Origin of the sequence: Streptomyces sp. HD (assembly GCF_028369295.1) — a bacterium.
Classification (GTDB): domain Bacteria; phylum Actinomycetota; class Actinomycetes; order Streptomycetales; family Streptomycetaceae; genus Streptomyces.
The window spans coordinates 57672-114282 of the sequence record NZ_JAQMYP010000023.1 but is presented as its reverse complement, the minus strand read 5'-3'; the positions used below and the strand labels follow the sequence as shown (position 1 = coordinate 114282).

Annotated in this window: 52 protein-coding genes and 1 riboswitch (2 of these 53 only partly in view); of the genes, 17 read left to right on the top strand and 35 right to left on the bottom strand. The window is 71.3% G+C overall.

The window, feature by feature from the left end:
• On the bottom strand, positions 1-831 hold the 5' portion of the coding sequence (locus POF73_RS23035; RefSeq protein ID WP_272118560.1) for a glycosyltransferase. 333 nt of this gene lie to the left of the window's left edge; the window shows 831 of its 1164 coding nt (coding positions 1-831); its start codon is at positions 829-831; the stop codon falls past the left edge of the window.
• A 20-nt stretch (positions 832-851) separates the two neighbouring features.
• The gene (locus POF73_RS23030) at positions 852-1982 is read right to left on the bottom strand and encodes a glycosyltransferase family 4 protein (RefSeq protein ID WP_272118496.1); all 1131 of its coding nucleotides are present in this window, start codon (positions 1980-1982) and stop codon (positions 852-854) included.
• Here POF73_RS23030 and POF73_RS23025 point away from each other — a divergent pair.
• The gene (locus tag POF73_RS23025; RefSeq protein ID WP_272118562.1) at positions 1884-2102 is read left to right on the top strand and encodes a hypothetical protein; all 219 of its coding nucleotides are present in this window, start codon (positions 1884-1886) and stop codon (positions 2100-2102) included. The genes POF73_RS23030 and POF73_RS23025 overlap by 99 nt on opposite strands.
• A gap of 78 nt (positions 2103-2180) precedes the next feature.
• Here POF73_RS23025 and POF73_RS23020 read toward each other — a convergent pair whose 3' ends face one another.
• Positions 2181-3599 carry a HEAT repeat domain-containing protein gene (locus tag POF73_RS23020; RefSeq protein ID WP_272118493.1) on the bottom strand — a complete coding sequence of 473 codons (1419 nt, stop codon included), beginning with the start codon at positions 3597-3599 and terminating at the stop codon, positions 2181-2183.
• A 301-nt stretch (positions 3600-3900) separates the two neighbouring features.
• Positions 3901-4293 carry an ankyrin repeat domain-containing protein gene (locus tag POF73_RS23015; RefSeq protein WP_272118490.1) on the bottom strand — a complete coding sequence of 131 codons (393 nt, stop codon included), beginning with the start codon at positions 4291-4293 and terminating at the stop codon, positions 3901-3903.
• Between the two features lie 335 nt (positions 4294-4628).
• On the opposite strand from POF73_RS23015, the gene POF73_RS23010 reads away from it, so the two are divergent.
• Together POF73_RS23010 and POF73_RS23005 are read left to right on the top strand one after the other, a co-directional pair.
• On the top strand, positions 4629-4823 hold the full coding sequence (locus tag POF73_RS23010) for a hypothetical protein (RefSeq protein ID WP_004002760.1): 195 nt from the start codon (positions 4629-4631) through the stop codon (positions 4821-4823).
• Positions 4824-4864: 41 nt separating this feature from the next.
• On the top strand, positions 4865-6517 hold the full coding sequence (locus POF73_RS23005) for an ATP-binding protein (RefSeq protein WP_272118487.1): 1653 nt from the start codon (positions 4865-4867) through the stop codon (positions 6515-6517).
• A 243-nt stretch (positions 6518-6760) separates the two neighbouring features.
• On the opposite strand, the gene POF73_RS23000 is transcribed toward POF73_RS23005, so the two are convergent.
• A complete protein-coding gene (locus POF73_RS23000) occupies positions 6761-8260 on the bottom strand; it encodes an SCO1417 family MocR-like transcription factor (RefSeq protein ID WP_272118485.1) in 1500 nt (499 codons plus the stop codon).
• 63 nt (positions 8261-8323) lie between these two features.
• On the opposite strand from POF73_RS23000, the gene yczE reads away from it, so the two are divergent.
• From yczE to POF73_RS22980, 4 genes are all read left to right on the top strand, one after another.
• Positions 8324-9040 carry a membrane protein YczE gene (gene yczE, locus POF73_RS22995; RefSeq protein WP_272118483.1) on the top strand — a complete coding sequence of 239 codons (717 nt, stop codon included), beginning with the start codon at positions 8324-8326 and terminating at the stop codon, positions 9038-9040.
• Complete coding sequence (locus POF73_RS22990) at positions 9037-9807, top strand: glycerophosphodiester phosphodiesterase (protein ID WP_272118481.1); 771 nt, start codon at positions 9037-9039, stop codon at positions 9805-9807. Before yczE ends, POF73_RS22990 begins: the two co-directional genes overlap by 4 nt.
• A 57-nt stretch (positions 9808-9864) precedes the next feature.
• Positions 9865-11283: an MFS transporter gene (locus POF73_RS22985; RefSeq protein WP_272118479.1), complete on the top strand. Its 1419-nt coding sequence runs from the start codon at positions 9865-9867 to the stop codon at positions 11281-11283.
• A gap of 278 nt (positions 11284-11561) precedes the next feature.
• Positions 11562-11936 carry an RNA polymerase-binding protein RbpA gene (locus POF73_RS22980; protein WP_003977404.1) on the top strand — a complete coding sequence of 125 codons (375 nt, stop codon included), beginning with the start codon at positions 11562-11564 and terminating at the stop codon, positions 11934-11936.
• Between the two features lie 198 nt (positions 11937-12134).
• Here the strand turns inward: POF73_RS22980 and fxsA are convergent, their stop codons facing one another.
• The 4 genes from fxsA to POF73_RS22960 all read right to left on the bottom strand — a co-directional run bounded on the left by fxsA (position 12135) and on the right by POF73_RS22960 (position 16376).
• Positions 12135-12689, bottom strand: a complete 555-nt coding sequence (gene fxsA / locus POF73_RS22975; protein WP_272118444.1) for an FxsA family membrane protein — start codon at positions 12687-12689, stop codon at positions 12135-12137.
• A 72-nt stretch (positions 12690-12761) separates the two neighbouring features.
• Positions 12762-13601, bottom strand: a complete 840-nt coding sequence (locus tag POF73_RS22970) for a polyprenol monophosphomannose synthase (protein WP_272118442.1) — start codon at positions 13599-13601, stop codon at positions 12762-12764.
• Between the two features lie 549 nt (positions 13602-14150).
• On the bottom strand, positions 14151-15764 hold the full coding sequence (locus tag POF73_RS22965; protein ID WP_272118440.1) for an amidohydrolase: 1614 nt from the start codon (positions 15762-15764) through the stop codon (positions 14151-14153).
• Positions 15765-15935: 171 nt separating this feature from the next.
• The gene (locus POF73_RS22960; RefSeq protein WP_150943808.1) at positions 15936-16376 is read right to left on the bottom strand and encodes an Lrp/AsnC family transcriptional regulator; all 441 of its coding nucleotides are present in this window, start codon (positions 16374-16376) and stop codon (positions 15936-15938) included.
• A gap of 268 nt (positions 16377-16644) precedes the next feature.
• Here POF73_RS22960 and POF73_RS22955 point away from each other — a divergent pair, with 268 nt between their 5' ends.
• Entirely contained in the window at positions 16645-17082 is a 438-nt protein-coding gene (locus POF73_RS22955) for a hypothetical protein (protein ID WP_272118437.1), read from the top strand.
• 25 nt (positions 17083-17107) lie between these two features.
• On the opposite strand, the gene POF73_RS22950 is transcribed toward POF73_RS22955, so the two are convergent.
• From POF73_RS22950 to POF73_RS22935, 3 genes are all read right to left on the bottom strand, one after another.
• Positions 17108-18205 (bottom strand): phosphotransferase family protein, encoded by a 1098-nt coding sequence (locus POF73_RS22950; protein WP_272118435.1) that lies wholly within the window; start codon positions 18203-18205, stop codon positions 17108-17110.
• A 12-nt stretch (positions 18206-18217) separates the two neighbouring features.
• Positions 18218-19258, bottom strand: coding sequence for a hypothetical protein (locus tag POF73_RS22945; RefSeq protein WP_272118558.1), 1041 nt, complete (start codon positions 19256-19258; stop codon positions 18218-18220).
• 424 nt (positions 19259-19682) lie between these two features.
• Complete coding sequence (locus POF73_RS22935; RefSeq protein WP_272118431.1) at positions 19683-20855, bottom strand: acyl-CoA dehydrogenase family protein; 1173 nt, start codon at positions 20853-20855, stop codon at positions 19683-19685.
• A gap of 331 nt (positions 20856-21186) precedes the next feature.
• Here POF73_RS22935 and POF73_RS22930 point away from each other — a divergent pair, with 331 nt between their 5' ends.
• Positions 21187-22437 carry a glycoside hydrolase family 18 protein gene (locus tag POF73_RS22930; RefSeq protein ID WP_272118430.1) on the top strand — a complete coding sequence of 417 codons (1251 nt, stop codon included), beginning with the start codon at positions 21187-21189 and terminating at the stop codon, positions 22435-22437.
• 276 nt (positions 22438-22713) lie between these two features.
• Here the strand turns inward: POF73_RS22930 and POF73_RS22925 are convergent, their stop codons facing one another.
• The 5 genes from POF73_RS22925 to POF73_RS22905 all read right to left on the bottom strand — a co-directional run bounded on the left by POF73_RS22925 (position 22714) and on the right by POF73_RS22905 (position 27925).
• The gene (locus POF73_RS22925) at positions 22714-23373 is read right to left on the bottom strand and encodes a TetR/AcrR family transcriptional regulator (protein WP_272118427.1); all 660 of its coding nucleotides are present in this window, start codon (positions 23371-23373) and stop codon (positions 22714-22716) included.
• A 146-nt stretch (positions 23374-23519) separates the two neighbouring features.
• The gene (locus POF73_RS22920; RefSeq protein ID WP_272118426.1) at positions 23520-23660 is read right to left on the bottom strand and encodes an SCO1431 family membrane protein; all 141 of its coding nucleotides are present in this window, start codon (positions 23658-23660) and stop codon (positions 23520-23522) included.
• 103 nt (positions 23661-23763) lie between these two features.
• A complete protein-coding gene (locus tag POF73_RS22915) occupies positions 23764-25137 on the bottom strand; it encodes a peptidase C39 family protein (protein WP_272118424.1) in 1374 nt (457 codons plus the stop codon).
• A 255-nt stretch (positions 25138-25392) separates the two neighbouring features.
• Complete coding sequence (locus POF73_RS22910) at positions 25393-26847, bottom strand: amino acid permease (RefSeq protein WP_272118422.1); 1455 nt, start codon at positions 26845-26847, stop codon at positions 25393-25395.
• Positions 26848-26971: 124 nt separating this feature from the next.
• Positions 26972-27925: a hypothetical protein gene (locus tag POF73_RS22905; protein WP_272118421.1), complete on the bottom strand. Its 954-nt coding sequence runs from the start codon at positions 27923-27925 to the stop codon at positions 26972-26974.
• Between the two features lie 253 nt (positions 27926-28178).
• Between POF73_RS22905 and POF73_RS22900 the strand changes: the two genes are divergently transcribed.
• Both POF73_RS22900 and POF73_RS22895 read left to right on the top strand, forming a co-directional pair.
• Positions 28179-28799 (top strand): uridine kinase family protein, encoded by a 621-nt coding sequence (locus tag POF73_RS22900; RefSeq protein WP_272118556.1) that lies wholly within the window; start codon positions 28179-28181, stop codon positions 28797-28799.
• Positions 28800-29230: 431 nt separating this feature from the next.
• The gene (locus tag POF73_RS22895; RefSeq protein WP_272118419.1) at positions 29231-31096 is read left to right on the top strand and encodes an AAA family ATPase; all 1866 of its coding nucleotides are present in this window, start codon (positions 29231-29233) and stop codon (positions 31094-31096) included.
• A gap of 25 nt (positions 31097-31121) precedes the next feature.
• Here the strand turns inward: POF73_RS22895 and POF73_RS22890 are convergent, their stop codons facing one another.
• The 9 genes from POF73_RS22890 to POF73_RS22850 form a co-directional block, all read right to left on the bottom strand.
• Positions 31122-32210 carry a hemolysin family protein gene (locus POF73_RS22890; RefSeq protein ID WP_272118417.1) on the bottom strand — a complete coding sequence of 363 codons (1089 nt, stop codon included), beginning with the start codon at positions 32208-32210 and terminating at the stop codon, positions 31122-31124.
• Entirely contained in the window at positions 32207-33532 is a 1326-nt protein-coding gene (locus POF73_RS22885) for a hemolysin family protein (RefSeq protein WP_272118415.1), read from the bottom strand. Before POF73_RS22885 ends, POF73_RS22890 begins: the two co-directional genes overlap by 4 nt.
• 204 nt (positions 33533-33736) lie before the next feature.
• Positions 33737-34195, bottom strand: coding sequence for a PH domain-containing protein (locus POF73_RS22880; protein WP_272118414.1), 459 nt, complete (start codon positions 34193-34195; stop codon positions 33737-33739).
• A gap of 19 nt (positions 34196-34214) precedes the next feature.
• The gene (gene hisG / locus POF73_RS22875) at positions 34215-35066 is read right to left on the bottom strand and encodes an ATP phosphoribosyltransferase (RefSeq protein WP_272118411.1); all 852 of its coding nucleotides are present in this window, start codon (positions 35064-35066) and stop codon (positions 34215-34217) included.
• Positions 35067-35115: 49 nt separating this feature from the next.
• Positions 35116-35388 carry a phosphoribosyl-ATP diphosphatase gene (locus tag POF73_RS22870; protein ID WP_028803646.1) on the bottom strand — a complete coding sequence of 91 codons (273 nt, stop codon included), beginning with the start codon at positions 35386-35388 and terminating at the stop codon, positions 35116-35118.
• A 34-nt stretch (positions 35389-35422) separates the two neighbouring features.
• Positions 35423-35908, bottom strand: coding sequence for a 6,7-dimethyl-8-ribityllumazine synthase (gene ribH, locus POF73_RS22865; protein WP_126390041.1), 486 nt, complete (start codon positions 35906-35908; stop codon positions 35423-35425).
• Positions 35909-35933: 25 nt separating this feature from the next.
• Positions 35934-37313 carry a GTP cyclohydrolase II gene (ribA, locus tag POF73_RS22860; RefSeq protein WP_272118405.1) on the bottom strand — a complete coding sequence of 460 codons (1380 nt, stop codon included), beginning with the start codon at positions 37311-37313 and terminating at the stop codon, positions 35934-35936.
• Positions 37310-37960: a nicotinamide mononucleotide transporter family protein gene (locus POF73_RS22855; RefSeq protein ID WP_272118403.1), complete on the bottom strand. Its 651-nt coding sequence runs from the start codon at positions 37958-37960 to the stop codon at positions 37310-37312. The genes ribA and POF73_RS22855 overlap by 4 nt, the downstream gene beginning before the upstream one ends.
• Positions 37957-38604, bottom strand: coding sequence for a riboflavin synthase (locus tag POF73_RS22850; RefSeq protein WP_272118402.1), 648 nt, complete (start codon positions 38602-38604; stop codon positions 37957-37959). Before POF73_RS22850 ends, POF73_RS22855 begins: the two co-directional genes overlap by 4 nt.
• Positions 38605-38758: 154 nt before the next feature.
• Positions 38759-38889, bottom strand: a riboswitch (FMN riboswitch).
• 332 nt (positions 38890-39221) lie between these two features.
• Here POF73_RS22850 and POF73_RS22845 point away from each other — a divergent pair.
• Both POF73_RS22845 and POF73_RS22840 read left to right on the top strand, forming a co-directional pair.
• On the top strand, positions 39222-40112 hold the full coding sequence (locus tag POF73_RS22845; RefSeq protein WP_272118400.1) for an RNA polymerase sigma-70 factor: 891 nt from the start codon (positions 39222-39224) through the stop codon (positions 40110-40112).
• A gap of 90 nt (positions 40113-40202) precedes the next feature.
• Complete coding sequence (locus tag POF73_RS22840) at positions 40203-40958, top strand: SDR family oxidoreductase (RefSeq protein ID WP_272118398.1); 756 nt, start codon at positions 40203-40205, stop codon at positions 40956-40958.
• 222 nt (positions 40959-41180) lie between these two features.
• On the opposite strand, the gene POF73_RS22835 is transcribed toward POF73_RS22840, so the two are convergent.
• Positions 41181-42809 carry an ROK family transcriptional regulator gene (locus POF73_RS22835; protein ID WP_272118396.1) on the bottom strand — a complete coding sequence of 543 codons (1629 nt, stop codon included), beginning with the start codon at positions 42807-42809 and terminating at the stop codon, positions 41181-41183.
• A gap of 226 nt (positions 42810-43035) precedes the next feature.
• On the opposite strand from POF73_RS22835, the gene POF73_RS22830 reads away from it, so the two are divergent.
• Positions 43036-44238, top strand: a complete 1203-nt coding sequence (locus POF73_RS22830) for an MFS transporter (RefSeq protein ID WP_443049593.1) — start codon at positions 43036-43038, stop codon at positions 44236-44238.
• A 118-nt stretch (positions 44239-44356) separates the two neighbouring features.
• Positions 44357-45766: a uracil-xanthine permease family protein gene (locus tag POF73_RS22825; RefSeq protein WP_272118392.1), complete on the top strand. Its 1410-nt coding sequence runs from the start codon at positions 44357-44359 to the stop codon at positions 45764-45766.
• On the opposite strand, the gene POF73_RS22820 is transcribed toward POF73_RS22825, so the two are convergent.
• Positions 45748-46878 (bottom strand): glycoside hydrolase family 6 protein, encoded by a 1131-nt coding sequence (locus POF73_RS22820; RefSeq protein WP_272118554.1) that lies wholly within the window; start codon positions 46876-46878, stop codon positions 45748-45750. The genes POF73_RS22825 and POF73_RS22820 overlap by 19 nt on opposite strands.
• A 173-nt stretch (positions 46879-47051) precedes the next feature.
• Between POF73_RS22820 and POF73_RS22815 the strand changes: the two genes are divergently transcribed.
• The gene (locus tag POF73_RS22815) at positions 47052-47738 is read left to right on the top strand and encodes a DUF5995 family protein (RefSeq protein WP_272118390.1); all 687 of its coding nucleotides are present in this window, start codon (positions 47052-47054) and stop codon (positions 47736-47738) included.
• A gap of 34 nt (positions 47739-47772) precedes the next feature.
• Here POF73_RS22815 and POF73_RS22810 read toward each other — a convergent pair whose 3' ends face one another.
• Entirely contained in the window at positions 47773-49473 is a 1701-nt protein-coding gene (locus tag POF73_RS22810; RefSeq protein WP_272118388.1) for a flavin monoamine oxidase family protein, read from the bottom strand.
• A 45-nt stretch (positions 49474-49518) separates the two neighbouring features.
• Complete coding sequence (locus tag POF73_RS22805; protein WP_272118386.1) at positions 49519-50307, bottom strand: carbon-nitrogen hydrolase family protein; 789 nt, start codon at positions 50305-50307, stop codon at positions 49519-49521.
• Between the two features lie 306 nt (positions 50308-50613).
• Here POF73_RS22805 and POF73_RS22800 point away from each other — a divergent pair, with 306 nt between their 5' ends.
• On the top strand, positions 50614-51156 hold the full coding sequence (locus POF73_RS22800; protein ID WP_272118385.1) for a Repetin: 543 nt from the start codon (positions 50614-50616) through the stop codon (positions 51154-51156).
• Here the strand turns inward: POF73_RS22800 and POF73_RS22795 are convergent.
• From POF73_RS22795 to POF73_RS22775, 5 genes are all read right to left on the bottom strand, one after another.
• Positions 51125-52321 carry an MFS transporter gene (locus POF73_RS22795; protein ID WP_272118383.1) on the bottom strand — a complete coding sequence of 399 codons (1197 nt, stop codon included), beginning with the start codon at positions 52319-52321 and terminating at the stop codon, positions 51125-51127. The two genes, POF73_RS22800 and POF73_RS22795, sit on opposite strands and share 32 nt — an antisense overlap.
• A gap of 120 nt (positions 52322-52441) precedes the next feature.
• On the bottom strand, positions 52442-53905 hold the full coding sequence (locus POF73_RS22790; RefSeq protein WP_272118381.1) for an HAD-IA family hydrolase: 1464 nt from the start codon (positions 53903-53905) through the stop codon (positions 52442-52444).
• 45 nt (positions 53906-53950) lie between these two features.
• Entirely contained in the window at positions 53951-55033 is a 1083-nt protein-coding gene (locus tag POF73_RS22785; RefSeq protein ID WP_272118379.1) for an ABC transporter ATP-binding protein, read from the bottom strand.
• Between the two features lie 23 nt (positions 55034-55056).
• The gene (locus tag POF73_RS22780) at positions 55057-55899 is read right to left on the bottom strand and encodes an ABC transporter permease (protein ID WP_272118377.1); all 843 of its coding nucleotides are present in this window, start codon (positions 55897-55899) and stop codon (positions 55057-55059) included.
• A protein-coding gene (locus POF73_RS22775; RefSeq protein WP_272118375.1) for an ABC transporter permease crosses the window boundary here: on the bottom strand, positions 55887-56611 show its 3' portion. Its footprint extends 208 nt past the window's final position; 725 of the gene's 933 nt are visible here — the last part of the coding sequence; its start codon lies off the right edge, out of view; the stop codon is at positions 55887-55889. Before POF73_RS22775 ends, POF73_RS22780 begins: the two co-directional genes overlap by 13 nt.

Below are 56611 nucleotides of genomic sequence, written 5' to 3'. Positions count from 1 at the left end.
CTGGAGGGCGCCGAGCAGGCTGCGGTCGGCGACATGCCCGAGGAAGGTCACCGGCAGATCGCGCTCCTGGGCCCGCTTCTCCAGCCCCGCGCGCAACGGCCCGTTCCCGGCGACCACGAGCACGGCGCGCACTCCACGCCGGCGCAGGGACTCCAGGGCATCCAGCGCGGTGCCGGGCCGCTTCTCCACGGAGAGCCGGGAGCACATCACCAGCAGCGTCTCGTCGGCACGCACGTGTGTGCCGCGCAGTGCCGCGTCACGCAGGGTGGGACGCCGGTTCATCAGGTCGACGCCCAGCGGGGCCCGTACGACGTTGCGGGCGCCGATCCGCACGAACTCCCGCTCGGCGAACTCGGTGGTGCACACGACCTTGGAGTACGTGTGGGCGGTACGGACGTTGAGGGCGTCGGCGGCGCGCCGGGACAGGTTCTCCGACAGGCCCCAGGTGCGCAGTACGCCGTCGGCGGTCTCGTGGGAGACCATCACGGCGGGGACGCGGGCGCGGCGGGCCCACCTTCCCGTCCAGCGCAGCGTCGTACGGTCGGAGACCTCCAGGCGGTCGGGAGCGAGCTCCTCCAGGAGGGCCGCGACCCGCCGCTTGTCGAGCAGGACGCGGTAGCCACCGGTGCCGGGCAGCATCGGGCCGGGCAGGGTGATCACCCGGCCCTGCTCGGTCTCGCAGTCGCTGTACTTCTCGCCCGGCACGATGAGGACGGGGTCGTGCCCCGCCAGCTTGAAGCCCTTGCCGAGCTCACGCAGGGCGGTGCGCAGCCCTCCGGAGGCCGGGGCGACGAAGTTCGCCAGCCGGACGATGCGAAGCGAGGTGTTCATACCGCTGCGGGGCGAGGTGTTCATACCGCCACCGCCGGCCTCCGCGCCTTGAGCACGGCCTCGTAGTGGTCGATGAGCTGGTCGCCGATGGCCGCCCAGGTACGGCCCTCGACGGTCGCCCGTCCGGCGGTGCCGTAGGCGGCCCGCAGCGCCGGGTCGGCGACCAGGGACCGCACGGCGTCCCGTACGGCGTCGGCGTCGCGCGGCGGCACCAGCAGGCCGGTGCGGCCGTGGTCGACCAGGTCGAGCGGCCCGCCCGCGGCCGGTGCGACGACGGGTACACCGCTGGCCATGGCCTCCTGCACGGTCTGGCAGAAGGTCTCGAACGGACCCGTGTGGGCGAAGACGTCGAACGAGGCGAAGATCCGGGCGAGATCGTCGCCACCGCGGCGGCCCAGGAAGACCGCGCCGGGCAGCGCCTCGGCGAGCGCGGGCTGGCTCGGCCCGTCGCCGACGATGACGACCTTCACGCCGGCCAGGCCGCACACACCGGAGAGCAGCTCGATGTGCTTCTCCGGGGCGAGGCGCCCGACGTAGCCGACGATGACCTCGCCGTTCGGGGCGAGTTCGCGGCGCAGCGCCTCGTCGCGGAGCTCGGGGCGGAAGCGGGCGGTGTCCACGCCGCGTGCCCACAGCCGGAGCCGGGGCACGCCGTGGGCCTCCAGGTCGTTCATGGACGCGCTGGACGGGACGAGGGTGAGGTCGGCGGCGGAGTGGACGGACCGTATGCGCCGCCAGGCCGCGGCCTCGCCGGCGCCCATGTAGGTGCGGGCGTAACCGGCCAGGTCGGTCTGGTACACGGCGACGGCGGGGATGCCGAGCCGGGCGGCGGCGGCCATGCCGCGCACGCCGAGGACGAAGGGGCTGGCCAGGTGCACGACGTCGGGCTGGTGCTGGATCAGCGCGGCGGCGAGGCGCCGGCTCGGGAGCGCGACCCTGACCTGGGGATAGCCGGGGAGCGGAAGGGAGGGGACATGGACGACGGGGCAGGGCGCCATGGAGGCGGCTGCCTTGTTCCCGGGAGCGGGAGCGGGTGCGACGACGAGGGGAGCGTGACCGCTATCGACGAGGTGTCGGGCGGTCTGGAGCGCGCAGTGGGCCACGCCGTTCACATCGGGGGGAAAGGATTCGGTCACGATGACGACACGCATACCGGTGTTGTCGCCGCACTGGACGTGGCCGCGTCAAAGTGGATCTTTCCGAACGACAAACGTCCCATGAGCGTTCCGCTGCGCACCCGAGCGGGTCAGATCGCGTCCATGCGCGCCTGACCCGCAGGTCATCGGGTGTTCACCCGGCGGGCGGTTCTCCCCGAGATTCACAGCGTGCACACATGTCCCGCCCAGTGATCAGTCGGCGGTCGGGTCCGGTCCGATCCGGCTGCGTACGGCCGTCTGGACCTCGTCCTCCTCGGCCGGGTCGGCGGCGAGCCGGCGCAGTCGCTCCACGACGCGCGTGTCCCCGGTCTCGGCGTGCCGGGCGGCGATCTCGCGGGTGGTCTCCTCGCAGTCCCAGAGGCACTCGACGGCGAATCCGGACGGGAAGGAGGGATCGGTGGCGGCCAGGGCGCGGGCGGTGCGGCCGCGCAGGTGGGAGGAGGCGGTCTCGCGGTAGATATGGCGCAGCACGGGGGCGGCGCAGGCGATACCGAGGCGCCCGGTGCCGTCGACGAGGGTCCACAGGGTCGGGGCGTCGGGCCCCTCGCCTCGTACGGCCTCACGCAGGGCCGTGAGGACGAGGTCCTTGTCCTCGGCTCCGCCCCGGCAGGCGAGCATGCGTCCGGCGGCGGCGCCCAGCGGATCGGGCCGTCGGGCCCAGCCACGCGCACGGTCGACGGCAGCAATACTGCGCATGCGTTCGAATGCGTCGACGGCGGCTTCGACGACGGCGGCCGAGCCGGTGATCACGGCCGCCTCGATCAGGTCGAGGGCATCCGGATCGTTGCTGTCGGCCAGGTACCGCAGAGCCGTGCAGCGGGCTCCGTCGGTGCCGTCCTTGGCGGCGGCGACGATCTCGGGCCGGTCCTCGGGGCCCGCGACGGCGATGAGACACCGTGCGGCGGGCACATGCAGCGCTGCGCCGCGCTCGAAGCCCTGCTGGGCCCACTCGAAGACCGCCTGCACGCTCCACCCCGGACGGGGCCCGGTAGGTCGCATCTGGCGTTGCCAGCGGTCGAAGCAGCCGGTCTCCTGAGCGGCACGCACACGCGTGGCGATCGATTCACGCGGATCATCGGCCCACAGCCGCCACGGCCGTGGCTCAAAAGCATCACGTACGGCGGCGGCCAGCTCGGCCTCGCCCTCGGGATCGGCCGGGAAGCGCGCCAGGACGGGCGCGGCGAGGGCGCGCAGCCCGGCGTCGTCGTCCCTGAGCGCCAGTTCGTCCAGCGCCCAGGCCCAGCTGGAGCCCGAGGCGGCGTACCTGCGCAGCAGTTCCAGGGCGTCCCGCCTGCCGTAGGAGGCCAGGTGACCGAGGACGGCGAGGGCCAGCCCGGTGCGTGACTCGTCCGTGTCGAGGGCGTCCTCGACGTCGAAGAGATGCGCCTCGATCTCGTCCAGCTCGCCGTTCAGGTCGAGGAAGAGACGGGCGTAGTACAGGGAGCGGTTCTCCACCTGCCAGTCGTGGCGGGGGTCCCGCAGCACACAGTGGTTCAGGGCCGCGAGCGCCTCGGCGCGCGGGGCGGTGAGCGCGTGCAGTGTGCCGTCGCCGCGGCCCCGCTGGAGCAGGCCGAGCAGCGTACCGCTGGGCGCTATGACCGGTTCGAACATGGGAAACAGCCTCACATCAAGCGTCGACGCAACCGGGGTTCTTGCTTCACCTGGCCGCGTGACAACACGTCGGGGCGCCCGCCGTTTCCTGCTTGCTGTAGACCATTTTCCTCTGCCTCTCGTCAGTGGCCCATGCGGACCGCATCACGGTCCGCATGGTGCGGCAACACCTGCCCAGCCATCGCGTCCGTGAATCACGACGTCATGATGACTCGGCACTTACATCTGCCGCGACCGAAATTTCGGCGGCCCTGTACCGCCTCCCCCGTTTTCTGTGTTTTCGCTGGTCAGCGAAGTCGGATCAGTGTGCGCCGAACAGTTCGAGCAGTTCCGTCTTGCCGAACATCCGGGCCGTGTCGACGGCCGAGGGGGTCCCCTCGGCCGGGTCGGCACCGCCGTCCAGAAGAGCTTTGATCACTTCCGTCTCACCCTTGAAGACGGCACCGGCGAGTGGTGTCTGGCCTCGGTCGTTGACACGGCCCGCCTCGGCGCCCCGGGCGAGCAGGGCGCGCACCGCGTCGGAGTGACCGTGGTAGGCGGCAAGCATCACGAGCGAGTCGCCGCGGTCGTTGGTGAGGTTGGCCGGAACGCCCGCGTCGACGTACGCCACGAGCGCCTCGGTCTGCCCCTGCCGGGCCAGATCGAAGATCTTGGTCGCCAGCTCCACGACCTCGGGGTCGGGGGCTTCAGTCATCGGCCGGACCGCCTCTCACTACGAACACGGGGACTGCGGGGAACTACGGGTACCGCGGAAACTGCGGGTAGCACGGGTACGGCCGGCGAGCGGTGTCGACCGTACGAGTGATTCGCCAGGGTACTGGCTCGGGCCGCACATGACCCGTCGCGCCCACGGCAAAGATCATCGCAGACACGGTCCGACGCGACACCCAAGCCCATCCACCTCAGGACACTCCGTCGACGGAGGGAAATTCGCCGAATTTCACCCAGTTGCACCTTTTATCGTATGGATACATCCTGTGAGCCTGGAAGTACTCATGGTGACTGTCCCCACAATCCAGGAGCACTCGCATGATCCTCTCGATCTCTGGCGTCGTTCTGCTCGGCATCGTCGTCTTCATCTTCTTCCGCAAGGACGGACTGAAGGCGTCGCACGCCCTGATCTCGGCCCTCTTCGGCTTCTATCTGGCGAGCACGGCCATCGCCCCGAGCATCAAGGCCGGCGGCGAGAGCCTGGCGAGCCTGCTCGGCGGCATCCAGTTCTGACCGCCCGCACTCCCGCCCGTACGCACCTGTAGGAGACAGCAGTGGCCCGCCGCCCCCTCCCCCGCATCCTGAGCACCGGCAGCTCGCAGATCGCCCGGAGCCGGGAGCTGGCCCGGACGCAGTTCGCCCGCAGCCGGGAGCTGGCCCGGACGGCGTCCGACAGCGCCTCTGACGTCCTCCACCCGCTGATCACGATCACCCGCGGTCTGCGCCGACTGGCCTCGGCCGGGCGGCGCAAGTGGGCGGACACGCCCAAGGACAGGCGCGGCATGCTGCTGTTCCTGGTGGCCTCGGTGATCATGGTCGTGGCGCTCGTTCCGTACGGCCCGCTGCTCGCCGTCATCACGCTGATGGCGGCGGCGGCCTGGCAGGGCCGGGACCGCGAGCCGTCGGAGCCGGAGGGCCCCGACGAGTCGCAGACGGAGCGGCTGAGGTCGCTGTACGAGGCACTGGTCCCCTACTTCTCCGCCGCCGAGGACCCGGCACCGCTGTACGCCCACGGCGGCGAGTGGGAGAAGGCCTTCCCCGAGTACGAGTTCGACGGCACGGGACGCGTCAGCGGTCTGCTGATCCGCTACCCGGCCTACTTCACCGACGGCGAGGCGGAGTGCCGCGCGCGGATCGAGCACCTGCTGACCGCGAAGTCCGGCCGTGGCCGGGAGTACCACTTCACCTGGGACGAGGAGGGCAACGAGCTCACCGTCACCGTCCTCGCGCCGCTGCCCACCGACATCGCCGCCCAGCGTTTCGTCACGGCCCCCGGCGAGACGGTCCTCGGCTTCACCGACCCCACCCTGGTGCACCGCACGCTCCCGCTCACCCACGGCGTGGAGCAGCGCGATGTGCCACCGGTCGTCTGGCGCACCGGCATCCGCTCCACCGAGCCACACCTGCTGGTCGTCGGCCAGCCCGGCAGCGGCACCTCGACCCTGCTGCGCTGCGTCGCCCTGCAGGCCCTGCAGTACGGCGACGTCGTCATCGTCGAGGGCGGCAGCACCGGCGAGTACGCCTGCCTGATCGGGCGCGACGGCGTGCTGTCCGTCGAGTGCGGGCTGGCCGGGGCGCTGGCGAGCCTGGAGTGGGCGGCGACGGAGACGGAGCGGCGCCTGATCGCCGTGAACCGGGCCCGTCAGGCCGGCAACCCGCCGCCCGACGACACCAGACGCCCGCTGTGGATCCTCCTGGACCGCCCGACCGCGTTCACCCACCTCGCCGCGGCGGACAACCGCAAGGACCCCCAGTCCCTGCTCCAGGTACCCCTCCGGCACGGCCGCGCGGCGAACGTCACCGTGGTCGTGGCCGACCAGTGGGACGCCATGGACACGCTCAGCGACGCCGTACGACAGCACACACGCGCGCGTGTCGTGCTCGGCCCGGCGACGGCCCAGCAGCTGGAGTCGGTCCTCGGCGCTCCCCCGCACACCACCCCGGTCACCGACGTCCCGCCCGGCCGCGGCTACGCCCGCCTCGGCACGGGCCCGGTCCACCGTCTCCAGGTCCCGGCGACCCCGGACCCGTACGACGACGCGACCAGCGACGCGCACCGGCAGGCCGTGCTCGACCTGCTGCCGGAGCGGACGACGCCGGTGGAGGCGGAGTCGCTGGGCAGGATGGAGAAGGTGGCACAGGAGCCGGTGCCGGAGCCGAAGCCGGAGCCGGTGCCCGCGGAGGCAGTGGTCGCCGAGACGTCGTAGCAGTCACCGCAGCCGAGGGTGCCGCGGGGCGAGCGGCGGCACCCGACCGGCGCGGGCTGAACGACCCACCCCACACCAGCCCCCCAGCTGGCACGGACTGAACGACCCACCCCACACCGACCCCCGACCGACCCGGATTGAACCCCCACCCCACACCGGTCCCGGGCCGGCGCGGATTGAGCGACGCCCCACCCCGGCCCCGCCCTCATGCCGCGGTCCACCCCCGCACCGCCCCCACCCCGCTCACGCCACGAACGACCGCACCGACTCCCCGGTCCCACTGGCCCCGCTCTCCACCAACCGAGCCGCCGCCGCCAACCGCACCGCGGCCTCCTCGGCCACCGCGCCCCCCACGGTGAACGGCAGCCGTACATACCCCTCGAAAGCCCCGTCCACCCCGAACCGAGGCCCGGACGGCACCCGGACCCCGACCCGCTCGCCCACCTCGGCGAGCCGCGAGCCCGACAGTCCCCCGGTCCGCACCCACAGGGTGAGCCCGCCGCCCGGCACCTCGAACTCCCAGTCGGGCAGCTCCTGCCGCACGGCCGCGACGAGCGCGTCCCGGTTCTCCCGGGCCTGCGCCCGCCGCACCTCCACGGCCTGCTCCCAACCTCCCGTGCCGAACAGCCAATTCACGGCCAGTTGCTCCAGCACAGGAGTGCCCAGATCGGCATACGCGCGCGCGGCGACCAGGCTGCGGATCACATCCGGAGCCGCCCGCACCCAGCCGATCCGCATCCCCGCCCAGAAGGCCTTGCTGGCCGACCCGACGGTGATCACGGTCGACCCGGCGGGGTCGAAGGCGCACACCGGCCGCGGCATGTCGAGACCCTCGTCGAGCCACAGCTCGCTCATTGTCTCGTCGGCGACCAGCACCGTCCCCGCCGACCGTGCCGCGTCCACCAGCCGCCGCCGCTGGTCCTCGTCGGCCAGCGCCCCGGTCGGGTTGTGGAAGTCGGCGACGACATAGGCAAGGCGAGGCGCCGCCTCCCGCAGCACCTGCCGCCACCGGTCCACGTCCCAGCCGGTAAGCCCCTCGGCCATGGCGACGGGCACCAGCCGGGCGCCCGCCTCCCGCATCAGCTGGAGGATGTTGGCGTACGACGGAGACTCGACCGCGATCCGCTCACCGCGCCCCGCGAACAGATGGCAGATCGCGTCCATGGCGCCCATCGCCCCGGTCGTCACCATGATCTGCTCGGGCATGGTCGGGATCCCCCGCGCCGTGTACCGGTCGGCGATCATCGACCGCAGCGCGGGCAGTCCGGCCGGATAGTCGCCGTGAGTGTGGGCGTACGGCGGCAACTCCTCCAGGGCGCCCTGCACGGCACGGGTCAGCCACGGCTCGGGGGCGGGCAGCGCCGCGGTGCCCAGGTCGATCATCGAGCCGAGCGCCTCGGGCGGCAGCGGCTCCAGCCCGCGCGCGGGCAGCGGGTTCCCTGCCGGTACGGCGGTCCAACTCCCCGCCCCGCGCCGGGACTCCAGGAACCCCTCGGCGCGCAGCGCCTCGTACGCGGCGGCCACGGTCGTACGGCTCACGGACAGCGCGAGGGCCAGCTCACGCTCGGCGGGCAGCCGGGCGGCGACCGGCACGCGCCCCTCCAGCACGAGCAGCCGAATGCCGTCGGCCAACGCCCGGTACGCGGGCGGGCGCTTGGTGCCGGGGCCGGCGGGGCGGTCCTGTTGCGAGGTGAGGAGCCGGGCGAGCTGCGCGGCTCCTACCGCCGAAGTCCACTGCGCCATTTTTCCAGTCCACCTTCCCCGAATTGGCCATGGATGGCGATGCATCCCAAGCCACAGGGTGTCATGCATCAGTCCACTACCACCACAGGGGGGCACGTCTTGTCCACGCAGGGGCATCCCGCGAAGCGGCTCACACAGGGGCATCTCACGCGACGGCTGTCACAGCTCTACGCCGGACTCGCGCTGTACGGCGCGAGCGCCGCGCTGCTCGTGGAGGCGGGCCTCGGCCTGGAACCCTGGGGGGTGCTGCACCAGGGCCTCGCCGAGCGCACCGGCCTGACGATCGGCGTCGTCTCGATCATCGTCGGCGCGGCCGTGCTGCTCCTGTGGATCCCACTGCGCCAGCGCCCCGGCCTCGGCACCGTCTCCAACGTGTTCGTGGTCGGCATAGCCATGGACGGCACGCTCGCCCTGGTCCCCGAGGCGCACTCCCTGGCCGTACGAATCCCCCTCCTTCTGGCCGGCATCGTGCTCAACGGCGTGGCCACCGGCCTCTACATCGCCGCCCGCTTCGGACCGGGCCCCCGGGACGGCCTCATGACCGGCCTGCACCAGCGCACCGGCCGCTCGATCCGGCTGATGCGCACGGCCGTCGAGATCGCGGTCGTCGTCACCGGCTTCGCGCTGGGCGGCACGGTCGGCGTCGGCACCGTCCTCTACGCCCTGTCCATCGGCCCGCTCGCCCAACTGTTCCTGCGGGTGTTCGCCGTCCCCACGGCATCCGACGGCAGCACGGTCGTTGCCACCGGGCAACCCCGGGGAGCGATACTGCGTCCGTGAGCACCACGCGGATACGCCACCCCTACCTCGACCACCCCGGCCCCATCCCGTTCGCCCACCGAGGCGGGGCGGCGGACGGCCTGGAGAACACCGCGCTGCAGTTCCGGCGCGCGGTCGAAATGGGCTACCGGTACATCGAGACCGACGTCCACACCACGCGCGACGGCAAGCTCGTCGCCTTCCACGACTCGACCCTGGACCGGGTGACGGACGGGGCGGGCCGGATCGCCGACCTGCCCTGGGCCGACGTACGGGATGCGCGCGTGGGAGGCAAGGAGCCGGTGCCCCTGTTCGAGGAGCTCCTGGAGACCTTCCCCGACGTGCGCTGGAACGTCGACCTCAAGGCGGAACCGGCACTCCACCCCTTCCTGGAGCTGATCGAGCGCACGAACGCCTGGGACCGCGTCTGCGTCGGCTCCTTCTCCGAGGCCCGCGTCATCCGCGCCCAGCGCCTGGCCGGACCGCGCCTGGCGACGTCGTACGGCACCCGAGGTGTGCTCAATCTGCGGCTGCGCTCCTGGGGTGTGCCGGCCGCGCTGCGCCGTTCGGCCGTCGCCGCCCAGGTGCCCGAGACGCAGTCCGGCATCCAGGTGGTGGACCACCGCTTCGTACGGGCCGCCCACGCGCGCGGGCTCCAGGTGCACGTGTGGACCATCAATGATCCCGATGCGATGCACCGGCTCCTGGACCTGGGAGCCGATGGCATCATGACCGATCACATCGACACGTTGCGCAAGGTCATGGAGGACCGGGGCGTCTGGGTCTGACCCGGTCGTCGGCTCCGCCCTCGCGCGGGATCTTCACGGGGAAGCGAGGGGCGCGGGGTGGGCACCGATACCGTGCGGGCGGAGGCCGCGGACGACGCGGCCGGCCGCCGCCGCGAGCAGCGCGGCTGGTACTTCTACGACTGGGCGTGCTCCGTCTACTCGACGAGCGTGCTCACCGTGTTCCTCGGCCCCTATCTGACGTCGGTCGCCGAGGAGGCGGCGGACGCGGACGGATTCGTCCACCCCTTGGGCATCCCGGTGCGCGCGGGATCCTTCTTCGCGTACTCGGTGTCCCTGTCGGTGATCGTCGCCGTCCTGGTGATGCCCCTGGTGGGCGCGGCGGCCGACCGCACCGGCCGCAAGAAGCCCCTCCTGGCGGCCTCCGCCTACCTGGGGGCCACCGCCACCACCGCCATGTTCTTCCTCGGCGGCGACCGCTACCTCCTCGGTGGCCTGCTGCTGATCGTCGCGAACGCGGCCCAGTCGGTCGCGATGATGCTCTACAACTCCTACCTCCCGCAGATCGCCCCGCCCGAGGAACGCGACGCGGTCTCCTCCCGGGGCTGGGCCTTCGGCTACGCGTCGGGCTCGCTGATGCTGATCGTGAACCTGGTCCTGTACCTGGCCCACGACTCCTTCGGCGTCTCCGAGGGCACGGCCGTCCGTATCTGCCTCGCGTCGGCGGGCCTGTGGTGGGGCGGCTTCGCGATCATCCCGCTACGACGCCTCCGTGACCGCCGGTCCACGAGCGAGGAAGCCGGGAAGGAACCGGGCGAGCAGGAACCGGGCGAGCAGGAACCGGGTGCGCAGGAGCCGGGCGGGAAGCGACCGAACGCCATGGGCTTCCGGCAGCTCGCGGCCACCGTCCGCGACATGCGCCGCCACCCCCTGACGCTCGCCTTCCTCCTGGCCTACCTCATCTACAACGACGGCATCCAGACGGTGATCTCCCAGGCGTCGATCTACGGCTCCGAGGAACTGGACCTCTCCCAGTCCACGCTCATCGTCGCCGTACTGCTGGTCCAGGTGCTGGCCGTGGCGGGCGCGCTGACGATGGGACGGCTGGCCCGGACCTACGGCGCCAAGCGGACGATCCTCGGCTCACTGGTGGCGTGGACGGTGGTTCTGGCGGCCGGGTACTTCCTGCCGGCCGGGGCCCCGGTGTGGTTCTTCGTGCTGGCGGCCGGCATCGGCCTGGTCCTGGGCGGCAGCCAGGCCCTGTCCCGGTCACTGTTCTCCCATCTCGTCCCGCCGGGCAAGGAGGCCGAATATTTCTCGGCGTACGAGATGAGCGACCGCGGTATGAGCTGGCTGGGCCCGCTTCTGTTCGGGCTCACCTACCAGCTGACCGGGAGTTATCGGGACGCGATCATCTCGCTCGTGGCCTTCTTCGTCATCGGGTTCGCCCTGCTCGCGAGGGTTCCGGTGCGGCGGGCGATCAACGACGCGGGCAATCCGGTGCCGCCAACGATTTAGCGTTCCGAGCGAAAGGGCGGTAGTGTACGCGTTTGGCCTGCCAGGCGTACCGTTACTGCGCGTCAAAGATGCCGAAACGCTGGGTCACATCTGCTAGCAGATGTGACAAACCGGGCGCCGGTGGGTACGACATTGGTCAGCAAGGCTGCGGCTACGACGGCGACGCATCACCCGGAACGGGACACCGATCGGGAATCTTTACCGCCGACCGGACGTTGACCGGATGACGACGACAGCGACACCTGTCCTGTGGGCGACAAGCCCGGGAGGCACGATTCATGAGTGAGCGAGCTCTTCGCGGCACGCGCCTCGTGGTGACCAGCTACGAGACGGACCGCGGCATCGACCTGGCCCCGCGCCAGGCCGTGGAGTACGCATGCGAGAAGGGGCACCGGTTTGAGATGCCCTTCTCGGTCGAGGCGGAGATCCCGCCGGAGTGGGAGTGCAAGGTCTGCGGGGCCCAGGCACTCCTCGTGGATGGCGACGGCCCTGAAGAGAAGAAGGCCAAGCCCGCGCGTACGCATTGGGACATGCTGATGGAGCGGCGTACCCGCGAGGAACTCGAAGAGGTCCTTGAGGAGCGACTTGCTGTTCTCCGGTCCGGGGCGATGAACATCGCGGTTCATCCCCGGGACAGCCGCAAGTCAGCCTAGGTCCCTGCGCGCGGCTTGGACCGATTTACCAGGCACCGCGTGTAACCGCGGGCGCCGTACGTGAACGTGGCGTACGGTGCCCGCGGTTTGCTGTGCCCAAAAGCCAAAAGCCAAAAAGAGGCCCGGCAAAGCCAAAAAAGAGGGGCCCGGCGCTCAGTGGCGCCGGGCTCCCTCGATGTCAGCGTGTCGACCGCGATGTCAGCGCGTCAACGGCGGCACCGGGCCCTGCGGCTCGTCCCCCGGCTCGTCCCTGACGACCTCACCCGGCACGATCTTGCCGTCGGGGCGGTGAATGCGCGCCTGCTGGAAGGCATCGCCGAACGAACCGGGGGTCGCCGCCCGGAGCTTTCGATCGACGGTCCGCTCCGCATAACGGCTCAAGGCCTTCTGGACCGGCGGGATCAACAGGACCAGCCCCAGCGCGTCCGAGACCAGACCGGGCAGCATGATCAGCAGGCCGCCCAGCATCATCAGACCGTTGCCACCGCCGCTCTCCGGGGTGCCGCCACGCTGCAACGCCTCGTTCAGGGCCTGGAAGGCGCGTCGGCCCGCCCGCTTGACGACCACCGAGCCGAGCACGAGGCCGGCGAGCAGCAGCAAGAACACCACGAGCCCGCTCGTCGCGTCCGCGACCACGGTCAGCAGCCAGATCTCCAGCACCAGCCACGCGGCGATCCCCAGCGGCAGGAAGGTCCGCAGCCGGGAGCGCCGGGGCCGAACGGGATAGGTGGGGGTCGGAGCGCCAGTCGTCATGCGTCCAGTGTGCCTGGGCCCGGCTCAGAGCGGGATAAGGGGAAGACCGCCGCCGCCTGTGCGGACGTGGGCCTACGGCTGTGACCGCTGCTGCGACGACCGCTGCCGCGCTGCCGCCGACGGCTTCGAGCGGCGGGCCATCAGCTTGCCCACCCGCTCCTGCGCGCCCCACGACGTGACCCGCCACAGCGCCTCGACCAGGATGTCGCGGCTCATCTTCGAGTCACCGAGTTCGCGCTCGACGAAGGTGATCGGCACCTCGACCACATGGAATCCGGCCCTGACCGCACGGCGGGCGAGGTCGACCTGGAAGCAGTAGCCCTGGGAGGCGACGTCGTCGAGGCCGAGGCCCTCCAGGGTCTCGCGGCGGAAGGCACGGTAGCCGCCGGTGATGTCCCGCAACGGGAGATCCAGCGCGAGCCGGGAGTAGAGGCTGCCGCCGCGGGAGATGAACTCGCGGGACTTCGGCCAGTTCACGACCCGGCCGCCCGGTACCCAGCGCGAGCCGAGGACCAGGTCGGCGCCCTTGAGGGCGGTCAGCAGTCGGGGCAGTTCCTCGGGCTGGTGGGAGCCGTCGGCGTCCATCTCGATCAGGACGCCGTAGCCCTTCTCCATGCCCCAGTGGAAGCCCGCGAGGTAGGCGGCGCCGAGGCCCTCCTTGCCCTTGCGGTGCATGACCTGGACGTGGTCGTCCTCGGCGGCCAGTTCGTCGGCGAGCTTGCCGGTGCCGTCGGGGCTGTTGTCGTCGGCCACGAGCACATGCGCCTCGGGCACCGCCTTGCGGACCCGGCCGACGATGCTCTTGATGTTCTCCGCCTCGTTGTAGGTCGGAATGATCACCAACGCCGTGCCGAGTGGACCGAACCGCTTCCCCCGGTCCTGTGCCGCGAGGTCCCCGTCGCCGTCGTTCACTGCTGCCCCTTCACATCCGTACGCAGACGTCCACCATAGTGGGCGCCGCCTGGGCTGACGCGACAGCACGTTCGTATGGTGGTGTCGATTCCACAAGAGCGGGGTAAGGCTGAGCTTTTCGGGACCGGTTTCGCGCCTGCTGCGGATGGGGGCCCGGCGCCCTTCGGGCCGACCTGGGACCCGCTGGCTGCGGATCGACCGAAAGCCGTTGTCTACTGAGCGCCCGGGCCCCACCCGGGTCACACCTCCCCGATCGGCCGCGACGTTCCGTCGTCGCCGCGCGGACGCTGAGCCTGGCTCCCAGTGGCGGTGCCCGGTGCGGCACACCGCCCCTGACCCAGCGGCCTTGCGACGGGTTCCCGGAAGTTCCGCAGTTGCCCGGTCGGGCGTCCGGTGGTGGACTCGGCCGAACCTACCGGCCCCGGGCCTCCGCCTGTCAACAGCCGTTTGACCTGCAGGTCTTCGCCCACTTCGCTGGTCAGCGCAGAGGATACGCAGGTCGCACGCCGGGGTGGTGCGCGGCGATCGGACGCGCGCCACCCCGGGAGATCACTCGCCCGGCCGTACGAAGACCGTTCGTCCGCCCACCACCGTGCGCAGGCAGACCGGGAGCTCGCGGCCCGGGCTCAGGTCGGGCAGGCCGGGGGTGCCGGAGCGCGGGTCGGTGGACCAGCGCGCGACCCGGTCGTCGGGGGCCTGGACCACCAGTTCGTCGGTGCGCCACACGGCGTAGTCGGCGGGCGCGCCGGGCACCAGGACGCCCGCGTCGTCGCGACCGATCGCCCGCCAGCCGCCACGCGTGTGCGCCGTGAACGCGGCGCGCACGGAGACCCGGTGCTCGGGTGTGCGGTGGAAGGCGGCCGCGCGGACCGTGCCCCAGGGGTCGAGGGGCGTGACCGGGCTGTCGGAGCCGAAGGCGAGCGGGACGCCGGCGCGCAGCAGCGCCGCGAAGGGGTTCAGGGTGCGGGCCCGCTCGACACCCAGGCGTTGGGCGTACATGCCGTCCTCGCCGCCCCACAGCGCGTCGAACGCGGGCTGGACGGAGGCCGTCAGCCCCAGCTCGGCGAAGGCCGCCACGGTGTCCGGAGTGAGCATCTCGGCGTGCTCGACACGGTGCCGGGCGGCGCGCACGCGGGCGAGGCCGAGCTTCTCGGCGGCGGCGCGCACGCCCTCCACGACGGCGGTCACGGCGGCGTCGCCGATCGCGTGGAAGCCCGCCTGGAGGCCGGCCTCGGTGCAGGCGACGACATGGGCCGCGACGGCGGCCGCGTCCAGGTAGGCGGTGCCGGTGTGGGCGGCGTCGGCGTACGGCTCGTGCAGACAGGCGGTGTGCGAGCCGAGGGCGCCGTCGACGAAGAGGTCACCGGCCGCGCCGATCGCGCCCAGCTCCCGCGCCCTGGCGATGCCCTCCTCGGCCGGCTCGGCCCAGTAGCCGACGACCCGCGGCCCCGCCTCCTCGGCGGCCAGGCGCAGCAGCCCGGCGAAGTCGTCCTCGGAGGAGATCTCCGGCCCGCCGCACTCGTGGACGGTGCCGATGCCGAGGGAGGCGGCCCGGGCGAGGGCGGCGCGCTGGGCCTCGATGCGCTGAGCGGGCGTGATGGAGGCCAGCGCGGTGGCTCGTACGGCGTGATGGGCGTCGGCGACGAGCGGCCCGTCGGCCGTGCCGAGGTCACCGGGCGCCATGTCCAGCAGTGCCGTGGTGACGACCGCCGAGTGGACGTCGATGCGGGACAGGTACAGAGGACGGCCACCGGTGGCCTCGTCGAGCTCGGCGCGCGTCGGAGGGCGGCCCCCGGGCCAGCGGGCGGCGTCCCAGCCGTGACCGAGGAGAACGCGGTCGTCCGGCCGGGCGGCGGCGAAGTCCCGCACGAGAGCGAGCGCCGCCTCCAGGGAGGGAGCGCGGGACAGGTCGAGGCCGGTCAGCGCGAGCCCCGTGGCGGTGGTGTGCACATGGGCGTCGGTGAACGCGGGAGTGACCAGGGCCCCATCCAGGTCGACGACCTCGTCGACGCCGTCCGCGAAGGCGTCGGCGGCGCCTTCGGAGCCGACCCAGGCGACCTGGCCCCGCTCCACCACCATCGCGGTGGCGAAGGGATCGGCGGGGCTGTGCACCTCTCCGCGGCGGAGGAGGACGGTCTTCGGTTCGGTGCTGCGCTCACTCATGGCAACAGTCTCGCGCGTGCCCCCGTCAGCTCTGGTCAGGGGGCCACCGCAACGCCCGGAAAGGGCGCGGGGCGTATCGATATGCGGCTCCGCCGCGTGGGCGCGACCAGCCACGAACAACCCGCAGCCGGCAGACGACGAACACCTCTACGGCGCAAGTCCGCGGCGGTCTCAAATCCGCGGCGGCCGCGCCTCGTACGGCGTGGACAGCACCACGGTCGTCCGGGTGGAAACCCCCGCCAGCGACCGCAGCCGGGCGAGCAGCTCCTCCAGCTCGTGCGGCGTGGCCACCCGAACCTTCAGGATGTAGTTCTCGTCGCCCGCGACACTGTGACAGGCCTCGATCTCCGGCACGTCCGCCAGCCGGTCCGCGATGTCGTCGGGGGCGCTCGGATCGAACGGTTTCACCGAGATGAACGCGGTCATGGGCAGCCCCACCGCCTCGGGATCCACGACCGCGGCATAGCCACGGATGACACCGCGCTGCTCCAGCCGCCGCACCCGCTGGTGCACGGCCGACGTGGACAGGCCCGTGGCCTTGCCCAGGTCGGTGTAGCTCATCCGCCCGTCCTTGACGAGCAGCTGCACGATCTGTCGGTCCAGCTCCTCCATGGCGCAAGAACCTACAGTGCCGCTGATCTCCACGGATACCTGAGCAGCCCAGGTCATGCCCGGTTCGTGATGTGATGGGGAGGCGGCTGTGCGCCGGCCAAGGGACAAACCGGCCGCCACGGGCACCTGCGGGCGGCATGTGACGAACGCCACAGTCCCCGAACAGGCTCCGTGATGCACCCGTGATTAACGCCGAGACCGGACGGGAAGTGCTTGCTGTGGTCGAGGCCGCAGTGCCGTCACGGCCCAGCCCGAGGGGGAGAATCCCATGCAGAGTCTTAAGCGTCCTGGACGTACCGCGCCCAAGCGCCTTCAGCCGGTCGTCGAGCCCACTCCGGAGGGCGTCGAATCCGACGACTTCGACGACGATGAGTTCGACGCGTACGACACCTTCGAGATGTACCGGGTGATCTGCCCGGACTGCGCGCAGCCCATCGCCCTGCTGGCCGGCGAGGAGGTCCTGCCGGAGCACGCGCTGTGCGCCTCACCGTGGAACCCGTTCGGCCTCACGGTCTGCGCCGGTACCGGCCGCAGGGCTTCCGCCGCCCGCTCCGCCGGCGACTCGGCGAAGCCCCACGAGCAGGACACGGCCCTGCTGTTGACGCTCCCTCAGGAGCTCGACTGGCGGACACAGCCCTTCTCGCACGTCGGCGGCCCGGGCTCGCGCCCGATGCGGGTCCCCGAGATGCGCCGCCAGGCCGCCTGAGCGCACGCCGGCCCGGTCGCGTCGCTCAATCCCAGTAGCTGCCCTGCACCATGGCTCGCAGGCTGCCGTGGTGCAGGATCAGTGTGTCCGGGTCCGCCGGGACGTCGACCTCGCCGAAGTGCGCCTGGCGGTAGGCGATCCGCAGCATCACCACGGCGTGCCGCAGCGCGGCGTAGAGCGTGTGGAAGTCCATGTCACGCGGGGTGTGGCCGGTGAGGTCGGCATAGCGGGCCTCGATCCGGTCGCGGCGCAGGAAGTCGGGCAGCCCGCGCTGTCCGAAGCCGACCGTCAGGTCGTGGAAGAAGCGGTGCAGATAGACGGTCCAGCCGAGGTCGACCTCGCGCGGGGCCAGTGCCGCCATCTCCCAGTCGAGGACGGCGACGGGTTCGAAACCGTCGTAGACGACGTTCCCGATGCGCGCGTCGCCCCAGTTGAGCACGGACGGGCCCGGGTCACGCGGCCAGAGCTCCTCCAGGCGGTCGAAGGCGTCCTCGATGAGCGGTGAGCGGGTGAGTCCGTCAACCACCCATTCGTAGTACGCGCGTTGGGCCGTGACATGCCGTCGCAGTGCGTCTCCGTCACCCGGCAGGGTGAGGAACTCGGCCTCCTGCGGCGGAACTTGGTCGTGCAACCGGGCCAGCAGCCCGACCGTGGCCGCCTCCAGATGCTCGCGCTCCTCGTCGCTCGCGGCGTGCAGCCAGTTGCCCTCGTAGGTGTACGGCATGACGTCGGGCGGCACCCGCCCCTCGACGCGCTCCATGACGAAGAAGGGCGCGCCCAGCGGACCGGGGTCCTCCTCCAGCCACAGCACCTTCGGTACTGGCACATCCGTGTGCTCGGCCACGAGGCGCATCGTCCGGTACTGGCGCGGCATGTCGTACACCGGGAACACCGTGTACGCCGCCGGGTCCGCCGCGAGCCGCAACGCACAGGGGCGCACCGGCGGTTCGGGGTGCTCGATGTCGAAGAGCAGGGTTTCGCTGGACATGCCGTTCGCCTCGGGAGCGGTGACACCGACCGCCTTGGCGCCGGGCAGCCGGGTGTCGAGCCAGGCGGTGAGGCGGCGGGTGATCTCCTGTGGGTCGCGGGTGGTGGTGCGAGGTCTTGGTGCCGTCGCTGCCATGGCGCAAACCCCCTACGGTGCGACCGACTTGAAGTCCGTGAACCCGCTCGGCGCGTGCCGCCCGAACGACCCGTGCTCGAAGATCCCGTGGCCGACCCTGCCGTCCAGCCGGAAGCGCGCGGCATGGTCGGTGACTCCGTAGGCGGCCAACGGGTGGGCCCCGGTGAGGTCGTAGACACGACGGTCGGTCCAGCCGCGCCCCTGCCAGGTGCCGTGCTGCCAGTCGTCGGCGGGCGGATACCCGGCGCCGATCGCCAGCGGGGACGAGGCGAGGACCTCCACCTCCAGTTCCTGCGGTTTGCGGACGTCACCGAGGTGGATGAGGGCGCGTTCGGGTTGGCGGGTGCCCGAGCGGTAGGTGATCTCGGTCTGGGGCCAGCCGAGTTGGCGGTCGCGATGGCCGGGGCGGACCAGCGTCGCCTCGTTCAACGAGCGGTGTCCGTCCGCGTCCTCCTGGACGATCACCATCAGGAACCGGTCGTCGAAGCGCACCGGACACCAGATCCAGTGGAAGCCCTCGGTCGGCCGCTCCTCGGCGAACCGCCCGCCCTCCTCCCCCGGTATCGGGCGCACGCCCCAGCTGCGGTCCCGTGTACCGGTCCACTCGGCCGGCGCGACCCGGAACTCCCGACCGCCCGCGCGCACGACGCCCGCCACACCACCCGCCTGCACGAAGCGGCGCCCTTCGAGGCTGAGCCGATCGCCGCGGCGCTGGACATGGTGGGGTTCCCAGAGGGCGGGGAACTCCGCGGTCCAGGTGATGTCGTACGACAACGCGTCGTCGTCGCAGACCAGCCGCAGTCGGCGCAGCGGCTCCACGACCTCGATCCGCAGCGGCCCGACGGCAAGCCGCATGCGGTCCTCGCCGAGTGCGTCCGACGCCCGCACCGCGTGCAGGGTGTCCCCCACGCGCAAGGTCGCATAGGCGTCGATCACCCCGACGTTGGGGTACACCCCGAGGCCCACGATCAGCAGGGCACGGCCCTCGTGGTCGAGGACGTGGAAGATGCAGCGGTCGTAGGCGTTGCGGTCGCTGGTCGCGACGTACCTCATGGACAGGGGCGCCTGATGCACCGGGTACTCGTCGAGCGGTACGGGGCGGTCGTCGTCGGCCACGGCAAGCCTCCCTGGAGACGGCTGGGCTGACGGTACGTCAGACAGCGTCGGGTGGCCAGAGGGCGACGGCCGGGAGCGCCGGATGCCCGCGAACTCACGCCCGAATCCCATGGGCGGTGACTTGTCCGCCTGCCTCCGCGTTGCCCTGGTATGCCCCCCATCTATTCAGCGACCGGGCCACAGCGCCGCATCTTCGTTCCGCGACCCGCAGGAACGCTTCCGCCTGCGCCGCCGCAGCCGTCCGACCCGCCGATCTACCGGGATCTGATGCGCAAGTGGGCCGACCGGGGCCGGACCCTGCCCGGGCGCCATGACCCGGAGTGGATCGAGCTCACGGCGCCGCAGGTCAGGCGGGGTCAGTTCAGCGTCCTTCGGGACCTGCCAGGTGACGGGCGATGACCATCCGCTGAATCTGGTTGGTGCCCTCGACGATCTGCAGGACCTTGGCCTCACGCATATAGCGCTCGGCCGGGAAGTCCGCGGTGTAGCCGTATCCGCCGAGAATCTGGACGGCGTCGGTGGTGGCCTTCATCGCGGTGTCGGTGCAGTGCAGCTTGGCCATCGCCGCCTGCTTGGCGAACGGCCGGCCCGCGTCCCGCAGCCGCGCCGCCGCCAGATACAGCGCGCGGCCCGCCTCGATCTGGGTCGCCATGTCGGCGAGCATGAAGCGCAGGCCCTGGAAGTCGGCGATGGGCTTGCCGAACTGCCGGCGCTCGGTCGCGTACGCCACCGCCTCGTCCAGCGCCGCCTGGGCCACGCCGATCGCACAGGCCGCGATGCCGAGCCGCCCGGAGTCGAGCGCGGAGAGGGCGATGGCGAAGCCCTGACCCTCGTCGCCGAGCCGACGGTCGTCGGAGACCCGCACGCCGTCGAAGTGGACCTGGGCCGTGGGCGAGCCCTTCATGCCCATCTTCTTCTCGGGTGCCGCCGCGCTCAGCCCTGCCGCGTCGCCGGGCACCAGGAACGCGGTGATCCCGCGCGGGCCGTCCTCGCCGGTGCGCGCCATGACCGTGTAGAAGTCGGCGATGCCGCCGTGCGTGATCCACGCCTTGGTGCCGCTGATCACCCAGCCGTCACCGTCCCGCACCGCCTTGGTCCGCAGGGAGGCCGCGTCCGATCCCGACGACGGCTCGGAGAGGCAGTACGCGCCGAGCAGCCCGCCGCCGAGCATCGCGGGCAGGTGCTCGACCTGCTGCTGCTTGGTGCCGTAGGTGGCCAGGGCGTAGGAGGCGAGGGTGTGCACGCTGACACCGAGGCCGACGGTGAGGCGGACCGCGGCGAGCTCTTCGAGGACCTGGAGGTAGACCTCGTACGGCTGGTCGCCGCCGCCGTACTCGGCGTCGTACGGCAGGCCGAGCAGTCCGGATTCCGAGAGCAGGGTGAAGACCTCGCGCGGGAAGCGTCCGGCGTCCTCCTCCTCGGCCGCGTTCGGGGCGATCTCGCGCTGCGCGATGTCGCGGACGAGCGAGATCAGATCCCGGGCCTCGTCCGTGGGCAGTTGACGGTCCACCGGCTGCGGGGCGCGGTCGGGCATGGTGACGCTCTCCTCCCTTTCGGGAATGTCGGCGGTGGCACGCCTTGGGTGGGGCGGCTCCGCCTGGTGTCTCGGGTGCCGGCCGGTTCTCCGCTCCCGGGTCGCGGAAGCTGCTGACCAGCGGCTCTGCGGTGAGTATGCCCGATCGAGGACATCGAGTCACCAGTTAACGACCGCTTACTCCAAGAAACTTTCCCCTTCCCTCCCCCTCTCCAAATTGGTCCGAACCATTGACCAATTGGTCTAGTCCTCCTAGCGTTTCGGTCCAACGCCTCCCCGCGTTCATGCCAATCGGCGTGCGATCCCTCTGTCCTCTGCGAGGAGACACCCGATGCACACCCCGCTCCCCTCCCGCACTCGCGGCCGCACCACGCTGGCCGCCGTGTGTTCCGCCGCGCTCGGCGCCGCCCTGCTCGCCGGTGCCGGCACGGCGACCGCCGACCAGGACGGCCCGGACCAGGACGGTGCCCGCAGGGCGGCCGGCTCCAAGGTGGTCGGCTACTTCACCGACTGGGGCATCTACGACCGCCAGTACTACGTCAAGAACGTCGAGACCTCCGGCTCGGCGAAGAAGCTCACGCACATCAACTACGCCTTCGGGAACGTCGTCGGCGGCAAGTGCGCGCTCGGCGACTCCTGGGCGGACACCGACAGGCCGTTCACCGCGGCCGAGTCCGTGGACGGTGTCGCGGACACCGCGGGACAGTCACTGAGCGGCAGCTTCAACCAGCTGCGCAAGCTGAAGAAGCTGCACCCGAACCTCAGGGTCGTCTGGTCGTTCGGCGGCTGGAGCTGGTCCGGCGGCTTCGGCGAGGCGGCCAAGAACCCGGCGGCGTTCGCGCAGTCCTGCCACGACCTGGTCGAGAACCCCAAGTGGGCGGACGTCTTCGACGGCATCGACATCGACTGGGAGTACCCGAACGCCTGCGGCCTGACCTGCGACACCAGTGGACGAGAGGCGTTCCCCGAGCTGATGAAGGCGCTGCGCGCCAAGTTCGGCAAGCGGGATCTGGTGACCGCGGCGATCACGGCCGACGCGAGCGAGGGCGGCAGGATCGACGCGGCGAACTACGCGGGCGCGGCCCGGTACGTCGACTGGTACAACCCGATGACGTACGACTACTTCGGCGCCTGGGCGGCCACCGGTCCCACGGCACCGCACTCCCCGCTGCAGTCCTACCCGGGCATCCCCCAGGAGGGCTACAACACGGCCGCCACCATCGCCAAGCTCAAAGGCCTGGGCGTCCCGTCCTCGAAGCTGCTGCTCGGCATCGGTTTCTACGGCCGCGGCTGGACCGGCGTCACCCAGGCGGCCCCCGGCGGCACCGCCACCGGCCCGGCGAAGGGCACCTACGAGGACGGCTTCGAGGACTACAAGGTGCTCAAGCGGACCTGCCCGGCGACCGGCACGGTGGGCGGCACCGCGTACGCCAAGTGCGGGGACGAGTGGTGGAGTTACGACACCCCGGCGACGATCGCGACCAAGATGAGGTTCAAGGACCGGCAGGGGCTGGGCGGCACGTTCTTCTGGGAGCTCAGCGGGGACACCGCGAACGGTGAGCTGATCAAGGCCATCAAGTAGCGGGACCCACCGGGGACTTGGGGCGGAGAACCACGAGACCTCCGCCCCGGGTCTTGGCCGGCCGGGTCCTGATGGCCCAGGACCCGGCCGGCCTGTTCCACATGGGGCGGGTCCCGATCAGGCGAGCCCCGGGAGCTGATCGGGCGCGCCCTGGGTCCCGATCAGGCGGGCCCTGGGGGCGATCGGGGGCCCTGGGGGCGATCGGGCGGAGTCAGTCACCCCGCCGGGCTGAAGGGGCGGGTCCGTTCAGACTGGTCCAGGTCCGGATCGGCCGGGTCAGTCGCCCCGTCGGGCCGGATCGGGGGTCTTGTAGGCGGGGTCGAGCTCCTCGATGGCACGCATGGCGCCGCCCAGGGTCTTCACCAGCAGTTCGCGCATGGTGTCGCGGGGCAGCTCGGGGCGGTCGATCCAGTCGAGGGTGGCGCCCTCCACGCTGCACACCCAGGCGAGCAGGCCCATGCGGGCCAGCGGAGCGATGTCGGTGCGGCCGTACGCCCCCTCGGCGAGCGTCGCCACGATCGCCTCGCGCACCCCGTCCCGGATGGAGTGCACCTCGGCGTCGAAACCGACGCCGCCGCTGACGATGGCGCGGAACGCCGCCTGGTTGTGCTCGGCGTAGCGCAGATAGCTGTCGATGGTGCGGTGGACCCGGTCCATCGGCTCCAGTTCGAGGCCGCTCGCCGCGAAGGTGACCAGGTCGGCGACGGAGTCCTCGATGATCGCCAGGTAGTAGCCGCGCTTGGACTGGAAGTAGTAGTAGATGAGCCCCTTGGCGACATGGGCCTGCCGGGCGATGTCGTCCATGGAGAGCGCGTCGTACGACGTGTCGGCGAACAACTTCCGCCCGATGGTGATGAGTTCGGCACGACGCGCCACCGAACGCTCGGTGCCGCGAGCCCGGGGACGGGCCGCTTCGCGCTGTTGACTAATATTCAATTTCGAACCCTGAATTCCAACGGGCGGCGGGACATCGGCAGTATGGCAGACCTGCATCAGCTGCTCGTTCGAGTCTGATCGACTCTGATGGGTCCTCTGTACCCGGGGTCGGTATATGTCCGGCCAAAGACCCTGTGTGTCTCAGCTCACAGCAGACCGAGCTGCGTCACCAGCATCGCGACGACCACGACGAGAATCCAGCCCATGACATGCTCGGCGATCTTCGGGCCGTCGTCCTTGGGGCCGCCGGTACGGACGCGGGCGGCTGTGGCTGAGTGCGCGGTCATACGCCCACCTTGCCAGCGGGAACGGTCTTTGCGGTCGAGACGTTGCTCACAGGGCAAAGGCCCCGGTTTCCCGGGGCCCTCCCCCACGCCTTCCCACGACGGCTCAGCGCACGCCGACCGCGGCGAGCGCCGCACGCTGGCGCGGTGTCGGACACGCCGGGAAGTACAGGTAGCAGACGCCTCCGGTACCGGAGACGACCTTGCCCGAGGCGTTGTACCGCTTGGTTCGCAGCCAGATGTTCTCCCATTCGCGCCGCCGGTAGACGCGCCGCACCGCCTCGTTGCTCGGTGAGAACGGGTCGTTGGCGATCACGTCGCCGTCCGCGGTGAACCCTATGACGGTCATCAGATGCCCGGCGGTGCCGTACCCCGCCCCCGTCAGTTCCTCCTTCAGGAAGGACTGGGACGTTATGGCCGGGATGCCGGCCGCGATCAGCGTCTCCAGATCGGTGAGCGAGCCGAGCCGGGTGACGACGGCCCGGAGGTCCTCGAAGGTGGCCGCATAGGCGGCGTTGAACGGCCAGTTCCCGCAGCCCTCGTACTGGTAGTCGAACGTGAACCGGGCCGCATGGCAGACCTGTGGGTCGGCGAACGACGGGTCGACCCAGGCCAGCTGTTCCGGGGTGAGACGGCCGCCCCAGTACTCGATGATCATCTGCGAGGAGGTGGGGCTGCACCAGGCCTCGCCCCCGTTGTCGTACTCGGGGTACTGGCCGATGTGCGTCTCCTGCGAGTAGCGCGGGACGACCAGTTCCCGGGCGGGACCGGGTGTGGTGGCCGGGACGGTGAAACGGTCGGGGACGTCGGATCCCATCGCGCCGACCCGCCAGACCTTGGGGGTGAGCCGGGTGCCGGGCTTGCGGTAGAGGGTCAGCCGCAGCCGGTACGAGGCGAGGCGCAGCCCGGTCGCCGGGTCGTCGACGGCGAGGGTGTCGGTCCAGACGCTGCTCTTGCCGTCGCTCTGGTCGTCGACCGAGGTCCGCCTGATGTCCTGGTCGCCCGCCGCCCAGCGGCCCATCACGTACCAGGGGGTGGCGGTGCCGTCGGAGTAGGTGCCCGCGAGCTCGATCTGGAGCCAGGTGCCGTCGGGGGTGTGAGCGTTCCAGGAGGCGATGACCTCGGTCGCGGGGACGCCGAGCTCATGGACGGGGGACGTCCAGGTCGCGTACTCCCAGCGGGCGGTCTGCCCGGTGTGCGGGTCGGTGTAGTCGGTGGTGCCGGCGGGCCCGGCGATCACGATGCCGGGGCGCGAGCCCGCGACGGCACGCGTCCCCTCGCCGGTCCCGCAGCGCCAGTCGGCGTACGTGGTCCAGGCGTGGTTGTCGACGGTGCAGGCCGGGGTCGGGGCGAGGGGCACGGGAGCGGCGGGCATGTCGGCGCGGGTGTCGGCGACGGCCGGACCCGCGGTGCCGGCGACGGCTGCGGCGACCGCGGCGGCCAGAACGTTTCTCCGGGACGGCTGTTCGGCTCTGCTCATGGGCGGAAACCCCCAGGTGTCCGAGTCGGGGCAGGTCCAGTGCACAGTTGTCCGCCAACTATGGCTCCGGGCGGCACCGTCTGCCAGTACGTCGGTCCCCGGCGCGCCCAGGTTCATTGGTGTCGACCAGTGGCGGGGGCGTGAGGACCACTGCCGCCGCAACCACCGTAAGAGCAGGGCGAGATGAGCGGGAGAGGGGGTCCCGGCGTACCCCACCGCGGTGGTGCCGGTACGCCGGGACCAGTGATCGGGACGTCAGACCAGGTCCATGGCCGCCACCTCGTCCGGACGGCCGTAGCTGACCGGCCCGTGGAAGCGGCGGCGGGCGGTGGTGAACCACCACACCGTGGCCACGGCCAGGACGGCGGCCAGGGCGACCGGCGCGTAGTTGAACGAGTCGACGGTGACCGGTGAGGCCTGCGGCAGCATGAACAGAACGCTGCTGAGCAGGATCCAGCTCACCGCGACGATCCCGACCGGCCGTCCCCAGCGGCCCAGGTGCCAGGGCCCTGGCTGGAACTCGTCCCCGAGGCGCAGCCGGAGCAGGATCGGCACGGCGTAGGCGAGGAAGAGCCCGACGACATTGACGCTGACGATGGCGGTGAACGCCGTGTGCGACCACCAGCCGGGCAGCACGAGCGCCAGGGAGCAGGCGACCGCCAGCCACACCGCCTTGACGGGGGTGCGGGTGCGCGGCGAGACCGAGTGCCACCAGCGGGAGCCGGGCATCGCGCCGTCCCGGGAGAAGGCGAAGATCTGCCGGGTGTTGCTGGTGAGATTGGCCAGACCACAGAAGAGCATGGCGCCGATCACGATCAGCAGCAGTACCTTCGCGGTGCCGACCCCGAGCCCGTCGATGAGGATCTGCACGGGAGGTGCGTCGGCGCTCGCCACCCGGTCGTAGTCACGAATGCTGTAGACCAATGCGAGCATCAGCAGCAGTCCCGAGATCGCCGAGTAAGCGATCGCCCGCGTGATCCCGCGCGGTGCGTTGACCGTCGCCCGCACCGTTTCCTCGGACATGTGGAAGCTGCCGTCGAAGCCGGTGAAGGTCCAGCTCGTGACCAGCAGCCCGAGCATCCCGCCGTAAAGGCCACTCGTGAAACCGGTGTTGTTCGCGAAATGCGTGACAAAGGAAGCCGACTGATGATGCTCGGGCATGACGATCAGGGCGGTGACGATCACCACCAGTCCGCTCAGCAGCCACCACACGGAGATCCGGTTCAGTACGGCCACCAGCTGCACGGTGTAGGTGTTGGCGAGCCCCTGCAGCACGATGATCAGGCCCGTGATCAGCACCGTCCGGTGCGGCGTCGGCTCGTACGAGGGCCACTGCAGGGCCATGAAAGCCTGTACGAAGGTGGCGGCGGCGTAGCCGGTGGCGGCCGTGCCGCCGACCTGGCCCACGAAGTTCAGCCAGCCGGTGTACCAGGACCAGGCGCCCTTGTGCCGTTTGGCGAGCTTTCCGGCGGAGAAATACAGCGCACCGCTCGTCGGATAGGCCGAGGCGACTTCCGCCATCGCTGCCCCCACGAAGAGCACCATGACGGAGACGCCGATCCAGCCGAAGACGAGAACGCCGGGTCCGCCCGCGTTGAGACCGAAACCGAATCCCGAGAAGATACCCGAGATTATATTGATGATGGTGAACGAGATGGCGAAATTGTCGAACGCCTGAAAACGCCGCGTCAGTTTTCTCGGATAACCCATCGCATGCAGGGTCGCATCGTCGTCTAGCTCGATCGGAGCGGCTCCCCCGCGGGCTTTCGCACGCGAAGCCGATATCCGTTGCTGCACGGGTCGGACCTTTCTCTCGGTGGGGGGTTGAGATGCGTCAGACGGCCGGTACGGGCAGGCCGCAGGCGCGGCGCGCCCGGGACAGCTGCTCGGCCGGGTCGCCGAAGACGCACCAGGGCATCCGGGAGGCGTAGGGCCCCATCCTGGTGAAGACGGCGCGTGCCTCCTCCTCGCGTCGGGCCATGACCAGGGCGTGTCCGAGGTAGGCCAGGTCGAGGACGGGGGTGAACCGGTATTCGGCCACCGCGGGCAGCCACTGCTCGTGGATCGCCAGGGCGGTCGAGGTCCACTGCGGCTGCTCCCAGACCCGGTCGGCGAGCAGTTGGGTCGGGTCGTAGCACTCGACCAGGGCGACCAGCGGCAGCAGGCGCAGCGGTGAGTCGGCGGGGGCGCGCTGGCCGAGGAAGGCGGCGACGTCCCAGGCGGCGGTGACCGAGCCGCCGTGCCGGGTGAAGAAGCAGGCCAGGAAGCGGTGGTGGGCCTCGCGGTGCCAGGGGTCGAGCGAGAGGACGTGCGCGAACAGGCGCCACGGCCCGGCGGGTGCCGTGAGCAGACCGCGCGGCGCCTGGTCGCGCAGCCGGTGCAGCCGGGCCATGGCCAGCTTGGCCACCCAGGGTGTCGGATCGGCCGGGTCGGCCGACGCGGCCCGGTCGCAGGCGGCCAGCGCTATCCGCTCCAGTGCCTCGGTGCGCGGGTCGCGGGCGTCTGCCGCGCGCAGCGCCCGCAGCACGGCCACCCGGGCCCACAGCAGCGCCGCCTCGGCGCCGGGCTCCTCGGCCAGCCAGCGCTCGACGAGGTCGGAGTCGGCGGCCTCCGAGGCGAGCACCAGGGAGCGATGGGCGCGCAGACCGGCGTCACCGCGCGTCTCGGCCAGGGCGTCGCGGGCGCTGAGATATCGGCCGGCCCGGACATCGACGCATACGCTTGCGAGCACGCGGTCGTCGGCCGCCGGATGCCACACATACTGCCCTTCGAATAACCCCGCGGCCATCTGTCCCAGCCCATCCCCGTTACGGCGTCTCACAGTTGCGCACCAAGCACCCTACTCACCACGGGTCTCAACCGGAACGTAGATTTCGATGTGGCGGCCGGAGTTTTTCGGCGGCATTGCACACAACCGGCCGCTAGTTCAAAGCGACACGTTTTCTGTTCGGGTCGCGCCATCCCCGTCAAGTACGCGCTTTCAGGCCTACTAGAATGTTCCACAGAGATATGCCCATCACCGCTCCACACCGGGAAAAACGATTCACGACCTAGCCACCCGGCTCCGCCGGCTCCCCCCGTCCTGCGGCCCGGTCCGCCTGATCGGTGTCGACGGGCACGCCGGTTCCGGAAAGTCCACGTTCGCCGGGGAGTTGGCCCGGGCGCTGGGCGACGCCCCGGTGCTGCATCTCGACGACATCGCCAGCCATGACGAGCTGTTCGAGTGGACCGACCGTCTGCTGACCCAGGTGATCACACCGCTCGCCCGGGGCGAAAGCGCCCACTACACGCCCTACGACTGGCGGGCCCGCCGGTTCGGACCGCCCGTCCCCGTGCCGCCCGCCCCGGTGATCGTCGTCGAGGGCGTCGGCGCCGGCCGGCGTGCGCTGCGCCCGTACCTCGCCCGGCTGCTGTGGATGGAGCTGCCGCACGAGGAGTCCTGGCTCCGCGGCCGCTCACGGGACGGCGAGGAGCAGCGGGAGTTCTGGCAGGGGTGGGTCCGGGCGGAGCTGAGGCACTTCGCCGACGACCCGTCCAGGCCGTTCGCCGACCTTCTGATTCAGCAGTGCGGCAAGGGATATGAGGTACTCACTGGGCCTGCCGGGACGGTTGGACCGGACCAGCCCATCACGCAGGGTGACGACCCATCGGCAATGTGCTGAACTTGTGAAGAGCCTTGCGGGAGAAGTTCCCGGAGTGCTCCAACTCGGCTTGACCCGGGGGCCGTACAGGACTTACGTTCTCAATGTGCGGCCCATCGAGGTCGCCCCCCTACGCGAAGCCCCCGGTTGTTCCCCCGTGATCGGGGGCTTCGTTCTGCCCTCATACTCTCATTCCGGGCGCCTAGAGGCGTGGTTCGCTCACCCTCGGTCACCAAGGACCGGCGCCCGATCTGCTCCCACCTCGTCAAACGTCCGGTGCGGCACCCTGGGGCGGGCCATGCCCGCGCAGGTACGATGCCCTCGGTGCGACCTACGGACGGCTGCTCTGCGCACCGTTGCAACTCCGGTCCGCGGTACGGCGGTTCGAACAAGGCGGCCCCGGGCGACGGCCCGGTGGCCAACCGACGGGGGCACGGTTTGTGGGGGACGTGATGGACTTCGGCATGCAGGGCCCCGAGGCCCCGGCCGACCTCGCCTGGCTGCGAGGTGTGGACGCCTACACGATGGGGGCCTATCCACAGGCGGAGGAGGAGTTCCGCACCGCGGTGCGGATCGATCCCGGGATGGCCGACGGCTGGCTCGGCCTGCACGCACTGCGCGTCGACACGACGACCGCGCTGCTGCGGATGTTCCGGCATCGGGACCGCTTCGGGGAACAGCGGGCCCGGCATCGGCGGGCGCTGAACTCCTGGTACTGGCTGGGCTGGTGGGTGCAGCCGGTCCTGGAGAGCCCGCGGGACCTGCTGCTGGCGCACTCCTCGCACTGGCTGGACGGGCGGCACGTCCCGGAACTGGACCGGGCGCTGGCCGGGCTCCCGCCCGTGGACACCGATCATCAGGTCCGCTTTCTGCACGCCTGCCGCGCCTATCTGGTCAAGGACTGGGAACAGCTGGTCCGGCACACCGACCCACTGCTCGACGACGCGCTGCTCGGCATCGAGGCGGGCCTGTTCGGCGGCATGGCGCGGGTACGGCTGGAGATGTACGGACAGGCCGAGCCGCTGCTGTCGGCAGCACTGATGCGGTGCCGCAGTGAGCAGCCACAGCGCAAGGAGCTGCGGTACTGGCTGGCCCGGGCGCACGAGGGCACGGGCAGGTCGGCGGCCGCGTTACCGCTCTACCGTGCCGTGCACCGCGTCGACCCCGCCTTCATGGACACCTCGGCCCGGCTCGCGGCCATCGCCGAGTGCGACGGATACGACGACCCCGCCGACCTCGCGGCGATCACGCTGACCGGGGTCGGGCAGGACATGGTCGACGGCCCCGACGGGCTCGATCCGCTCTTCGGCACCGAGGGCCGGGACCTGCGGCTGCCGGACCCGGATCTGCCGCCGGCCGGTTCGCTGCCGTCGGTGGTGGATCCGGCGGTGCGCGAGAAGGCGAGCGTGCCGTCGGATCCGCTGCCCGCAGGGCCGACCGACCCCGGGCTGCTTGAGGAGGCGCTCACCGAACTTGAGCGCATGGTGGGCCTGGAGCCCGTCAAACGCCAGGTCAAGGCGCTCTCCGCCCAGTTGAACATGGCCCGGTTGCGCACCGGGCAGGGCCTGCCGGTGCAGCCGCCCAAACGGCACTTCGTCTTCTCCGGCCCCTCCGGCACCGGCAAGACCACGGTCGCCCGCATCCTGGGCCGAGTCTTCTACGCCCTCGGACTGCTCGGCGGCGACCATCTCGTGGAGGCCCAGCGGGCCGACCTGGTCGGCGAGTATCTGGGCCAGACGGCCGTGAAGGCCAACGAGCTCATCGACTCCGCGCTCGGCGGGGTGCTGTTCGTGGACGAGGCGTACTCCCTCTCCAACACCGGCTACGGCAAGGGCGACGCCTACGGCGACGAGGCCCTGCAGGTGCTGCTGAAGCGGGCCGAGGACAACCGGGACCACCTGGTGGTGATCCTCGCCGGCTACCCCGAGGGCATGGACCGCCTGCTGGCCGCCAACCCCGGCCTGTCCTCGCGCTTCACGACCCGCGTCGACTTCCCGTCCTACCGCCCCCTCGAACTCACCTCGATCGGCGAGGTCCTCGCCGCGGAGAACGGTGACGTGTGGGACGAGGAGGCGCTCGACGAGCTGCGGTCCATCGCCGGGCACGTGGTCGATCAGGGGTGGATCGACGAGTTGGGCAACGGACGGTTCCTGCGGACGCTGTACGAGAAGAGCTGTGCCTATCGGGATCTGCGGCTGTCGACCTATCCGGGCGCCCTGACGCGGGACGACTTGTCGACATTGCGGTTGCCGGATCTGATGCAGGCCTACGGGGAGGTCCTGTCGGGGAGGGGCCCGCAGGACCCGTCTGCCATGTGAGACAGCCGGAGCCCGCGGGCTCCGGCTAGCCGGCCAGTGCCCCTTCCGGCTCCCCACTGCTCACCCGCGGCCCGGTGACCCGGACCTCCGGCAGCTCCCGATGCGCCGGATCCCGTACCTCGCCGACCAGCAGCTCCAGTACGTCCTCCAGGGCGACGAGCCCCAGGACCCGGCCGGACGCGTCGGCCACCTGGGCCAGATGGGTCGCGGCGCGGCGCATCACCGTGAGGGCGTCGTCCAGCGGGAGTTCCGAGCGCAGGGTCGTCATCGGGTGCCACACCTGCTGCGGCACCGCACGCTCGGACTCCTCCAGGTCGAGTACGTCCTTCACATGCAGGTAGCCCATGAAGGCGCCGTTCTCCGTCGCGACCGGGAAGCGGGAGTACCCGGTGCGGGCGGTGAGGGCGACGATCTGGCCCGGGGTGACCGACGGGCTGACCGTGACCAGGGACTCGCGGTCCAGGAGTACGTCCGTCACCGGGCGGGAGCCCAGTTCCAGCGCGTCCTCCAGACGTTCCTGCTCCTCGGGGTCGAGCAGACCCGCCTGGCCGGAGTTCTCCACGAGCCGGTTGAGCTGCTCGCTGGTGAAGACCGCCTCGATCTCGTCCTTCGGCTCGACCCGGAACAACCGCAGGATGGCCTGCGCGACAGCGCCGAGGGCCACCGTGATCGGCTTGCAGAAGCGGGCGAACCAGACCAGGCCGGGGCTGAGCCACAGCGCGGCCTTCTCCGGCGCCGCCATCGCCAGGTTCTTCGGCACCATCTCGCCGATGACCAGATGGAAGAAGACCACCGCGGCGAGCGCGATGACATAGGTCAGCGGATGGATCATGCCGTCCGGCAGACGGATCCACTCGAACACCGGCTCCAGCAGATGCGCCACCGTCGGTTCGGCGACCGCGCCGAGCGTCAGCGAGCAGACCGTGATGCCGAACTGTGCCGCGGCCATCATCTGCGGCAGCCGCTCCAGGCCGTACAGGACCTGACGGGCCCTTGCCGTGCCCAGCGGTTCGATCTGGCTGCGGCGGACCGAGACGAGGGCGAACTCGGCGCCGACGAAGAAACCATTGGCCAGTACGAGCAGTGCGGCGAAGAGAAGTTGGAGCACGCTCATCGGGCGACCTCCACCACGGACCCGGTCCGGACCAGCCGGACCCGCTCGGCGCGGTAGTGGCCGACCCGGCGCACCGAAAGGCGCCAGCCCGGCAGGTCCGCCTTGTCACCGACGGCCGGGATACGCCCGAGCAGGTCGGCGACCAGTCCGGCGACGGTCTCGTACGGCCCCTCGGGCACATCGAGACCTATGCGCTGGAGGATGTCGACACGGCAGCTGCCGTCGGCGTCCCAGGCGGGCCGGCCGTCCTCCGGCGGGGCGGCGGCGAGTTCGGGAAGGTCCTGACCGTCGTGCTCGTCGCGGACCTCACCGACGATCTCCTCGACGATGTCCTCCAGCGTGACCACGCCGGCCGTGCCGCCGTACTCGTCGACGACGACCACGATGGGCTGCTCGCTGCGCAGCTGGGCGAGGAGCGGCTGGACCGGCAGGGTCTCGGGGACCAGCAGCGCCGGGCGGGCGATACGGCCGACGGGCGTGCGCAGCCGGTCACTCGAACGGATCGCCAGCGCGTCCTTCAGATGGACCATGCCGACGATTTCGTCGATCTTCTCCCGGTAGACCGGGAAGCGGGACAGACCGGTCGCGCGGGTCAGGTTCACCACGTCCTCGGCCGTGGCCGACGACTGCAGGGCGCTGACCTTCACGCGCGGGGTCATCACATGCTGCGCGGTCAGTTCGCCCAGCGACAGCGTCCGTACGAAGAGGTCCGCGGTGTCCTGTTCCAGGGCGCCGGCCTGGGCGGAGTGACGGGCCAGGGAGACGAGTTCGTCGGGGGTGCGGGCGGAGGCCAGCTCCTCGGTGGGCTCGATCCCCATCGCGCGGACGAGGCGGTTGGCGACGGAGTTCAGCCCGGCGATCACCGGGTGGAACAGCCGCGCGAAGGCGTGCTGCGGGCCGGCGACGAAGCGCGCGACCTGCATCGGCCTGGACACCGCCCAGTTCTTGGGCACGAGCTCGCCGATCACCATCTGCACGGCCGAGGCCAGCAGCATGCCCACGACCACGGCCACCCCGGACACCGCGCCCTCGGGGATGCCGATCGCGGTGAAGGGCCCGCCCAGCAGCTCCGCGAGCGCCGGTTCGGCGAGCATGCCGACGACGAGGGAGGTGATGGTGATGCCGAGCTGGGTGCCGGAGAGCTGGAAGGACAGTTCCCTGAGCGATTCGACGACCCGGTGGGCGCGTTTGTCGCCCTCCGCGGCGGCCTTTTCGGCGTCCGTCGCCTCGACCGTGACCAGGCCGAACTCGGCGGCCACGAAGAAGCCGTTGGCGAGGATCAGAAGGAACGCAGCTGCAAGGAGCAGCAAGGGGGTACTCATGATGCCGCCGCCCCGGTATGTCGGGGGCGGGCGGCGCAGGTACTACAGGACGATCCGTCCATCGCTGGAGGGAATCACTCCTCGGGTAGCAGGGGAACCTCTGAGGATCCGGTCGGAACATCAGCGGCGGAGGCGTCACTGGAACGCCTCCGCCAACAGATTAATCAAGACATGGGGATTTACGGCAGGGTGGACGCCCCCGAGTCAGCCCTCATGCTTCCCGGGTTCCCTGATGGACCGGGCCTCGGCCAGGGCCCGCAGGGCGCGCGCGTCGGCGATGGCGTGCTGCTTGGCGATGCCGGGCTGGATGCCGAGCGCGGGCAGGCTGGTGCCGTCGCTGAGGTTGAGGAACACCCAGGGATCACCCGGGCGGAGGTTCACCTGGAGGATCTCGGCCCAGTCGAGTCGGCGCCTGGTCGCGATGTTCACCACGGTGACACCGGACTCGTCGGCGACGACCTTGACCCGGGCCAGCATCGCCAGCACACCGGACATGAGCGCCGCGGTGAAGACGAAGCTGAGGCGCTCGCCCGGGCTGAGCTTCTCCAGCATCAGGGCAACCGTGGTGATCACCACGAAGATCGCGGCGGCCGCGGTGAGCAACACGGCCCGGGTGCGGCCCGGCCGGAATGTGACGGGCAGGGTGGGCAGTTGTTCGGACATCTCAGTACGGCCTCCCGGATCAGAGGCGGCAGGCGTGGATGGCCGTGGTCAGGATGGCCCGGGCGCCGATGTCGTACAGGTCGTCCATGATCCGCTGCGCCTCCTTGGCCGGAACCATCGCCCGGACGGCGACCCAGCCCTCGTTGTGCAGCGGCGACACGGTCGGGGACTCCAGCCCCGGAGTGAGGGCGACGGCCTTCTCCAGCTGCTCGACGCGGCAGTCGTAGTCCATCATCACGTACGTCCGGGCGACCAGGACGCCCTGGAGGCGGCGCAGGAACTGCTGCACCTTGGGCTCCTCGGCGTCCGCGTCGGTGCGGCGGATGACGACGGCCTCGGACTTCATGATCGGGTCGCCGACGACCTCCAGGCCGGCGTTGCGCAGCGAGGTGCCGGTCTCGACGACGTCCGCGATGACCTGGGCGACACCGAGCTGGATGGCGGTCTCGACGGCACCGTCGAGGTGGACGACGGAGGCGTCGATGCCGTGGTCGGCGAGGTGCTTGGCGACGATGCCCTCGTAGGAGGTGGCGACCGTCTTGCCGTTGAGGTCCGCCAGGTCGTGGCCGACGATGCCCGGCTTGGTGGCGAAGCGGAAGGTGGAGCGGGCGAAGCCGAGCGGCAGGATCTCCTCGGCGTTGGCGCCGGAGTCGATCAGCAGGTCACGACCGGTGATGCCGATGTCGAGCTGGCCGGAGGCGACGTAGATGGCGATGTCGCGGGGGCGGAGGTAGAAGAACTCGACGTCGTTCTCGGGGTCGACGATCCGCAGTTCCTTGGACTCGCGGCGCTGCTGGTAGCCGGCCTCATGCAGCATGTCCGCCGCAGGGCCGGAGAGTGAACCCTTGTTGGGGACGGCGATGCGCAGCATGAGGTCGGCTTCCTTCGTTCGCTCTTGCGGTGGGTGGGGTTGCTGGTGCTCAGAGGTGGGCGTAGACGTCGTCGAGGGAGATCCCTCGGGCGACCATCATCACCTGGACGTGGTAGAGCAGCTGCGAGATCTCCTCGGCGGCCGCGTCCTTGCCCTCGTACTCGGCGGCCATCCAGACCTCGGCGGCCTCTTCGACGACCTTCTTGCCGATGGCATGGACGCCCTTGCCCACCAGTTCGGCGGTGCGGGACGTGGCGGGGTCGCCGTTTGCGGCCTTGTGCTGGAGCTCGGTGAAGAGCTCCTCGAACGTCTTCTTGGACATGGTGACGCTCAGCCTATGCCACATACGCCTTTCGTCAGCGCCAGGGTTCAGATACTGAACGGAGCGTCGCCGCCGTGGCCACGGCCGCCGTGACCGCCTCGTGTCCCTTGTCCTCGTTCGAGCCCTCGATGCCCGCCCGGTCCAGGGCCTGCTCCTCGGTGTCGCAGGTCAGCACGCCGAAGCCGATGGGGACGCCGGTCTCGACCGACACCTGGGTGAGGCCCTGGGTGACGCCCTGGCAGACGTACTCGAAGTGCGGGGTGCCGCCGCGGATGACGACGCCGAGGGCCACGATCGCGTCATAGCCGCGGCCCGCGAGGACCTTGGCGACCACCGGGAGCTCCCAGCTGCCCGGGACCCGCAACAGGGTCGGCTCGTCGATCCCCAGGTCGTGCAGGGCGCGCAGGGCGCCGTCCACCAGTCCGTCCATCACCTTCTCGTGCCACTGTGCCGCGATGACCGCGACCCGCAGGTCGCCCACATTGCGTACGGACAGCTCCGGTGCGCCCTTGCCGCTCACGTTCTTGAGTCTCCTCGGTGTGCTCTTACTGGTTGGTGCAGGTGGACAGCGCGGCTTCGGGGGCCTTGTCCAGCCAGGGCAGGTCGTGGCCCATCCGGTCGCGCTTGGTACGCAGATACGTCAGGTTGTGCTCACCCGCCTGTACGGGCATCGGCTCCCGTCCGCTGACCTTGAGGCCGTGGGCGAGGAGCGCGTCGGACTTGTCGGGGTTGTTGGTCAGCAGGCGCACGCTGCGCACGCCGAGGTCGGCCAGGATCTGCGCGCCGGCGCCGTAGTCGCGGGCGTCGGCGGGCAGGCCGAGTTCGAGGTTGGCGTCGAGAGTGTCGCGGCCGCGCTCCTGGAGTTCGTAGGCGCGCAGCTTGGACATCAGGCCGATGCCGCGGCCCTCGTGTCCGCGCAGATAGACGACGACTCCCCGGCCCTCGGCCTGGATGCGCTCCAGGGCGGCGTCCAGCTGGGGGCCGCAGTCGCAGCGCAGCGAGTGGAAGACATCGCCGGTGAGGCATTCGGAGTGGATGCGCACGACGACGTCCTCGCCGTCGCCGATCTCGCCGTGGACGAGGGCGACGTGCTCGACGCCGTCGACGGTGGAGCGGTAGCCGTACGCCGTGAAGGCGCCGTGGACGGTGGGCAGATGGACCTCGGCCTCGCGGCGGACGGTGGGCTCGGCGAGGGCCGGCTCCTCCTGGACCGGGGTGGGCGCCTGCTCGGCCGGGACGGTCTCCCGCTCGACCGCCCGCGGGCGCTCGGCGTCCCGGCGGTAGGCGATCAGGTCCTCGATGGAGACGATCGTCAGGCCGTGCTTGCGGGCGAACGGGATCAGCTCGGGCAGCCGCAGCATCTCGCCGTCCTCGCCGGCGATCTCGACGATGGCGCCGGCCGGGCGCAGCCCCGCGAGACGGGCGAGGTCGACGGCGGCCTCGGTGTGGCCGTTGCGCACGAGCACGCCGCCGGGCCTGGCGCGCAGCGGGAAGATGTGGCCGGGCCGGACCAGGTCCGACGGCTCCGCCTTGCCGCTCGCGAGGAGCTGCAGGGTGGTGGCCCGGTCGGAGGCCGAGATGCCGGTGGTCACGCCGTGCGCGGCGGAGGCGTCCACCGAGACCGTGAACGCGGTCTTCATCGACTCGGTGTTGTCCGCGACCATCTGCGGCAGTTCGAGCCGGTCCAGTTCCTCGGTCTCCATGGGCGCGCAGATCAGGCCGCGGCACTCGCTCATCATGAAGGCGACGATCTCGGGGGTCGCATGCTCGGCGGCGATGACGAGGTCGCCCTCGTTCTCGCGGTCCTCGTCGTCCACGACCACGACCGGGCGTCCGGCCGCGATGTCGGCGACGGCCTGCTCGATCGGGTCGAGGGTGAGGTCCTCGACGCCTTCGGTGCGGTACAGGATCGGTGCCGTCGTCATGCCGGCGCTCCTTCCAGGACGGGCCGCGCGTCGTTGCGGGAGCGCAGCCACCAGTCGCGCATGCCCCACAGGACGAGTGCGCCGTAGATGACGTAGACGAAGCCGGAGAAGGCGTAGCCGTTGGCGAAGTTGAGGGGGACGCCGACCAGGTCGACGAGGAGCCAGGCGAACCAGAACTCGACCATGCCGCGTGCCTGGGCGTACATGGCGACGATGGTGCCGACGAAGATGTAGGCGTCGGGCCAGGGGTCCCAGGACAGGGTCGGGTACGCCTTGAAGAGCAGCGCCACCGCGACGGTGCCGGCGGCGGCCGCCGCGACCATGGCCCCGCGCTCGCGCCAGGTGGCGAACCGGACGCTGATGTGGCCGTCGCCACCGTCTTCGGGCCGCCCCTTGCTGCGCTGCCACTGCCACCAGCCGTACAGGGCGACCACCATGACGACCGCCTGCTTGCCGGCGCTGCCGGTCAGATGGCCGAAGAACGCCCCGAACAGGATCAGACCGGCGAGGAACTGCACGGGCCAGGTCCATATGGAGCGCCGCCAGCCGAGCGCCAGGGCGGCGAGGCCGAAGAGGTTGCCGATCATGTCCGACCAGAGGATGTGCTGGCCGAACAGGACGAACGCCTCGGAGTTCAGCGAGTTCACCGGTCCGCCGTCCCTTCGGACGAGCCGCGGCCGGCGGAGGCGCGGTCGGAGAGGAGCCGGTCGCCCAGCATCCGCTCCACGTACTTGGCGATGACGTCGACCTCAAGGTTGACCGGGTCGCCGGGCTGCTTGTGGCCGAGCGTGGTCAGGTCGAGGGTCGTGGGGATGAGGCTGACGGTGAAGTAGTCCGGTCCGGCGTCGACGACGGTGAGGCTGATGCCGTCGACCGTGATGGAGCCCTTCTCGACGACGTACCGGGACAGGTCCGCGGGGAGCGAGATCTTCACGATCTCCCAGTTGTCGGAGGGCTTGCGCTCCAGCACCTCGCCGGTGCCGTCGACGTGGCCCTGCACGATGTGCCCGCCGAGGCGCGCGCCGACCGCGGTGGGGCGCTCCAGGTTGACGCGGGAGCCGACGGCGAGGACGCCCAGGCTGGAGCGGTCGAGGGTCTCGGCCATGACGTCGGCGGTGAACTCGTCGCCCTCGTGCTCGACGACCGTGAGGCACACGCCGTTGACGGCGATGGAGTCGCCGTGCTTCGCGCCGTCGGTGACGACGGGGCCGCGCAGTCGGAAGCGACAGGCGTCGTCGAGGGTCTCGACGGCAGTGATCTCGCCCAGCTCTTCGACGATTCCGGTGAACACTTCCCGGGTCCTCCTGCCTCATTCGGGCACGGACTCCGGGGCCTGTCGATGACGACAGAATGTACGAGCAGGGACACCGGGGGCGACGCCGGACAGGACCCGCCCCACAGGACGAGCCCAGATACGGCGGCGCGCATACGTGGATGCCCGCCCGCCGCGCACTGCCTCCCATCCGGACTTTAACCGTCGGTCCAGGAATTTCACCTGGTCAACCGGCCGCTGGAGGCGACCGGGTCGCGGACTGTAACCGCCGGTTCGGACTTTCACCGACCCCGGAGTGCGCTGCTTCTGGTACAGGGCCAGTGTGCCACGCCCGATCGGCGTCCATACAGGTGGACGGTGTGGGTTGGCTCACAGGCTGCCACGCTGGACTTTCACGGCCGACCACCCAGACCCCAACTGGCCCGTACGGACATCCTGTTGAGCTTGGTCCAGACCTATTGACGCAATGGTCTAGTCCTCTCTAGGGTGCGGGAACCCGGTGCGGGAACCCTCTCGGCCTCGGGTCCCTCTTCCAGTAGAGCCCCCCGCAGACGGCCCGGCGGCGGTGACGACGGCCCTTGCCCGCCGCCGGGCCTCCCAACTCCCGCTGTCCGCGGCTCTGGCAGGGTGAGGGCATGACGACCGCGACCGCCGACGAGTTCGAGACGCACCGGCCCCGGCTGTTCGGCCTGGCGTATCGCATGCTGGGCTCCGCCGAGGAGGCCGAGGACACCGTCCAGGACGCGTATCTGCGCTTCAGCGGTGCCGACCGCGGAGCGATCGAGTACCCGTCGGCCTGGCTCGCCAAGGTCGTCACCAACCTCTGCCTCACCCGGCTGACTTCGGCCCGGGCGCGGCGCGAAAAGTACGTCGGGCCCTGGCTGCCGGAGCCCGTGGTCACCTCCGACGGCACCCTCGGCCCCCTGGAGTCCGCCGAGCAGCGGGACGCCGTGTCCATGGCGATGCTGGTGCTGCTGGAGCGGCTCACACCGACCGAGCGGGCGGTGTACGTGCTGCGGGAGGCGTTCGCGTACGGCCACCGGGAGATCGCCGAGGCGCTGGAGCTGACGGAGGCCAACTGCCGGCAGCTCTACCGGCGGGCGGTCCAGCGGGTGGGTGAGTCGCGGTCGCGATTCGAGTCGACTCCCGAGCGGCAGGAGGAGCTTGTCAGGTCGTTCCTCACGGCCGCCCGGGAAGGCGATCTCGGCGGGCTGGAGAAGACGCTCGCGGCCGACGTCACCTGGTGGAGCGACGGCGGTGGCAAGGTCACGGCGGCCCGGCGGCCTATCGAGGGCCGCGAGAAGGTGTTCCGCTTCCTGGCGGGCGCGGCGCGCACCTTCCTGGTCGGCGTGGACTTCACGCTCGTCGAGATCAACGGCTCGGCCGCGCTGGCCGCCTGGACGGGCGACACGCTGCTCTCGGTGGTGGCGTTCGAGGTGCGGGACGGGCTGGTGGCGGACGCGTGGGCCGTGGTGAACCCGGACAAGCTGGAGTACGTGCGTCGGCAGCTGACGCGGGCCACGTAGAGGCTGTCACATTTCGCGTGGGGTACTCGGTCCCAGCTGACGAGGGGCGTTCCGTCCGGGAGCGCCCGGCGTCCGAAGGGGCTGTACGACATGACCACGATCCTGGTGACCGGCGGTACCGGAACACTCGGTCGGCTCGTCACCGAGCGGCTGCGCGCGGACGGGCACGAGGTGCGGGTGCTCAGCCGGCATGCCCAGCAGTACGCCGTCGATCTGCGCAAGGGCGGCCCTGCCCTGGACTCGGCGGTGGCGGGCGCGGACACGATCGTGCACTGCGCGAGCTCGCCGGGCGGCGGGGACGAGGAGGCGGCCGGGCATCTGATCGCGGCGGCGCGCAAGGCGGGCGTGCGGCACCTGGTGTACATCTCGATCGTCGGCGTCGACCGGGTGCCATTCGGCTACTACAAGAGCAAGCTCGCGGTGGAGCGGCTGGTCGAGGAGTCGGGGCTGGGCTGGACGGTGCTGCGGACGACCCAGTTCCACGACCTGCTGGTGAGGGTGTTCGCCATGGTGTCCAAGCTGCCGGTCATGCTGCTGCCGGCCCGGGTGAAGGACCAGCCCGTCGAGGTGGCGGAGGTCTCCGACCGGCTCGCCGAGCTGGCCCAGGGTGCTCCGGCCGGGCGGGTCGAGGACATGGGCGGCCCCGAGGTACGGACCTTCGAATCGCTGGCCCGCGCATACCTGAAGGCAACGGGCCGCCGACGCCTCGTGGTGAGCGTGCCGCTGTGGGGGAAGGCGTACGGCGGCTTCCGCTCGGGCGGCCATCTGACACCGGGGTGCGCGGTGGGGAAGGCGACGTTCGAGGAGTATCTGGGGCAGCGGTTCGGGGGTGGACGGGGAGTGTGACGTCTGCCTGACGCTTCCGGGCTGGGCGGAGCGTCCCGACAACACTTCTGGGCCGGGCCGGGCGACCGACAAACGCTTCCGGGCGGGGCGTCCGGCCGGCGCCCAGGAGGCGACGCCTGGCCAGCGCCCAGGAGGCCACGGAACCACTGGCCGTGCCCCCGCCCCCGCTCCGGGCGGCGGTCAGCGGCCAGCGGTCAGCGGTCAGCGGCCAGCGGTCAGCGGTCAGCGGTCAGCGGTCCGGGGAGCGAACAGTTCGTCCTGGGCCGCGTCCCGTGCGGTGAGCAGCGCCCCGCGGAGGACGGCACCGCCGCCGAGGCTGCTGGGCCGCACCACCGTGACCAGCGGCGACATCCGCCGGATCCGCTCCTCCACCCGACCGGCGAGCTCCTCCCCGCCGGCCTGCCCGACCTCACCGCCGAGGACCACACAGCCGGGGTCGAGAATGGCGACGACGGCCGCGGCGCCCACGGCGAGGCGGTCGGCGAGGGCGTCCAGGAATCGACCGGCCGAGGCGGCGCCGCCGGAGATGCCCGTCGGCTCGGCACGCTCCGCCAGCCCCGCACCCTCCGCCAGCCCCGCGTGCTCCGACAGCCCCGCACCCTCCAACGGCCCCGCAGCCTCCGACGGCCCAGGGCCCTTCGACAGCCCCGCAACCTCCGACAGCCCGGCGCCCTTCGACAGCCCCGCAACCTCCGACAGCCCAGGGCCCTTCGACAGCCCCGCAACCTCCGACAGCCCGGCGCCCTTCGACAGCCCCGCAACCTCCGACAGCCCGGCGCCCTTCGACAGCCCCGCAACCTCCGACAGCCCGGCGCCCTTCGACAGCCCCGCAACCTCCGACAGCCCCGCAACCTCCGACAGCCCCGCACCCTCCGACAGCCCGGCCGTCTCCGACACCCCGGCCCGCTCCGGCCGCTCCTCGCCTGGACCCCCACCGCTCACTCCCGCCACCAGCGCCACGGCCTCTCTCACGGCTGCCGCGGCCAGCGGCTCGTGCGCGGGGGTGTCCTCCACGGTCAAGCCGTGCGCCTCCGCCAGGTCCACGATCGCCGATGCCCCCGCCAGCGAGTGGAATCCGCCCTCGCAGTCCACCGCCGACGGCAGCCCCGTCGTCCCGGGCACCGGCAGGAAGCCGATCTCGCCGGTGCCGCCGGAGGCCCCGCGGCGCAACGCCCCGTCGAGGACCACGGCCGCGCCCGTGCCGTGGCCCAGCCACAGCAGTACGAAGGTGTCCCGGTCCTGGGCCACCCCGTCGCGCTGTTCCGCGAGGGCGGCGAGGTTGGTCTCGTTCTCGACGTTGACGCGGGCCTCGGGGAGCCGTTCCTGCAGGGCCGCCACCAGGCGGCGGTGCCATGCGGGCAGGCCCGAGGAGTCGCGCAGTTCGCCGCTGGCCGGGTCGATCAGGCCCGGGGCGCCGATGCCCACCGTATGGAGCCGGTCCGCGCCCGCCTCCTTCGCGACCCGCTCCACCAGGGCCACCGCCTGCTCCACCGCGGGCCCCGTCCCGGTGTCACCGCCGATCGGCACCGACGCGTCGGCGAGGACGGCCCCGACCAGGTCGGACACGACCACGGAGACGCCTTCGGTACGGACGTCCAGCGCCGCCAGATGGGCGCGGTCGGCGACGATGCCGTACAGCTTCGCGTTGGGGCCGCGCCGCTGCTCCCCCGCCTCGCCGACCACGTCGATCAGGCCGGCGGCGGTGAGGCGTTCGACGAGGTCGGCGACGGTCGGCCGGGACAGGCCGGTCAGCTGCTTCAACTGCCCTGCCGTCAACGGGCCCTCCTGCTGCAGCAGACGCAGGGCGAGCCGGTCGTTGATGGCCCGGGCGGTGCTCGGGGATGCGGGCATGCCGGGATCCTTCCAGATCGGCGGGGCCGTGCGGCCTACTGCCTACTGCCTACTGCCTACTGCCTACTGCCTACTGCCTACTGCCTACTGCCTACTGCCTACTGCCTACTGCGGATGCTGCCGCCAGGCCTGCAGAATAATCTCTATCTATCAGGCAGGGTTCCTGATAGTTTACGCCGCGACCAGGCACGAAGCGAGGACCGGGAGGGGCCGCACAATGGGTGGGATGGTCTACGACCTGCGCGAGGTGAGGCGGGCCCGGTATGCCGTGGCCGCCGTCTTCGCCGCACACGGCGCCGTCACCGGCTCGTTCGCGACACGCGTGCCGTGGATCGCGGACCACGCCGGCGTCAGCGCGGGCCAGTTGGGGCTGGCGCTCGCCTTCCCCGCGCTCGGTGCCTCCCTGGCGATGCCGTTGGCGGGCAGCATCAGTCACCGCTTCGGCGCCCGCAACGCACTGCGCGGACTGATCGCCCTGTGGACGCTCGCCCTCACTCTGCCCTCGCTCGCCCCCAATCTGCTGACCCTCTGCCTGGCGCTGTTCATCTACGGCGCGACGGCGGGCATGGCGGACGTGGCGATGAACGCGCTCGGCGTCGAGGTCGAGAACCGCCTCGGCCGGTCGATCATGTCGGGCCTGCACGGGATGTGGAGCGCGGGCGCCCTGATCGGCTCGGCGGCCGGCACACTCGCGGCCCATCTGGGCTCCGACGCCCGGCTGCACCACGCGCTCGCGGCGGCGACCCTCACCTTCCTCGGCGTCCTCGCCTGCCGGTGGGTGCTCGACCTGCAGCCCGCCGAGGACGAGGAGCCGCCGCCCCGGTTCGCGCTGCCGCCCAGGTCGGCGCTGCTCATCGGCGCGGTCGGCTTCTGTGCGGTCTTCGCGGAGGGCGCGAGCCTGGACTGGTCGGCGGTCTATCTGCGGGACCAGCTGGAGACCTCGGCCGGGCTCGCGGCGGCGTGCACGACCGGGTTCACGCTCACCATGGCGATCGCCCGGATCGCCGGGGACCGGATCGTGGACCGCTACGGGGCCGTGCGCACGGTCCGGTTCAGCGGCGTCCTCGCCACGCTCGGCGGACTGCTCATCGTCGTGTCGGACCGGCCGGCCGTGGCGATGGCCGGGTTCGCGCTGCTGGGGCTGGGCATCGCGGTGGTCGTGCCGCTGTGCTTCGCGGCGGCGGGCCGCAGCGGCCCCAACCCGTCGCTGGCCATCGCGGGCGTCGCGACGATCACCTACACCTCGGGGCTCATCGCCCCGAGCGCGATCGGCGGGATCGCCCAGGCGACCAGCCTGACGGTGTCCTTCTGCCTGGTCACCGTGCTGGCCGCCGGCCTCGCCGTGTTCGCGAACGTCCTGCGGGCCGGCGACCGCGACCGCCCGAAGGTGAGCCGGCCTGACGCGGCGGTCCCCGACCCGCGGCGCTGAGTCTCGCGCCGGCCGGCGGGTATCCCCATCGGCGCCGATCAGCCCTGGTCGGCGCCGTCCCGGGCGTCCCGGACAATGGTCCGGACACTCACCCGCCCGACGAAAGCGAAACCGCACCATGGATCTCGGCGTCCGCTGGAAACTGCACGGCGACGGACGCACTCCGGCGCCCGGAGCGGTGGTCCGGCCCGACGAACGGCTCTCCTGGCCCCGCACGTTCGGACTCGGCGCCCAGCATGTGGTGGCCATGTTCGGCGCGTCCTTCGTGGCGCCGGTCCTGATGGGGCTCGACCCCAACCTGGCGATCATGATGTCGGGCGTCGCGACGGTCGTCTTCCTGCTCGCCACGCGCGGCCGGGTGCCCAGCTACCTCGGCTGCTCCCTCTCCTTCGTCGGCGTCGCCGCGGTCGTCCGGGCCGACGGCGGTACGAGCGCGACCGTGACGGGCGCGGTGTTCGTCGTCGGCGTCGTACTGTTCCTGGTCGGTCTCGCCGTACGGCGCTTCGGGGCGCGGATCATCCACGCCACGATGCCGCCGATCGTCACCGGCGCCGTGGTGATGCTGATCGGCTTCAACCTCGCCCCGGTGACGGCCTCCACGTACTGGCCGCAGGACCAGTGGACGGCGCTGCTGGTGATGCTGTTCACCGGGCTGGCCGTGGTCTGTCTGCGCGGGTTCTGGTCCCGGATCGCGATCTTCCTCGGCTTGCTCTTCGGCTACGGCATCTCCTGGGCCTTCGACCGGATCTTCGGCAGGATCCACTCGGTCGACGCGAGCGGCAAGCTCACCGATCACTGGCGGCTCGACCTCTCCGGGGTCTCGAAGGCCGACTGGATCGGGCTGCCCGAGCTGCACGGCCCGTCCTTCCAGTGGTCGGCGATCCTCGTCGCGCTGCCCGTCGTCATCGCCCTGGTCGCCGAGAACGCCGGGCACGTCAAGGCGGTCGGCGAGATGACCGGTGACAACCTGGACGACAGGCTCGGCACGGCCATCTCCGCGGACGGCGCCGCCTCGATGCTCTCCACGGCCGTGGGCGGCCCGCCCAACACCACGTACTCCGAGAACATCGGCGTGATGGCCGCGACCCGCGTCTACTCCACCGCCGCGTACTGGGCAGCCGCCGGCTTCGCGCTGCTCTTCGGCGTCTGCCCCAAGTTCGGCGCGATCGTGGCCGCGATCCCGGGCGGCGTCCTCGGCGGCATCACCGTCATCCTGTACGGCATGATCGGCCTGCTCGGCGCGCAGATCTGGATCAACGCCGAAGTGGACCTGCGCAATCCGCTGAACCTGGTGCCGGCCGCGGCGGGCATCATCATCGGCGTCGGCAACGTCACCATGGAGTTCACCGACACCTTCGAGCTCAGCGGCATCGCGCTGGGCACACTGGTGGTCATCACCGGCTACCACGCGCTGCGCGCCTTCGCCCCGGCTCACCTCAAGGCGCAGGAGCCGTTGCTCGACGAGGGGACGTCGTCCTACGACGAGGAGACCGACGCCGAAAGCGGGCCTCAGCGCGCCAAGTCATAGGCGTACGACGCCGTGAACGTCCCCGGCCTCCCCTTGCACCCGTCCGACTCCCCCGGCAGCTTCACCCACAGGTAGGCGTCGATCCGTGCCTCCCCGGTGGCGAGCGTCGGTGCCCGGCCCAGCTTGCGGCCGGACGGGTCGCACCACTCCCCGTCGGCCGGGGCTCCGGCGCCGTTGCGGCTGGTGTCGATGACGGCGCCGAGCGAGGCGGGGCCGCCGAGGGCGTCGAGGACCTGGCGGTCGTAGGCGATCTCGTCGGGCGTGGTGTGGAAGTTGGAGACGTTGCTGAAGACGCCGTCGGAGGATGTGGTCGAGGCGGCGCCGGCCCGCTTCAGCAGGGCCGCCTGCTTGCCGGGCGCGTTCCAGCCGGAGTGGCCGGCGTCGTAGTAGACGCGTGCCCTGGGGTTGGCCTCCTTGAGGACACGGCCCGCACGGGCGAGGGAGGCGAAGCGGTCGGCACGCGCCCCTTCGGAGAGACACTCGGACTGGGCGATGGAGTCGGGTTCCAGGACGACGATGACGTCGCCGGAGCCGAGCCCGGCGGCGAACCTGTCCATCCAGGCGTCGTAGGCGTCGAGGTCGGGTGCGCCGCCCTGGGAGTGCCCGCCGCAGTCTCGGTCCGGGACCGCGTACGGCACGACGACCGGTATGCGCCCCGACGCCGACCCGCCCGAGGTCACCGCGCGGACCCGGGCGGTGATGGTGTCCGGCGTGAAGTCGGCGAACCACACCGCGGCCGGCTGGGCGGCGATCCGGGACTGGATGACGGCGTGGCGCGGGTCGCCGGTGTTGTCGCGGACCCATTCCAGCACCTGGGAGTCGGGGTGGCGGTAGAGGCGTGCGGACACCACGGTCGGCTGCCGTTCACTCCCGGTCCTGGTCGGCGAGGGCGTCGGAGCGGGTTTCCGCTTCGGGGCCGGCGAAGTGGGCTTCGGCGAGGGGGACTTGGTGAGCGACGGGGAGGCGGACGGCAGGAGCGGCAGGGACTCCAGGCTCGGGGAGCGCGTCACCTCGGGCGGTCTGGCCTCGTCGGAGCCCCGTCGTTCGTCGAGGGCGGACATCATGCCGGTCACGGTGCCGACGGCGACCACGACCGAGGCCGCCGCGACCATCGCGCTTCGCCGGGCCGCCCTCCTGCGCGCGGACCTGCGTGCGGCCAGTCGCTGGGCACGTAAGCCTGCCACCGTCGCGCTCCCCCTCCCCCACAGCGAGCGCGTTCCCCCGTTCTGGGGAAGCGCCGGGCCCGCCGACACCCCCGCCAGCCTAAAGCTGCGACTCTGCCCCCATGGCGCAATGCGAACAATTCACCACAGCCGTGGACGCGGTCATCTCCCGTATGCGCGCCCTCGACGCGGCCCTGCCCGACCGCGACGGGGTGGCGGTCTTCAACCGTGTCTACCTCACCGTCACGCAGGCGGTCGACCGGGACATCGACGGCGCCCGGTTCGCGGACGCCCGGGCGGCGATCACGCTGGACGTGCGGTTCGCGGAGCGGTATCTCGCGGCGGTGGAGGCGGCCGAGGACGAGCGGCGCCCGCCCGCCTGCTGGCGGCCCCTGTTCCAGATGCGCCGCCATCCCGGCGTACGACCGTTGCAGTTCGCGCTCGCGGGCATCAATGCGCACATCGGCCACGATCTGGCGCTCGCCGTGGTGGACGCCTGTCGTAGCCTCGGCTGCGAACCCGCCGAGCTGGAGGACGAGTTCGATCGAGTGGGTGATCTCCTCGTCTCGCTGGAGGAGCGCATCCGCGAAGATCTGATGCCGGGCCCCGACCTGCTTCAGATCGCCGACCCGCTGACCCATCTGCTCGGCTCCTGGAGCCTGGAGCGGGCCCGGGACGCCACCTGGTCGACGGCGCGGGCGCTGTGGGCGCTGCGCGGACTCCCGGACGTCGCCGAGGAGTTCACCGGGCGCCTGGACGCGGCGGTGGGCTTCGCGGGCCGCATGCTCCTCACACCGCTGCCGGACTGAGCGGGTCCGGCAGCGGATTCCGCATGAACTCCGGTCAGTCCTCCGGGAGTTCCACCGGTGCGATCTCGTCGTAGACGTCACCCGGACCCGGGTTGGTGGCGTCCGTCGCCCCGCCGAAGTGGTGCATGACGCCCCAGACCGCGTTCAGCGCGGTCTGGACGGCGCCCTCGGCCCAGCCCGCCGTCCAGGAGATGTCGTCGCCTGCGAGGAAGATGCCCCGCTTGTCCTCGGGCAGCCGGTCCTGCATGAAGTGGGTGAACAGGCGCCGCTGGTAGCGGTAGTGGCCGGGCAGGTTGGCCTTGAACGCGCCCATGAAGTAGGGCTCGTTCTCCCAGGAGACGGTCACCGGGTTGCCGATGATGTGCTTGCGGACGTCGACCTTGGGATAGATCTCGCCGAGCGACTTCAGCATGACCTCCATCCGCTCGTTCGCGGACAGCGGCAGCCACTTCAGGCTGTCGTCGCACCAGGTGTAGGAGAGGCAGATGACGGCGGGCTTGTCCGGGCCGTCGTCCAGGAGATAAGTGCCGCGCGTCATGCGGTCGGTGAGCGTCATCGACATGACGTCCCGTCCGGTCTCCTCGTCCTTGTCCAGCCAGAACGGCCGGTCGACGGGCACGAAGAGCTTGCTGGACTCCATGTAGTGGGTGCGCTCGATCGCGGTCCAGTGGTCGATCGGGAAGAGCGAGTCGTCGCAGGCGATCTTCGACAGCAGCATCCAGGACTGGGCGGTGAAGATCGCCGCCTGGTAGGTGCGGATGTCGCCGTTCGCGTCGGTCACGGTGATCCGGTTGCCCGAGGTGCGGTGCAGCCGGGTCACGGCCGGGCGGGGCGCGCCGTTCTCGTGCAGGCCGGCGAGCGAGGTGCCGTAGGACCAGTGGACGATCTTCTCCGGCTCGCGGTCCCAGAGGCGGAGCGGCAGCTGCTGGGAGCCGCCGACGATGCCGCGGTGGTGGTCGTCGGCCTCGGTGTAGACGACGCGCAGGATCTCCAGGATGGAGTTCGGGAAGTCGGTGTCCCAGCCGCCGGTGCCGAAGCCGACCTGGCCGAAGATCTCGCGGTGCCGGAAGGACTTGAAGGCCTCGGAGTCGCAGAGGAAGCCGTAGAAGGTCTGGTTGTCGAGCTTCTCGACGAGCTTCGCCCAGATCTCGCGGATGCGCGGCACGTCCCGCTCGCGCATGGCGCGGTTCATGTCGGAGAAGTCCGCGCCCTCTTCGAGGCACTTGTTCCAGGCGGCGGCGACATCGCGGTAGACCTGCGGGAGGTCGTCGATCGTCTCGGCGTAGTGCGACTCGCCCTTGAGGTCGACGACGGTCGAAGGGGTCGCCTCGGCAAGGGGGTTGGGGAACGGGCTGGTCTTCAGCCCCACCAGGTCGATGTAGTGCTGGAGGGCGGTGGAGGACGGCGGGAAGCGCATCGCGCCCATCTCGGCGGTCAGGCCCTCGGTGCCCGCACCCTCGAAGCCGACGGTGCGCAGCCGCCCGCCGATCTCGTCGGCCTCGTACACGACCGGCTTGAGGCCCATCTTCATCAGCTCGTACGCGGCGACGATGCCGGACAGGCCGCCGCCGATGACCGCGACCTCGGTGCCGTGCGCGGTCGCGGGTATCTGGCCGAGCCCCGCCGGGTGGGCGAGGAAGTCGTCGTACGCGTACGGGAAGTCCGGGCCGAACATGGTGATCGGCGGCTGCTGCTCGTCGGCGTGCTGGACGGCGTTGGGCACCATGGACGTCATGGGGTACGGACTCCTTGCGAGTGCTGCTGGTGAAGGCTGGGGGATTCAGACGAGGGACCCGTAGAGACCGGGGCGGCGGTCCTTCAGGTACGGGTTCGCCTCGCGGGAGGCGGCGAGGAAGACGGGGTCGACGTCAGCGAGGACGAGCTCCGCACCACGCCCGGCGCGGGTGCGGGCGACCCCGTCGGGGCCGGCGAGCGTGGAGAGCCCGACGAACTCGAACTCTCCTTCCTGGCCGACCCGGTTGACGTACGCGACGTACATCTGGTTCTCGAAGGCCCGCACCGGGATCATCGACTCGGCGACGAACTGGAACGGGTGCATCTGCGCGGTCGGCACCAGAAGCAGGTCGGTGCCGGCGAGGGCGTGGGCCCGGACGTTCTCCGGGAACTCGACGTCGTAGCAGATCAGGATGCCGACGCGGAGGCCGTCGAGCTCGGCCTGGACGACCGGCTGCTCGCCCGGCGTGAAGTGGTCGCGTTCGAAGCAGCCGAAGAGGTGGGTCTTGCGGTAGTTCGCCAGCCGGGTGCCGTCGGCGGAGATCAGCTGGGCGGAGTTGTAGACGCTCTCGCCGTCCCGCTCGGGGTATCCGTAGGCGATCGCCAGGCCGTGCCGGCCGGCGATCTCGGCGATCGCGTCCGCGCAGTCGCCGTCGGCGGGCTCGGCGAGGCGGGCGATGTCGTCGCCGATCGCGTACCCGGTGAGGAACATCTCCGGCGCCACCAGCAGCCCGGCGCCCGCGGCGGCGGCACGGCCCGCGGCCTCGTCGAGGACCTTGAGGTTCTCGACGGTCGAGCCGGGGCGGCCGGAGCTCTGGAGCAGGGCGGTGCGCATGCGTGTTCCTCACCGGGCGGAAGGATGGGGGGACCCAATTGGGGCCACAACGACGGTACGGGCGGCTGACCAGGGCGGACAAGAAGGAGCCGTTGCGCGCCGGTGAGCGGTTCGTTGCGTCGGCCGCGGGTCCGGCGGCGATTCGTTGCGCGCCGTCGGGGGGAGGTCCCGTCCTCCTCGGAGCGGAGGGGTGCACGGGTGTCCCCGCCGTGTGGCGGAGGCGGGGTCCGGTCCTCGGTGCGATGTGGTGGGGGCGCGCCGCCGCGAGAGTGGTGACTGTCCGGTTGACCTGCGGAAAGGACCGCCATGAACCGCCGTACGAAGACCGTCGTGCTGTGCTGTGCGCTGCTGATGCTCACCGCCGGAACGGTGGGTCCCGCCGCCACCGCAACGGACGGGCCGCAGGAGCGCGAGGCCGCCGCGCTCACCGGCACAGCCAAGCTGTACCGCTCGGCCGGGGACGACATCACGTTCTCGTTCGACGCGCATCTGGCGGCGAAGGACACCGCCGACCCGACGAAGGCCACCGGCACCTTCGAGTGGAGCCACTACCTGGACGGCGAGGGTGCCCGGGCGAAGGCGAAGGTCGACTGTCTGGTCACCGGCGGCAAGGTGGCCGTCGTCTCCGGGGTCATCACCTCCTCCGATCTGCCGGGCGCCGAGGGCAGGCGGGTCGGCATCACCGTCCATGACGTCGGCCACCGCGACCGGCTCGGCTACAGCTGGGCGGCCACGGGCAGCCCCGTCGAGACGAAGGAGCTGCCCAAGTGCGTGGGCTCCGCCCCCTTCGAGAAGGTCAGGAAGGGGACGGGCGACTTCACGGTCGTGCCGTGGCGGCCCGACTTCTAGTCAGCGCCAGCGCCGTCACCAGGTAGGGGATCGCCAGTATCGCGAAGACCGTGCTGTGTGCCGCGTCCGTGCCGAGCAGCGCGTACGTGCCGAACGTGGCGACCGTGGCCAGCTCGGTGCCGAGGCTCGCCACCGAGGTGAGCGTGGCCCGGCGGGACTCCTCGATGCGGTGCTGGAGACGGACGTCGGCGAGCACCTCGGCGAGCTGGAACCCGGCGAAGGCGAGGCTCACCAGCGCGACCCCGGCCAGGGAGCGGGCGGTGGCGCCGGCGGCCAGGGCGAGGGCGCTGCCCGCGAGCAGCGCGGCGAGTCCGGTCGTGCCGAGGCGTTCGGCCGGTCCGGTCAGGAGGCTGCCGAGGGTGACGCCGGCCCAGATCAGCATGATCAGATAGGGCACGGTCGCCTCGGCGACGCCGATGTCCCGGACCAGCAGCGGGGTGTACTCGTCGAGCGCGCCCCACACCGCGGCGACGGCCGGGACCAGCAGCAGGGCGCCGCGCACCGAGTGGTCCCGGCGGACCTCGGCGAGTCCGGTCCGCAGGGTCGTGGCCCAGCTGCCGTCGCCGGTCTCCGGCCGCACCCGGTGCTCGGGGAACCGGGTCGCGACGGCGGCGGTCAGCACACAGGCCGCGAAGCTCGCGGCACCGACCGCCGCATAGCCTCCCCTTGCGAACACGGGCGCCGCGAGGCCGATGGAGGACACGGTGCCCAGCAGCCGCGCGGCCCTGGCCCGGCCCATCACCCCGGCGTACCGGCCGGCCGCGCCCACCCGGTCCAGCTCGTCGTACACGAGCGCCTCCAGCGCACCGGAGCCGAGCGCTCCACCGGCGCCCCACAGCACGAAGCCGACCGCGAAGGCCCAGTACGACGGGACGACCACCCACAGCGCGAAGCCGACGGCGGTGAGCAGCGGGCCGATCCACAGCAGCCGACGACGCGACACGGTGTCGGCCCAGGCACCCGAGGGCACCTCCAGCACCACACCGGTGATCGACCACAGGGCGAACAGGGAGGAGATCTGCCAGAGGGACAGGCCGGTGTCGGCGAACAGCAGCGCGTACACCGGGTAGAGCAGGACGAAGTCGTCGAGGAACGAGTAGCCGTACAGCGTGGTCGTCAGCCGCCGGACACCGGAGGCGGGCACGCGTGCAGGTGAGAGTGTCATGAGGCCTTCCCGCAGGGACTGTTCGGACGCCGGGGGTACGGCGTCCGAGGCGGCCCTCGGGAGGCACGGCTGGTGGATCAATGTCGCCAGGTCATGGCACCGATGGTAGGCCGGTACGGGTCACTCGCGCAGGGAGAATGTCGTGATCACGGCGGCGTGGTCGGAGGGCCACTCGTTGTGCTCGACGTCCGGCCAGGGGCGCGGCCGGCCGCTGACGCGGGTCTCCGAGTCGAGCACCCGCAGTCCCCGGTGCAGGACGAAGTCGATCCGGTCCTGCGGCTCCGAGCGCCCGCTGCCGTCCTCGTGCAGGGCGTGGATCGGCGACCAGGTGTGGCCGGGGTGGGCGGCCGGGTCCGGGTGGGCCTCACGATAGGAGTCGCGCAGCCCCGCGTCCTGCGCCGCCTTCGTCACCGGCCACTCCACCTCGGGCCAGTCCAGGTGGGAGGGGCTGTTGAAGTCGCCGACCAGGACGACGGGCACGGCGGGGTCGGCCGCCTCCTCGATCCGGCGCAGCGTGTCCCGCATCTGGGCGAGCCGCACCTCCTCGTGGGCGATCAGCTCGGCGGCCGAAAGCCCATCGAAGGAGGACTCGTACGGCCCGTAGGGCGTGTAGTCGAGGTGGGCCGTCCAGATGTCGACCTGCTGCTCCCCGACCTGGATCCGGACCCCGGCCGCCCCGTAGAAGCCGACGTCGGGATCGCCGAAGCGGGCCGTGATCGGGTGGCGGCTGATGACGCCGAGGTTCTCGCCGGCGCGGTGGTGGTACCAGCCGAGGGCGTCGGCGAGCTCCTGGGCGGCGGTGCCGTACGTCTCCTGGAGGCCGACGACGTCGACGCCGGTCTCGGCGATGACCTTGAGCTGCTTGGCCAGGTGGTCGTGGACCTTGGTGCCGCCGTACCAGAGGTTCCAGCTCATGACGCGCAGTTCGGGCGAGGGCAGGGCGGCGGTCGGCAGGGTGCGCAGCCGCTGTGTGGTGACGCCCTCCAGGCTGGGCAGGACGGTCCGTCCGGGTGCCGGCTCGATCGGGGCGAGCGAGGGCACCGCGAGCACCGTGCAGCCGGCCGCCTCCGCCGAGCTGACGCCGGTTCGGGTGTCCTCGACGGCGACGCAGGCCGCCGGGTCGACGCCGAGGGCGCGGCAGGCGGCGAGGTAGGGATCGGGGGCGGGCTTGGTGCGGTCGGTGTCGTCGGCGGTGACGGAGACCGCGAAGCGGCTCGCGCCGAGGGCTTCGAGGACGGTGTCGGCGACGGCTCGGGGTGAGGCGGTGACCAGGGCCGTGGGGATGCCGTCGCGGGCCAGGGCGTCGAGCAGGTCGAGCGCGCCGGGGCGGGGGACGATGCCGCCGCGGACGCGGTCGGCGAACTCGCGGTGGAGTGCGTCGGCGAGGTCGGCGGCCGGCGCGCCGGTGGCCGCGGCCAGCCAGTCGGCGGTGTGCTCGACGGGCCGGCCGAGCACCTCCGCCTCGTCCGCCTCGGTCAGGGCCCGGCCGGCGACCTGCTCCACCGCCTCCCACCACAGTCGCTCGGTGTCGACGAGCGTGCCGTCCATGTCGAACAGGACGGCCTGGAGCGGGAGTCGAGTCACGGTTGTCTCTTTCTTGCGGGGGGGATCAGGTGGGTCGTACGAGGGTCAGCGGCTGCGTTCGGCCACCAGCACGGGCCGCTCCGGCAGCGACACGCTCACCGCGGCGCCCGCGCCGAGCGCGGCCGTCTCATGGGCGGGCAGATCGGCCTTGACCTCGGTGCCGTCGGCGAGCCGTACGGTCAGCCGGGTGGTGGCACCGAGGAACGCGGTGGCGACCACGCGGGCGTCGGAGGCGTCGTCGGCGCGTACGGCCACGGCTTCCGGCCGTACCAGCACGTCGACCTCGGACACCGCGGGCGCGTCGCCGTCGACGGGCAGCCGCCGGCCGAGCACCTCGACACCGCTGTCGACGAGCGTGCCCGGGATCCGGCTCATCGTGCCGACGAACTCGGCGACGAAGGCCGTGGTGGGACGGCCGTACAACTCGGCGGGCGCGGCGCACTGTTCGAGCCGTCCGGAGCGCATGACGGCGACCCGGTCGGCCATGGACAGGGCCTCCTCCTGGTCGTGGGTGACGAACAGGGTGGTGATGCCGAGCTCCTGCTGGAGCCGTCGGATTTCCTCGCGGAGCGTCAGGCGCACCTTGGCGTCCAGCGCCGACAGCGGCTCGTCCAGCAGCAGGACGCGAGGGCGCAGGGCGAGCGCGCGGGCCAGGGCGATGCGCTGCTGCTGGCCGCCGGAGAGCTGGTGCGGGTACCGCTCGCCCTTGTCGGCGAGACCGACCAGCTCCAGCAACTCGGCGGCACGGGCGCGCCGTTCGGCGGTGCGCACCTTGCGCATGCGCAGCCCGAAGGCGACGTTGTCGAGGGCGCTGAGGTGCGGGAACAGGCTGTACGACTGGAAGACCATGCCTGCGTCGCGACGGTGCGCCGGGACCCGGGTGACGTCCTCGCCGTCCACCAGTACCTCGCCGGAGTCGGGGTGCTCGAACCCGGCGAGCATGCGCAGGGCCGTGGTCTTGCCGCAGCCGGACGGGCCGAGGAGGGCGAGGAGTTCACCGGGCCGTACGGCGAGGTCGAGGCCGTCGAGGGCGACCGTGCCGCCGAAGGCGCGGCGCAGGCCGCGGAACTCGACCGTGGCGGCCGTGTCGGCCGTGGCGGCCTTCGGCCGGGGTGCAGTGAGTGTCATCTTCCGGGTCACCTCTGGTCGGATCACTTCTCGGTGGTGGTCGGGGAGGGGGTGCGCCCGCCGACGGCGGCGATGCCGAGCAGCAGCAGCCAGGTCACGAACAGGCTGAGGACGGACACCGCCACGGACATCTGTGCCTGTGAGCCGCCGATGCCGACGATCCAGACGGCGAAGGGCCGGAACTTCAGGATCTGGGCGACCGTGAATTCACCGAGCACCAGCGCCAGCGTGAGGAACGAGGCGTTCAGCAGGGCCCCGCGAAGGTTGGGCAGCACCGCCCGGACCAGCGCCTGCGCCCAGCCGGCGCCGCAGTTGCGGGCCGCCTCCACGAGGGTGGGTACGTCGATCGACCGAAGGCCGGCGTCCAGCGCCCGATACACGAACGGCAGCGCCATCACGGTGTAGGCGAGGACGAGCACGACCGGGAAGTCGGGATTCTGGACCGCCACGAAGGTCTGGAACAGCGGGGTCGTGGAGAAGTACTCGGGCCCCCACTTCAGCACCGTGGCGATGCCCGCGACGAAGGCGATCGGCGGCAGGACCAGCGGCAGCGCGCAGACGATCTCCACGACCGGGCGCAGCCGTCGCGAGCCGAGCCGCAGGGCGACCATCGCGGGCACCATCAGCAGCAGGACCAGAGCGATGGTGGCGGCGGCCAGTTCCAGTGAGAGCAGCAGGCTGGAGACGAAACCGTCGGCGCCGAGGATCTGCTCGTAGACGTCGAAGTTCACCCCCTGGCCCGGTACGTCGACCGTGAAGATCACGGAAGCGGCGAGCGGCAGCAGGAAGTAGACCGCGGCGCACAGCAGGACGACACCGCGCCCGGGGCGGACCTTCCCGACGCCGCGACTGGTCAGGCGAGCCATCGGGCACTCCGTCGTTGCAGGGGCAGGTACACGGCCATCACGAGGCCCGCCACGAGGACCATGTCCAGGCTCAGGGCCAGCGCGACGTTCTCCTGGCCGACCAGGACGTTGCCGGCGAGGGCGTCGGCGATCTGCAGGGTGACCAGCGGGATCGAGCTGCCGACCATGGCGGCCGCGGTGGCGTACGCGGCGAAGGCGCTGCCGAAGAGCAGCACGAAGCCGCCGAGCAGCGAGGGGGCGAGCACCGGCAGCGCGACGTGCCGCCAGTACTGGGCGTTGGTGGCGCCGCTGTTCCGGGCGGCCTCACGCCACTGGGTCCGCAGTCCTTCGAGCGCCGGGGTGATCGTGAGGACCATCAGCGGGATCAGGAAGTACAGATAGGCCAGCGTCAGCCCGGAGAAGCTGTAGAGGCTCCACCCCTTCTCGGTGAGGTCCAGGCGTCGGGTGAGGAAGCCCGAGTTGCCGAGCGTGGCGACGAAGGCGAAGGCCAGCGGGACGCCGCCGAAGTTGGCGAGGACCCCGGAGGCGGTGAGCACGGCCTCACGCAGCGCCCTGGACCGTGAGGTGACCACGGCCTGCGCCAGCAGCAGTCCGCACACCACGCCGATGGCCGCGGAGAAGGCGGAGAGCTTCACGCTGCCGATCAGGGCGGTGAGGTAGGCGCCCTGCATCGAGGCGGTCACATTGGCCACACCGTACGAACCGGCCCCCG

Excerpts from the sequence above, each read along its gene's own strand:
- POF73_RS23030 (WP_272118496.1), bottom strand. The coding sequence starts at position 1,982 with ATGCGTGTCGTCATCGTGACCGAATCCTTTCCCCCCGATGTGAACGGC.
- POF73_RS23020 (WP_272118493.1), bottom strand. The coding sequence starts at position 3,599 with ATGTTCGAACCGGTCATAGCGCCCAGCGGTACGCTGCTCGGCCTGCTC.
- POF73_RS23015 (WP_272118490.1), bottom strand. The coding sequence starts at position 4,293 with ATGACTGAAGCCCCCGACCCCGAGGTCGTGGAGCTGGCGACCAAGATC.
- POF73_RS23010 (WP_004002760.1), top strand. The coding sequence starts at position 4,629 with ATGATCCTCTCGATCTCTGGCGTCGTTCTGCTCGGCATCGTCGTCTTC.
- POF73_RS23000 (WP_272118485.1), bottom strand. The coding sequence starts at position 8,260 with ATGGCGCAGTGGACTTCGGCGGTAGGAGCCGCGCAGCTCGCCCGGCTC.
- yczE (WP_272118483.1), top strand. The coding sequence starts at position 8,324 with ATGCATCAGTCCACTACCACCACAGGGGGGCACGTCTTGTCCACGCAG.
- POF73_RS22980 (WP_003977404.1), top strand. The coding sequence starts at position 11,562 with ATGAGTGAGCGAGCTCTTCGCGGCACGCGCCTCGTGGTGACCAGCTAC.
- fxsA (WP_272118444.1), bottom strand. The coding sequence starts at position 12,689 with ATGACGACTGGCGCTCCGACCCCCACCTATCCCGTTCGGCCCCGGCGC.
- POF73_RS22965 (WP_272118440.1), bottom strand. The coding sequence starts at position 15,764 with ATGAGTGAGCGCAGCACCGAACCGAAGACCGTCCTCCTCCGCCGCGGA.
- POF73_RS22960 (WP_150943808.1), bottom strand. The coding sequence starts at position 16,376 with ATGGAGGAGCTGGACCGACAGATCGTGCAGCTGCTCGTCAAGGACGGG.
- POF73_RS22955 (WP_272118437.1), top strand. The coding sequence starts at position 16,645 with ATGCAGAGTCTTAAGCGTCCTGGACGTACCGCGCCCAAGCGCCTTCAG.
- POF73_RS22950 (WP_272118435.1), bottom strand. The coding sequence starts at position 18,205 with ATGGCAGCGACGGCACCAAGACCTCGCACCACCACCCGCGACCCACAG.
- POF73_RS22945 (WP_272118558.1), bottom strand. The coding sequence starts at position 19,258 with ATGAGGTACGTCGCGACCAGCGACCGCAACGCCTACGACCGCTGCATC.
- POF73_RS22935 (WP_272118431.1), bottom strand. The coding sequence starts at position 20,855 with ATGCCCGACCGCGCCCCGCAGCCGGTGGACCGTCAACTGCCCACGGAC.
- POF73_RS22930 (WP_272118430.1), top strand. The coding sequence starts at position 21,187 with ATGCACACCCCGCTCCCCTCCCGCACTCGCGGCCGCACCACGCTGGCC.
- POF73_RS22920 (WP_272118426.1), bottom strand. The coding sequence starts at position 23,660 with ATGACCGCGCACTCAGCCACAGCCGCCCGCGTCCGTACCGGCGGCCCC.
- POF73_RS22915 (WP_272118424.1), bottom strand. The coding sequence starts at position 25,137 with ATGAGCAGAGCCGAACAGCCGTCCCGGAGAAACGTTCTGGCCGCCGCG.
- POF73_RS22910 (WP_272118422.1), bottom strand. The coding sequence starts at position 26,847 with ATGGGTTATCCGAGAAAACTGACGCGGCGTTTTCAGGCGTTCGACAAT.
- POF73_RS22905 (WP_272118421.1), bottom strand. The coding sequence starts at position 27,925 with ATGGCCGCGGGGTTATTCGAAGGGCAGTATGTGTGGCATCCGGCGGCC.
- POF73_RS22895 (WP_272118419.1), top strand. The coding sequence starts at position 29,231 with ATGGACTTCGGCATGCAGGGCCCCGAGGCCCCGGCCGACCTCGCCTGG.
- POF73_RS22890 (WP_272118417.1), bottom strand. The coding sequence starts at position 32,210 with ATGAGCGTGCTCCAACTTCTCTTCGCCGCACTGCTCGTACTGGCCAAT.
- POF73_RS22885 (WP_272118415.1), bottom strand. The coding sequence starts at position 33,532 with ATGAGTACCCCCTTGCTGCTCCTTGCAGCTGCGTTCCTTCTGATCCTC.
- POF73_RS22880 (WP_272118414.1), bottom strand. The coding sequence starts at position 34,195 with ATGTCCGAACAACTGCCCACCCTGCCCGTCACATTCCGGCCGGGCCGC.
- hisG (WP_272118411.1), bottom strand. The coding sequence starts at position 35,066 with ATGCTGCGCATCGCCGTCCCCAACAAGGGTTCACTCTCCGGCCCTGCG.
- POF73_RS22870 (WP_028803646.1), bottom strand. The coding sequence starts at position 35,388 with ATGTCCAAGAAGACGTTCGAGGAGCTCTTCACCGAGCTCCAGCACAAG.
- ribA (WP_272118405.1), bottom strand. The coding sequence starts at position 37,313 with ATGACGACGGCACCGATCCTGTACCGCACCGAAGGCGTCGAGGACCTC.
- POF73_RS22845 (WP_272118400.1), top strand. The coding sequence starts at position 39,222 with ATGACGACCGCGACCGCCGACGAGTTCGAGACGCACCGGCCCCGGCTG.
- POF73_RS22840 (WP_272118398.1), top strand. The coding sequence starts at position 40,203 with ATGACCACGATCCTGGTGACCGGCGGTACCGGAACACTCGGTCGGCTC.
- POF73_RS22835 (WP_272118396.1), bottom strand. The coding sequence starts at position 42,809 with ATGCCCGCATCCCCGAGCACCGCCCGGGCCATCAACGACCGGCTCGCC.
- POF73_RS22830 (WP_443049593.1), top strand. The coding sequence starts at position 43,036 with ATGGTCTACGACCTGCGCGAGGTGAGGCGGGCCCGGTATGCCGTGGCC.
- POF73_RS22825 (WP_272118392.1), top strand. The coding sequence starts at position 44,357 with ATGGATCTCGGCGTCCGCTGGAAACTGCACGGCGACGGACGCACTCCG.
- POF73_RS22820 (WP_272118554.1), bottom strand. The coding sequence starts at position 46,878 with ATGGTCGCGGCGGCCTCGGTCGTGGTCGCCGTCGGCACCGTGACCGGC.
- POF73_RS22815 (WP_272118390.1), top strand. The coding sequence starts at position 47,052 with ATGGCGCAATGCGAACAATTCACCACAGCCGTGGACGCGGTCATCTCC.
- POF73_RS22810 (WP_272118388.1), bottom strand. The coding sequence starts at position 49,473 with ATGACGTCCATGGTGCCCAACGCCGTCCAGCACGCCGACGAGCAGCAG.
- POF73_RS22805 (WP_272118386.1), bottom strand. The coding sequence starts at position 50,307 with ATGCGCACCGCCCTGCTCCAGAGCTCCGGCCGCCCCGGCTCGACCGTC.
- POF73_RS22800 (WP_272118385.1), top strand. The coding sequence starts at position 50,614 with ATGAACCGCCGTACGAAGACCGTCGTGCTGTGCTGTGCGCTGCTGATG.
- POF73_RS22795 (WP_272118383.1), bottom strand. The coding sequence starts at position 52,321 with ATGACACTCTCACCTGCACGCGTGCCCGCCTCCGGTGTCCGGCGGCTG.
- POF73_RS22785 (WP_272118379.1), bottom strand. The coding sequence starts at position 55,033 with ATGACACTCACTGCACCCCGGCCGAAGGCCGCCACGGCCGACACGGCC.
- POF73_RS22780 (WP_272118377.1), bottom strand. The coding sequence starts at position 55,899 with ATGGCTCGCCTGACCAGTCGCGGCGTCGGGAAGGTCCGCCCCGGGCGC.